Annotated in this window: 55 protein-coding genes (1 of these 55 running past the window's edge); 41 read left to right on the forward strand and 14 right to left on the reverse strand. The window is 64.8% G+C overall.

Annotated features, from left to right (window positions below; all coding sequences use genetic code 11):
• Positions 1-207: 207 nt before the first annotated feature.
• The 13 genes from BLR71_RS15770 (at position 208) to BLR71_RS15830 (ending at position 11,540) form a co-directional block, all read left to right on the forward strand.
• Positions 208-648: a C40 family peptidase gene (locus tag BLR71_RS15770; protein WP_340147980.1), complete on the forward strand. Its 441-nt coding sequence runs from the start codon at positions 208-210 to the stop codon at positions 646-648.
• A gap of 132 nt (positions 649-780) precedes the next feature.
• Entirely contained in the window at positions 781-1,419 is a 639-nt protein-coding gene (locus BLR71_RS15775; RefSeq protein ID WP_092528547.1) for a peroxiredoxin, read from the forward strand.
• A 182-nt stretch (positions 1,420-1,601) separates the two neighbouring features.
• On the forward strand, positions 1,602-2,663 hold the full coding sequence (locus BLR71_RS15780; RefSeq protein WP_092528549.1) for an ABC transporter substrate-binding protein: 1,062 nt from the start codon (positions 1,602-1,604) through the stop codon (positions 2,661-2,663).
• Complete coding sequence (locus BLR71_RS15785; protein ID WP_245696535.1) at positions 2,660-3,421, forward strand: ABC transporter permease; 762 nt, start codon at positions 2,660-2,662, stop codon at positions 3,419-3,421. The genes BLR71_RS15780 and BLR71_RS15785 overlap by 4 nt, the downstream gene beginning before the upstream one ends.
• Complete coding sequence (locus tag BLR71_RS15790) at positions 3,409-4,212, forward strand: ABC transporter ATP-binding protein (RefSeq protein ID WP_245696544.1); 804 nt, start codon at positions 3,409-3,411, stop codon at positions 4,210-4,212. Before BLR71_RS15785 ends, BLR71_RS15790 begins: the two co-directional genes overlap by 13 nt.
• Before the next feature lie 116 nt (positions 4,213-4,328).
• Positions 4,329-4,631: a DsrE family protein gene (locus BLR71_RS15795; protein ID WP_092528551.1), complete on the forward strand. Its 303-nt coding sequence runs from the start codon at positions 4,329-4,331 to the stop codon at positions 4,629-4,631.
• 97 nt (positions 4,632-4,728) lie between these two features.
• A complete protein-coding gene (locus BLR71_RS15800; protein ID WP_092528658.1) occupies positions 4,729-5,511 on the forward strand; it encodes a thermostable hemolysin in 783 nt (260 codons plus the stop codon).
• Positions 5,501-6,997, forward strand: a complete 1,497-nt coding sequence (locus BLR71_RS15805; protein WP_092528553.1) for an AMP-binding protein — start codon at positions 5,501-5,503, stop codon at positions 6,995-6,997. Before BLR71_RS15800 ends, BLR71_RS15805 begins: the two co-directional genes overlap by 11 nt.
• Positions 6,994-7,686 carry an iron-containing redox enzyme family protein gene (locus BLR71_RS15810; protein ID WP_092528555.1) on the forward strand — a complete coding sequence of 231 codons (693 nt, stop codon included), beginning with the start codon at positions 6,994-6,996 and terminating at the stop codon, positions 7,684-7,686. Before BLR71_RS15805 ends, BLR71_RS15810 begins: the two co-directional genes overlap by 4 nt.
• A complete protein-coding gene (locus tag BLR71_RS15815) occupies positions 7,673-8,503 on the forward strand; it encodes an SDR family oxidoreductase (protein ID WP_092528557.1) in 831 nt (276 codons plus the stop codon). Before BLR71_RS15810 ends, BLR71_RS15815 begins: the two co-directional genes overlap by 14 nt.
• Before the next feature lie 10 nt (positions 8,504-8,513).
• On the forward strand, positions 8,514-9,230 hold the full coding sequence (locus BLR71_RS15820; RefSeq protein ID WP_245696547.1) for a tetratricopeptide repeat protein: 717 nt from the start codon (positions 8,514-8,516) through the stop codon (positions 9,228-9,230).
• Positions 9,231-9,345: 115 nt separating this feature from the next.
• The gene (locus tag BLR71_RS15825; protein ID WP_092528559.1) at positions 9,346-10,035 is read left to right on the forward strand and encodes a response regulator; all 690 of its coding nucleotides are present in this window, start codon (positions 9,346-9,348) and stop codon (positions 10,033-10,035) included.
• Entirely contained in the window at positions 10,032-11,540 is a 1,509-nt protein-coding gene (locus BLR71_RS15830; protein WP_092528561.1) for an ATP-binding protein, read from the forward strand. Before BLR71_RS15825 ends, BLR71_RS15830 begins: the two co-directional genes overlap by 4 nt.
• A gap of 122 nt (positions 11,541-11,662) precedes the next feature.
• On the opposite strand, the gene BLR71_RS15835 is transcribed toward BLR71_RS15830, so the two are convergent.
• Positions 11,663-12,712: a serine hydrolase gene (locus BLR71_RS15835; RefSeq protein ID WP_092528563.1), complete on the reverse strand. Its 1,050-nt coding sequence runs from the start codon at positions 12,710-12,712 to the stop codon at positions 11,663-11,665.
• 283 nt (positions 12,713-12,995) lie between these two features.
• Here BLR71_RS15835 and BLR71_RS15840 point away from each other — a divergent pair, with 283 nt between their 5' ends.
• Positions 12,996-13,196, forward strand: coding sequence for a DUF2061 domain-containing protein (locus BLR71_RS15840; protein WP_092528565.1), 201 nt, complete (start codon positions 12,996-12,998; stop codon positions 13,194-13,196).
• Positions 13,197-13,266: 70 nt separating this feature from the next.
• Here BLR71_RS15840 and BLR71_RS15845 read toward each other — a convergent pair whose 3' ends face one another.
• Complete coding sequence (locus BLR71_RS15845) at positions 13,267-14,958, reverse strand: methyl-accepting chemotaxis protein (RefSeq protein WP_245696548.1); 1,692 nt, start codon at positions 14,956-14,958, stop codon at positions 13,267-13,269.
• A gap of 386 nt (positions 14,959-15,344) precedes the next feature.
• Here BLR71_RS15845 and BLR71_RS17695 point away from each other — a divergent pair, with 386 nt between their 5' ends.
• Positions 15,345-15,947 (forward strand): hypothetical protein, encoded by a 603-nt coding sequence (locus BLR71_RS17695; RefSeq protein WP_092528569.1) that lies wholly within the window; start codon positions 15,345-15,347, stop codon positions 15,945-15,947.
• 37 nt (positions 15,948-15,984) lie between these two features.
• Here BLR71_RS17695 and BLR71_RS15855 read toward each other — a convergent pair whose 3' ends face one another.
• From BLR71_RS15855 to BLR71_RS15870, 4 genes are all read right to left on the reverse strand, one after another.
• A complete protein-coding gene (locus BLR71_RS15855) occupies positions 15,985-16,602 on the reverse strand; it encodes a TPM domain-containing protein (RefSeq protein ID WP_092528570.1) in 618 nt (205 codons plus the stop codon).
• A 27-nt stretch (positions 16,603-16,629) separates the two neighbouring features.
• Positions 16,630-17,388, reverse strand: coding sequence for a TPM domain-containing protein (locus BLR71_RS15860; RefSeq protein ID WP_092528571.1), 759 nt, complete (start codon positions 17,386-17,388; stop codon positions 16,630-16,632).
• Positions 17,388-18,005, reverse strand: a complete 618-nt coding sequence (locus BLR71_RS15865; RefSeq protein WP_092528572.1) for a LemA family protein — start codon at positions 18,003-18,005, stop codon at positions 17,388-17,390. The genes BLR71_RS15860 and BLR71_RS15865 overlap by 1 nt, the downstream gene beginning before the upstream one ends.
• Positions 18,006-18,164: 159 nt before the next feature.
• Positions 18,165-18,629: a PPC domain-containing protein gene (locus tag BLR71_RS15870; RefSeq protein WP_175491708.1), complete on the reverse strand. Its 465-nt coding sequence runs from the start codon at positions 18,627-18,629 to the stop codon at positions 18,165-18,167.
• 272 nt (positions 18,630-18,901) lie between these two features.
• Here BLR71_RS15870 and BLR71_RS15875 point away from each other — a divergent pair, with 272 nt between their 5' ends.
• The 5 genes from BLR71_RS15875 (at position 18,902) to BLR71_RS15895 (ending at position 23,788) form a co-directional block, all read left to right on the forward strand.
• The gene (locus tag BLR71_RS15875; protein ID WP_092528662.1) at positions 18,902-19,813 is read left to right on the forward strand and encodes a beta-keto acid cleavage family enzyme; all 912 of its coding nucleotides are present in this window, start codon (positions 18,902-18,904) and stop codon (positions 19,811-19,813) included.
• Positions 19,810-20,781: an L-carnitine dehydrogenase gene (locus tag BLR71_RS15880; RefSeq protein WP_092528574.1), complete on the forward strand. Its 972-nt coding sequence runs from the start codon at positions 19,810-19,812 to the stop codon at positions 20,779-20,781. The genes BLR71_RS15875 and BLR71_RS15880 overlap by 4 nt, the downstream gene beginning before the upstream one ends.
• Positions 20,781-21,239, forward strand: coding sequence for a thioesterase family protein (locus tag BLR71_RS15885; protein ID WP_092528575.1), 459 nt, complete (start codon positions 20,781-20,783; stop codon positions 21,237-21,239). Before BLR71_RS15880 ends, BLR71_RS15885 begins: the two co-directional genes overlap by 1 nt.
• Positions 21,240-21,423: 184 nt before the next feature.
• Positions 21,424-22,476: a GlxA family transcriptional regulator gene (locus BLR71_RS15890; protein WP_092528576.1), complete on the forward strand. Its 1,053-nt coding sequence runs from the start codon at positions 21,424-21,426 to the stop codon at positions 22,474-22,476.
• 79 nt (positions 22,477-22,555) lie between these two features.
• Positions 22,556-23,788 carry a TauD/TfdA family dioxygenase gene (locus BLR71_RS15895; protein ID WP_092528578.1) on the forward strand — a complete coding sequence of 411 codons (1,233 nt, stop codon included), beginning with the start codon at positions 22,556-22,558 and terminating at the stop codon, positions 23,786-23,788.
• 6 nt (positions 23,789-23,794) lie between these two features.
• Here BLR71_RS15895 and BLR71_RS15900 read toward each other — a convergent pair whose 3' ends face one another.
• Positions 23,795-24,799 (reverse strand): GlxA family transcriptional regulator, encoded by a 1,005-nt coding sequence (locus tag BLR71_RS15900; protein ID WP_092528664.1) that lies wholly within the window; start codon positions 24,797-24,799, stop codon positions 23,795-23,797.
• Between the two features lie 192 nt (positions 24,800-24,991).
• Between BLR71_RS15900 and tmpA the strand changes: the two genes are divergently transcribed.
• From tmpA to BLR71_RS15980, 16 genes are all read left to right on the forward strand, one after another.
• Complete coding sequence (gene tmpA / locus BLR71_RS15905; RefSeq protein WP_092528580.1) at positions 24,992-26,143, forward strand: 2-trimethylaminoethylphosphonate dioxygenase; 1,152 nt, start codon at positions 24,992-24,994, stop codon at positions 26,141-26,143.
• On the forward strand, positions 26,140-26,727 hold the full coding sequence (locus BLR71_RS15910) for an HD domain-containing protein (protein ID WP_092528582.1): 588 nt from the start codon (positions 26,140-26,142) through the stop codon (positions 26,725-26,727). Before tmpA ends, BLR71_RS15910 begins: the two co-directional genes overlap by 4 nt.
• Entirely contained in the window at positions 26,724-28,331 is a 1,608-nt protein-coding gene (locus BLR71_RS15915) for a 5-guanidino-2-oxopentanoate decarboxylase (RefSeq protein ID WP_092528584.1), read from the forward strand. Before BLR71_RS15910 ends, BLR71_RS15915 begins: the two co-directional genes overlap by 4 nt.
• Positions 28,332-28,401: 70 nt before the next feature.
• A complete protein-coding gene (locus BLR71_RS15920; protein WP_092528586.1) occupies positions 28,402-29,346 on the forward strand; it encodes an ABC transporter substrate-binding protein in 945 nt (314 codons plus the stop codon).
• Positions 29,343-30,551, forward strand: coding sequence for a pyridoxal phosphate-dependent aminotransferase (locus BLR71_RS15925; RefSeq protein ID WP_281241783.1), 1,209 nt, complete (start codon positions 29,343-29,345; stop codon positions 30,549-30,551). Before BLR71_RS15920 ends, BLR71_RS15925 begins: the two co-directional genes overlap by 4 nt.
• A 7-nt stretch (positions 30,552-30,558) precedes the next feature.
• Positions 30,559-31,362, forward strand: coding sequence for an amino acid ABC transporter ATP-binding protein (locus tag BLR71_RS15930; protein ID WP_092528588.1), 804 nt, complete (start codon positions 30,559-30,561; stop codon positions 31,360-31,362).
• 106 nt (positions 31,363-31,468) lie between these two features.
• Positions 31,469-32,236: a transporter substrate-binding domain-containing protein gene (locus BLR71_RS15935; RefSeq protein ID WP_245696551.1), complete on the forward strand. Its 768-nt coding sequence runs from the start codon at positions 31,469-31,471 to the stop codon at positions 32,234-32,236.
• An 84-nt stretch (positions 32,237-32,320) separates the two neighbouring features.
• Complete coding sequence (locus BLR71_RS15940; protein WP_092528590.1) at positions 32,321-33,034, forward strand: ABC transporter permease; 714 nt, start codon at positions 32,321-32,323, stop codon at positions 33,032-33,034.
• A 1-nt stretch (position 33,035) separates the two neighbouring features.
• A complete protein-coding gene (locus BLR71_RS15945; RefSeq protein ID WP_092528592.1) occupies positions 33,036-33,788 on the forward strand; it encodes an ABC transporter permease in 753 nt (250 codons plus the stop codon).
• Positions 33,776-35,218: an aldehyde dehydrogenase family protein gene (locus BLR71_RS15950; protein ID WP_092528594.1), complete on the forward strand. Its 1,443-nt coding sequence runs from the start codon at positions 33,776-33,778 to the stop codon at positions 35,216-35,218. Before BLR71_RS15945 ends, BLR71_RS15950 begins: the two co-directional genes overlap by 13 nt.
• Positions 35,219-35,423: 205 nt before the next feature.
• On the forward strand, positions 35,424-36,020 hold the full coding sequence (locus BLR71_RS15955) for a glutathione S-transferase family protein (RefSeq protein ID WP_092528596.1): 597 nt from the start codon (positions 35,424-35,426) through the stop codon (positions 36,018-36,020).
• Positions 36,021-36,142: 122 nt separating this feature from the next.
• A complete protein-coding gene (locus tag BLR71_RS15960) occupies positions 36,143-36,922 on the forward strand; it encodes an SDR family oxidoreductase (RefSeq protein WP_245696553.1) in 780 nt (259 codons plus the stop codon).
• A 219-nt stretch (positions 36,923-37,141) separates the two neighbouring features.
• Entirely contained in the window at positions 37,142-37,621 is a 480-nt protein-coding gene (locus BLR71_RS15965) for a hypothetical protein (RefSeq protein ID WP_092528599.1), read from the forward strand.
• Between the two features lie 750 nt (positions 37,622-38,371).
• The gene (locus tag BLR71_RS15970) at positions 38,372-39,247 is read left to right on the forward strand and encodes a DMT family transporter (RefSeq protein WP_092528601.1); all 876 of its coding nucleotides are present in this window, start codon (positions 38,372-38,374) and stop codon (positions 39,245-39,247) included.
• A gap of 186 nt (positions 39,248-39,433) precedes the next feature.
• Entirely contained in the window at positions 39,434-39,760 is a 327-nt protein-coding gene (locus tag BLR71_RS15975) for a type II toxin-antitoxin system RelE/ParE family toxin (RefSeq protein ID WP_092528603.1), read from the forward strand.
• A 132-nt stretch (positions 39,761-39,892) separates the two neighbouring features.
• Positions 39,893-40,195 (forward strand): helix-turn-helix domain-containing protein, encoded by a 303-nt coding sequence (locus BLR71_RS15980; RefSeq protein WP_092528605.1) that lies wholly within the window; start codon positions 39,893-39,895, stop codon positions 40,193-40,195.
• A gap of 423 nt (positions 40,196-40,618) precedes the next feature.
• On the opposite strand, the gene BLR71_RS15985 is transcribed toward BLR71_RS15980, so the two are convergent.
• Positions 40,619-41,611, reverse strand: coding sequence for a GlxA family transcriptional regulator (locus BLR71_RS15985; RefSeq protein WP_092528607.1), 993 nt, complete (start codon positions 41,609-41,611; stop codon positions 40,619-40,621).
• Between the two features lie 294 nt (positions 41,612-41,905).
• Here BLR71_RS15985 and BLR71_RS15990 point away from each other — a divergent pair, with 294 nt between their 5' ends.
• Genes BLR71_RS15990 through iadA form a run of 3 tightly spaced genes read left to right on the forward strand, consistent with a single transcriptional unit; the run spans position 41,906 to position 46,595 of the window.
• Complete coding sequence (locus BLR71_RS15990; protein ID WP_092528609.1) at positions 41,906-42,754, forward strand: cyanophycinase; 849 nt, start codon at positions 41,906-41,908, stop codon at positions 42,752-42,754.
• A complete protein-coding gene (gene cphA / locus BLR71_RS15995) occupies positions 42,751-45,411 on the forward strand; it encodes a cyanophycin synthetase (protein ID WP_092528611.1) in 2,661 nt (886 codons plus the stop codon). Before BLR71_RS15990 ends, cphA begins: the two co-directional genes overlap by 4 nt.
• Entirely contained in the window at positions 45,405-46,595 is a 1,191-nt protein-coding gene (gene iadA, locus BLR71_RS16000) for a beta-aspartyl-peptidase (RefSeq protein WP_092528613.1), read from the forward strand. The genes cphA and iadA overlap by 7 nt, the downstream gene beginning before the upstream one ends.
• Positions 46,596-46,607: 12 nt before the next feature.
• Here the strand turns inward: iadA and BLR71_RS16005 are convergent, their stop codons facing one another.
• The 4 genes from BLR71_RS16005 to BLR71_RS16020 form a co-directional block, all read right to left on the reverse strand.
• On the reverse strand, positions 46,608-47,369 hold the full coding sequence (locus BLR71_RS16005; RefSeq protein WP_092528615.1) for a sulfite exporter TauE/SafE family protein: 762 nt from the start codon (positions 47,367-47,369) through the stop codon (positions 46,608-46,610).
• A 211-nt stretch (positions 47,370-47,580) separates the two neighbouring features.
• Complete coding sequence (locus tag BLR71_RS16010) at positions 47,581-49,530, reverse strand: tripartite tricarboxylate transporter permease (RefSeq protein WP_092528617.1); 1,950 nt, start codon at positions 49,528-49,530, stop codon at positions 47,581-47,583.
• A 75-nt stretch (positions 49,531-49,605) separates the two neighbouring features.
• Complete coding sequence (locus tag BLR71_RS16015; RefSeq protein WP_092528619.1) at positions 49,606-50,724, reverse strand: Bug family tripartite tricarboxylate transporter substrate binding protein; 1,119 nt, start codon at positions 50,722-50,724, stop codon at positions 49,606-49,608.
• 65 nt (positions 50,725-50,789) lie between these two features.
• Positions 50,790-51,923, reverse strand: a complete 1,134-nt coding sequence (locus BLR71_RS16020) for a 4-oxalomesaconate tautomerase (RefSeq protein WP_217629351.1) — start codon at positions 51,921-51,923, stop codon at positions 50,790-50,792.
• Positions 51,924-52,067: 144 nt separating this feature from the next.
• Here BLR71_RS16020 and BLR71_RS16025 point away from each other — a divergent pair, with 144 nt between their 5' ends.
• Positions 52,068-52,976, forward strand: coding sequence for a LysR family transcriptional regulator (locus BLR71_RS16025; RefSeq protein WP_092528623.1), 909 nt, complete (start codon positions 52,068-52,070; stop codon positions 52,974-52,976).
• A 126-nt stretch (positions 52,977-53,102) separates the two neighbouring features.
• Here BLR71_RS16025 and BLR71_RS16030 read toward each other — a convergent pair whose 3' ends face one another.
• Positions 53,103-54,686: a BCCT family transporter gene (locus tag BLR71_RS16030; protein ID WP_092528625.1), complete on the reverse strand. Its 1,584-nt coding sequence runs from the start codon at positions 54,684-54,686 to the stop codon at positions 53,103-53,105.
• 515 nt (positions 54,687-55,201) lie between these two features.
• On the opposite strand from BLR71_RS16030, the gene glsB reads away from it, so the two are divergent.
• Positions 55,202-56,143 carry a glutaminase B gene (gene glsB / locus BLR71_RS16035; protein ID WP_092528627.1) on the forward strand — a complete coding sequence of 314 codons (942 nt, stop codon included), beginning with the start codon at positions 55,202-55,204 and terminating at the stop codon, positions 56,141-56,143.
• On the opposite strand, the gene BLR71_RS16040 is transcribed toward glsB, so the two are convergent.
• Positions 56,135-56,525, reverse strand: the final stretch of a protein-coding gene (locus BLR71_RS16040; protein WP_092528629.1) for a LysR family transcriptional regulator. Its footprint extends 494 nt past the window's final position; the window shows 391 of its 885 coding nt (coding positions 495-885); the start codon falls outside the window, past its right edge — the gene reads right to left on this strand; its stop codon occupies positions 56,135-56,137. The genes glsB and BLR71_RS16040 overlap by 9 nt on opposite strands.

Consider the following 56,525-nt stretch of genomic DNA (forward strand, 5'->3'; position numbering starts at 1 on the left):
GGCGAAAGAGCGGAGTTTACGGGGTGTAAATGAGCATCTTGAGCCGATTTTTAACGCCGTATGGGCGAGCGCAGTACTTTTCAGACATTGCCTAGGCAGGACGTGATACACCGACACAACGAGAGGCAAAGGCGCAACGATATGCAGAGTCTTCTGGCGATCTCTCGACGGCCATGGCCGATGGGCCTGCCTATACCGTGGCTGACGATGCTGTTGCTACTGACCCTGCTTGGCGGCTGCGCCAGCCCGCAGCTCGCCACCGATGATCGCTCTGCCGGCCTCTCCATCGAGCGGCTGCTGGTGCTCGACCAGGCTCAAGACGCCCTCGGCACGCCCTATCGCTGGGGCGGCGCCTCGACCAACGGGCTCGACTGCTCGGGGCTGGTGCTGGTCAGCTACCAGGCGGCAGGGCTGCAGGTACCGCGCACCGCCAATGCTCAGTACCAGTCTCTACCGCCTATCGAAGCGGCACGCCCGGGAGATCTCCTGTTTTTCGGCCGCGGGAGCCGCGCCAGCCACGTGGGTATCTATGCGGGGAATGGTCAGATGATTCACGCCCCGGGACGCGGGCGACGCGTCACCACTACTTCGCTGGACCTGGATTACTGGCAGAAACGTTTCCTGGGAGCCGCCGCGCCGGCGCCCTGAAGACGAGAGGATTATTTTTCACCCTATCCTTATGAGAAATCGGCTTATCGTAGCCCTTGTTTCCCGGCCGCCTCGTCCTGATATAGGAGGGGAGGCAAGATGTGATGATCACAGACTTCCAAGGAGGACAGCATGGCTCTGCAACTTGGCGATATCGCTCCGGACTTCACCCAAGACAGCACCGACGGCCCGATCAACTTTCACGAGTGGGCCGGCGATAGCTGGGTGATTCTGTTCTCGCACCCCAAAGATTTCACCCCGGTCTGCACCACCGAGCTAGGCGAGGTCTCGCGCCTCAAGCCAGAGTTCGACAAGCGCAACACCAAGGCGATTGGCCTGTCGGTCGACCCGCTTGCTGATCACAAGGCCTGGGTCGGTGACATCCAGGAGACTCAGGGCCAGGCGCTGAACTTCCCGCTGCTGGCCGATGCCGACCGCAAGGTCAGCGACCTGTACGGCATGATTCACCCCAACGCCAACGACACCCTGACGGTGCGTAGCGTCTTCATCATCGACCCCAACAAGAAGCTGCGCCTGACCCTCACCTACCCGGCCAGCACCGGGCGCAACTTCGACGAGATCCTCCGGGTCCTCGACAGCCTGCAGCTCACCGACGGCTACAAGGTGGCCACGCCGGTCAACTGGCGCGATGGCGATGACTGCATCATCGTGCCCGCCATCAGCAATGAAGAAGCCAAGACCTTGTTCCCGCAAGGCTGGGACGAGAAGAAGCCGTACCTGCGCGTGACCAAGCAGCCCAACAAGGGCTGAGGCAAGCATCCAGTGCCGCCAGCTCGGCTTGAGCGCTGAGCACCGGCAGCCGACCGTCGCCCTTCGGGGCGGCGGTCTTTTTTTATTGATATGGTTATAAGCAAATCGTCCTAGTAGAACTTTCCGAGCCACTGATCCAACCGATATGATCGGCGGCCCCTTACGCCTTCCGGAGATTGCTCATGTTGCGCTTCACCCGCCGCCTGGGAGCCATGGCCCTGTTGTTGTTCGCCCTGCCCGGCCTGGCCCAAGCAGACACCGCCGATGACGTCACCACCCTTCAGGTCGGCTATATGCCGATCCTGCCCGTCGCGCAGCTGTTCGTTATGGAAGGCGAAGGCTGGACCGAGGAGGCGGGCCTCGATCTCGAGCTGACCCGTTTCTCCAGCGGCCCGGCCATGGTTCAGGCGCTGGCGTCCGGCGAGCTGGATGTCATGTACTTCGGTATCGGCCCCGCCATGGTGGCCCGCGCCAACGGCGTGCCCCTCAAGGTGCTCGCCGCCAGCATCAAGGAACAGATCGGCCTGGTGGCCCGCGGCGACTTCGCCGGTGAGTTCGACAACGCCACCGCCCAGGAAGCCATCGCCCACTTCACCGAGACTCAGGGCCGCAAGCCCAAGATCGCCACCTTCCCCAAGGGCTCGGTGCCCGACACCGTGCTGCGCTACTACCTGACCCAGCAGTTGGGCCTGTCGCTGGATAGCGTGGACATTGTCGCCATGGGCGCCGACCGGGTGCAGCAGGCACTGCTCGCCGGCGCCGTGGATGCCGCCTCGATCCTCGAGCCGATCCTGACCACCGTCCAGGAGCGCGATGACAGCGCGCGCGTGGTCGCCCGTGGCGGCGACATGCTGCCCAACCAGCCGGGCGCCGTACTGGCCGCCCGCGAAAGCGTGCTCGCCGATCAGCCCGAGGCCATGCAGCGGCTGATGGCGCTGCATATCCGCGCCACTGACATGCTGGTCAACGACCCCGAGCGCGCCGCACCCCATGTGCGCGAGTTCGTCGGCAAGCGCCTGGTGCCGCTGTCCACCGTCGAGGCCGCCCTGCGTTCGCCGTCGTCCAACTACCTGAGCGATCCCCACGCGATCATCGACGCCACCCGCGTGATGCGTGACTTCCAGCTCGACAACGGCACCCTGCGCCAGTCGGTGGATATCGAGGCGCTGTTCGATACCGGCCTCTATGACGCCGCCAAGGCCGAGCTGGATGAAGGCAACGACGGCGAGGCCAGCGCGCCGTGAGTCGCCTGTCTCGCCCCCGCCGCCTATCGATCAGCGCCCTGGGGCTTGCCGGCTTCATCGCCCTGTGGGAGGCGAGCCTGCGTGCCGGCTTGCTACCAGGCAACCTGGTGCCGCTGCCGTCGACCATCCCCGGCGTCTTCTGGGCCGAGATCGCCGACGGCATCTGGTTCGAGGTGGTGCGCTCCAGCCTGTCGCACTACGCCGTGGGCGTGGCGATCGGCTCGCTGCTCGGCATCACGGTCGGCGTCGGCGCCGCCCTGGTGCCGACCTTCAACGCCCTGCACGCCTGGCTCGCCCGGCTGCTGCGGCCGATTCCGCCGCTGGCATGGATTCCGTTCGCCATCATCTGGTTCGGCGTCAATCCCACCGCGGCGGCCTTCATCATCAGCATCGGCGTGTTCTGGATCAATTACTTCACCAGCTACAGCGCGGTGCGCGCCGTGGACCCGGGCTATGACGAGGTCGCCATCGCCTTCGGCCAGCAGCGCTTCGTCGATCGCCTGGCCAAGGTCAGCCTGCCGGCGGCGGCGCCGGGCATCCTCGGCGGCCTGCGCGCCGGCCTCGGCCAGGGCTGGATGACCGTGGTCGCCGCCGAGCTGTTCGGCATTCCCGGGATCGGTCAGCGCATGATGGAGGCCTCGGGCCTGCTGGCTACCGATATCGTGGTGGTCTACATGCTGACCATCGCCGGACTCTATGCGCTGTTCGATGCGCTGTTCATGGTCGTGCAACGGAGGATGCTGCGGTGGCAACCCTGAGCGATACTCCCCCTCAAGATGATGCGCCCACGGCGGTGCTGCGCGCCAAGGGCGTCAGCCTTGGCTTTAGCGGCACCACCATCCTGCAAGGCGTCGATCTCGACGTGCAGCCCCGTGAGTTCGTCGCCGTGGTCGGCGCCTCCGGGGTCGGCAAATCGACCCTCCTGCGCGCGCTGGCCGGGCTGATCAGTCCCCGCAAAGGAAAGGTCGAGATCCCCGCCGGCAACAGCCCCGACACCCGCGCCTGGTCGATGGTCTTCCAGGCCCCGCGGCTGTTTCCCTGGCGCCGGGTGCGGGCCAACGTCGAACTGGGCCTCGAGGGCCTGTCGCTATCCAAAGCCCAGCGGCGCGAGCGCGCCCTGGAGCCGCTGGCGCTGGTCGGCCTCGATGAATACGCCGAGCGCTGGCCGCACACCCTGTCCGGCGGCCAGCAGCAGCGGGTCGGCATCGCCCGGGCATTGGCCGTGCGGCCGCGGGTGCTGTTCATGGACGAGCCCTTCTCGGCGCTGGATGCCATCACCCGGCGCCGCCTGCAAAACGAGCTCGTCGACCTGCGGCGGCGCAGTGACGCCGCCATCGTCTTCGTCACCCACGATATCGAGGAAGCCGTGCTGCTGGCCGACCGGGTGCTGGTGCTAGGCGGTGGCACGGACGACGCCCCCGCCGGCATGCGCGATGTGATCGAGGTGGCCCTTCCCCAGGAGGAGCGCCGCGAGCAGGCCGGCTTCACCGAGTGCGTGCAGCGCATCGAAGGCTTGATCGGCACCTCGGCGGCCGACGACGCGCCCTGATATTCGCCCTCTGAGCATGGGCGGGAGCGAACGGCCCGCCCCTTCGTCACACCCTTAGCTCACGCCCTAACGTTACGCCCTAACGTTACGCCCTATATCACGTCTGGAGCCTCACCATGTCGACCCTTAACGTATTGCTGCATGCCCCCACGCCCGGTTCGCTTGCCAGGGCCCGGCGCAATGCCGTCAACCTGCTGGCCGCGCGCCCGGACGCCGAGGTGCTGATCGTCGCCAACGGCGGCGGTGTCGCGGCGGCGCTGGAAACGCCCAATGCCGCCACCGACCCGCTGCTGCGGCTGTGTCGCAACTCGCTGAAGGGCCAGGGGCTCGAGAACCCGGCAGGCATCGCGGAAGTGGATGCGGCAGTGGTCACCCTGGCCGAGCATCAGGCCGCAGGATGGGGCTATATCCGCTGTTGAAAATATCCCCACCCATATTCGCATGAAGGTGGCTATCTTAAGCCGGCGTTAATACTCGCCGACCACACTGTCAGGGAAGCTCATGGAGGCGACCCTGATGTCCTATCCCCCAGCCAGATCCCTGTTCGATGCACCGCTAGAAGGCCGAACCGGCGCCACCTTACCAGGCACCCTCTCCGCCCCTCCCTCCGGCGACCTACCCGGCGCGCTTTCCGGCAGCCTGCCCGGTGTGAGCTCGGCCGAACGTTCTTCTGGCCGTTCAGGGTCGCAGGCTGGGGCGCCGCTCTCCTGGCATATCGCCGAAAACCGCCAACAGCAGTCCGCCCTCGAGACGCTGATCCGGGAACGCTTCGCTTGCGACCACGGCGCCCACGTCAGCCACTTCCTGCCTCGCCTGCTGGGCCTCTGGCAGGGCGAGCTTCCCCAGGCGGCCGTCGGCGCCCAGTGCGCTGACGATGCGCCCCTGTTTCTCGAGACCTATCTCGGCACCTCCATCGAACGGGCCCTGGGTGAGTCCTTCGGCCAGCCGGTGGAGCGCGCAAGCATCGTCGAAATCGGCAACCTGGCCTGCAATCGGCCCGGGCTGCAGCGCGCGCTGATTCTGAACCTGGTCGAGCAGTTGCACGACGAGGGCTATGCCTGGCTGGTCTTCACCGCGACTCCTGCGGTGCGCAATGGCTTTCGCCGACTGGGGCTTTCCGCTAGCCCCTTGGCGCTGGCCGACCCGGCGCGCCTCTCTGCCCAAAGCCGCGAGGCCTGGGGCAGTTACTACGACCTGGTGCCCTGGGTGATGGGCGGCTCGCTGACGCTTGCTTATGCCAACCTCGAGGCCCAGGGGATGTTGCCCAGCCGCCAGCGGGAGGATCGCCATGTCCGCTGAACGCAAGCGCTTCCTGGCGGCCGTCGCGAACCATGCCCGGACCTGGCCCGACCGCATCGCCCTGAACGACGGGAAGGCACGGTTGAGCTACGCCGAGCTGCTCGCCGAGGTCGACAGGCGTCGTGAACGCTTGGCGGCGCTGGATGCCCGGCGCGTTGGCCTGGCGCTGGATAACGGACTCGACTGGGCGCTATGGGATCTCGCCCTGCTCTGCGATGAGCGGGTGGCCGTCCCGGTGCCGGGCTTCTTCTCGCCGTCACAGCGCAAGCACCTGGTCGCAAGCGCGGGGCTGGATAGCTGGATCGGCACTCTTGAGGAGGCGGCCGCCCTCGGCTTCGCCCCGAGCGACGATAGCGCCATCGCCTTCCGAACGGTCAGCCAACCTCCCGAGCTGCATGCGGGCACCGCCAAGATCACCTTCACCTCCGGCACCAGCGGCGCGCCCAAGGGCGTGTGCCTCGATAACGCGGCCATGCTGCGGGTCGCCGAGAGCATTGCCAGTCTCGTCGCGCCCCTCGACATCCGGCGCCATCTGGCCATGCTTCCGCTGGCCACCCTGCTCGAGAATATCGGCGGGCTCTATGTGCCGCTGTGGCTCGGCGCTAGCTGCCATCTTCCGGGGACGGCGACGCTCGGCTGGCAGGGCGCCAGCGGCTTCTGCCCGCGCACCGCGATGTCGGTCATCGAATCCGTGAAGCCCCAGAGCCTGATCCTGGTGCCGCAGCTGCTCCAGGCCCTGCTGGCCGCAGCCCCGGAGGCGCCGGAGAGCCTGTCCTTCGTCGCGGCCGGCGGTGCCCGCCTGGCCCCGGCGCTGCTTGCCCAGGCGGAAGAGCGCGGCTGGCCGGTCTTCGAGGGCTATGGGCTGTCGGAGTGCGCTTCTGTGGTGTGCCTGAACCGCCCCGGCGAGCCGGCTCATGGCGCCGGCCGCCCGCTGCCCCATGCCAAGGTGCGCCTCTCCGCCGACGGTGACGTCGAAATCAGCGGCGCTACCATGCTCGGTTATCTTGGCGAAGCCCCCATCGGCGGCTGGTATTCAAGCGGTGACCTGGGTCGTCTGGTGTCTTACCCAGACGGCGAGCGCTTGCACCTCGACGGCCGCCGCCGCGAGGTCTTCATTACCGCCTACGGTCGCAACGTCGACCCGCAGTGGGTCGAATCCGAACTCACGCTGCAGCCGATGATCGCCCAGGCCCTGGTGCATGGCGAAGCGCTGGACCACAACCGGGCGCTGATCGTGCCGCGTGATCCCAGCAGCGACGATGCCAGCCTGGCCGCGGCCATCAGCGCCGCCAATGCCCGGCTGCCCGACTATGCCCGGGTGCACGCCTGGCGGCGCGCGGCGCCCTTTACGCCCGCCAATGATCAACTCACGGCCAATGGACGCCTGCGGCGCACGAGCGTATTCGAGGCCTACCGCGACTGGCTGACCGCCGAGGCCGAATCGGCCGCCACCCCTTCTTTCGATACCACAGGAGCCGCCTCATGAGCGCCTACCAACGCCTGCTCGCCGCGACCCAGACCGAACGCGAGGCCATGCTTTCCATCCCGCTACTGCAGCGGGCTCAGCGTGGCGAGGTCAGCCACGCCGAATACCTAGCCTTCCTCGGACAGGCCTATCACCACGTGCGCTTCACCGTGCCCCTGATGATGGCTTGCGGCGCCAGGCTGCCCGCCCACAAGGGGTGGCTACGCGATGCCCTGGTGGAATACATCGACGAGGAGCATGGCCACGAGAAGTGGATTCTCGATGACATTCGCGTCGCGGGCGGCGACCCCGATGCCGTGGTAGCGGCCATGCCGGCGCCGGCGACCCGACTAATGGTCGGCCATGTGCGCGACGTGATCACCCACGACAACCCGGTCGGCTTCTTCGGCATGGTGCTGGTATTGGAAGGCACCAGTACGGCGCTGGCCACCCAGGCCGCCGAGGCCCTGCAGCAGCATCTCGGGCTGCCCAAGGAGGCCTTTCGCTACCTGCTCTCCCACGGCAGCCTGGATATCGGCCACATGGCCTTCTTTGAGAAGCTCATCGACAGTCTCGACGAGGATGACCTGGCCGCGGTGATCGACACCGCCGCCATGGTCTATCGCCTGTATGGCGCCATGTTCCGCGGCGTCGAAGCCGCCTGTGGCGGCGGCGATGTCAACCGGGAGCTCGCCGATGCTCTCTGCTAAGTTTCCCTGGTCTCGCAAGCCCACCCTTGAGGGCGGCTGGCCGGCTCAGCGTATCCTGGTCACCGGCGCCAGCGGCGGCATCGGCCGCGCCCTGGTCAAGGAGCTGGCCGCCACCGGCGCCCATGTGCTGGCCAGCGGCCGCAACCATCAGGCCCTGGTCGCACTAGCAGCCGAGAACCCCGAGCACATCAACGTGGAAGCCGCCGACCTGACCGACGCCGACGACCGCGCGCGTCTGGTCGAGGCAGCGCGGCGTGCCGACTGCAATGTGCTGATCAACGCGGCCGGCATCAATCATGTCGGCCTGTTCGAGAACGAGGCCGACGACAGCATCGCCGAGCTGATCAACGTCAACCTGACCGCCACCCTGCAGCTGACTCATCAGCTGTTGCCACAGCTGATGGCGGCCCGCCAGGGCCAGCTGGTCAATGTCGGCTCGACCTTCGGCGCCATCGGCTATCCGTCCCAGGCCACCTACTGCGCCACCAAGTTCGCGCTGCGCGGCTTTTCCCAGGCGCTGCGCCGTGAGCTGGCCGATACCCGGGTGCGGGTGCTGTATGTCGCCCCGCGCGCGACCCGCACCGCCATGAACAGCCCCGAGGTGGACGCCATGAACGAGGCGCTGGGCACCACCATGGACACCCCCGAACGGGTGGCGAGAGCCGTGCGTCGCGCCATCGAAGGGCAACGCGAGGAGACCCAGGTGGGTTGGCCGGAAGGCCTCTTCGTGAGGCTCAACGCCATCGTGCCGCGGCTGGTCGATCGCGCCCTGCATCGCCAACTGCCGATCATTCGCCGCTTCGTCGGCAAGCCCTGAGGAAGACGCCATGAAAACTCACTCCCACCAAGCCCGACCGCATGCGCGCCATGACCGGCGAGCCACTGGCTTCACCGCCGCGCTCTCAACCGTCGCCTGCCGCGCCCTGGCCGTCGGTCTGCTGGCCCTCATCAGCCTGCCCGCCTTCGCCATGACGCCCGACGTCGAAGAGGCCGTGCACACCCTCCAGCAGCGCTGGGCCGAGATTCACTATCAGATACCGGAAGACGCCCAGGCCAAGGCCCTCGAGGACCTGGAGCATCAGGCCGATGGCTATCTGTCCCGCTACCCCGAGGCCGCCGAGCTGTACATCTGGGCCGGCATCGTGCGCTCGACCGAGGCCGGCGCCAAGGGCGGGCTAGGCGCCCTGTCACTGGTCAAGGCCGCGCGAGACGACCTGGAAACCGCCATCGACCTGGACCCGGCGGCCCTCGACGGCTCGGCGTATACCAGCCTCGGCGCGCTCTATTATCAGGTGCCGGGCTGGCCGCTGGCCTTCGGTGACGAGGACAAAGCCGAGTGGCACCTGCAACAGGCGCTGAAGTTCAACCCCGATGGGATCGACAGCCTGTACTTCTGGGGCGACTATCTGCACCAGCAGGGCCGTAATGCCGAGGCCCGTCAGGCCCTGGAACAGGCCCTCGAGGCACCGCCACGGCCCGGGCGCGAGCTCGCCGATCGCGGGCGCCGCGAGGAGATCCAGGCATTGCTCGACCAGCTGCCGTAGACTGAACGCAGAGGCGAGCGGGCATTGAGCGCGGCCCTCGAACGACGAGGGCCGCGCCGTCGTTGGCGGCCGGCGTGGACCGCCGCCCCATTCATACGATCTACAGGGAATAGGCATGCGAGTATTGCTGGTCGAGGACGACCCCAGCCTGGCATCGGGCATTCGCCTGGCGCTCAAGTCCGAACATTACACCGTCGATGTGCTGGGCGATGGCCGCTCGGCCCTGGCCACCCTCAATGACGGCGAACCCTTCGACGTGGTGATCCTCGACCTGGGTCTGCCCAAGCTCGACGGCATGAGCCTGCTCAAGCAGCTGCGCGGTCGCGACAATCCGGTGCCGGTATTGGTGCTGACCGCGCGAGACGGCATCGAGGATCGTATCAACGGCCTGGATGCCGGCGCCGACGACTATCTGATCAAGCCCTTCGAGGTCGCTGAGCTCAAGGCCCGCCTGCGCGCCCTGCTGCGGCGCAGCCACGGCCAGGTGAACAGCGCCATCGAGGTGCACGGCATCCGCCTCGATGCCGCCGAACACCAGGTCAGCTACCAAGGCGAGCCGGTCAATCTTTCCCGGCGTGAATTCACCCTGCTGCAGGAATTCTTGAGCCATCCGGGCCGCGTCTTTACCCGCGACACCCTGGCCAGCGTGATCTATGGCTGGGACGAGGACGTGGAGAGCAACGCCATCGAAGTTCACGTGCACCACCTGCGCCGCAAGCTATTCCCGGGCCTGATTCGCACCGTGCGCGGCATCGGCTATGTGCTCGACAAACCGAGTGACAGCGCCAGTGGCAGCACCTCATGACCTCGATTCGACGCCGCACCCTCGGCCTGGTGCTGTTGATGTTCGCGATCAGCATGCTGGTCATCGGCATCACCAGCTACCGGGATGCTACCCACGAGGTCGAGGAGCTCTTCGATGCCCGCCTGGCGCAGAACGCCCGGCTGATCCAGGGATTGATGCAGGCACCGCTGGTCCAGGAACAGCGCGCCGGCCTGCTCGAGAGCCTGGACCGCGCCCTGGCGCGCGCCGACAATGCCGACATGAACGTGGCCGGACACCGCTACGAGAGCAAGCTGGTGTTCCAGGTGTGGCAACAGGACCAGCTGCTGCTGCGCTCGGCGCGGGCCCCCCAGTCGCCCCTGGAAATCGATCGCGACGGCTACGAGAGCGCCAGGATCGGCAACTACGAGTGGCGTATCTTCGCCCTCACCGCGCCCGACGACTCCACCTCACCGGGGCTTCGCGTCGTGGTGGCGGAACGTGAGGACGTGCGCGGCGAACTGGTGACCCTGATCGCCCTGCGCACCCTGATCCCCGACCTGGTTGGCCTGCCGATTCTCGCCCTGCTGCTATGGTGGGCGATCGGCTGGGGGCTGAAACCGCTATCGCGGATGGCGCAGCAGATTCGAGAGCGCGACCCGCACAACCTGCAGCCGCTGATGCTGGCCCCCCTGCCCCAGGAGCTAGCCACCATCACCGGCGCACTGAACCGGCTGCTCGATCAGATTCGCGGTCTGCGCACCCGCGAGAAGCGCTTCATCGCCGATGCCGCCCATGAGCTGCGCACGCCGCTTGCGGTGCTTGGCCTGCATGCTCAGAACGCTCGCGACAGCACTCAACCCAAGGACCGCCGTGAGTCGCTGGACCAGCTGCAGGCCGGCGTCGAGCGAGCGACTCGGCTGGTCTCACAGCTGTTGACGCTGGCCAGGCTCGATCCCGACCAGGACGCCGATCATCCACGCCAGCGGATCGATATGCTCAGTGAGACCCGCGAAGCCCTGGCCAAGCTATCGCCGCTGGCTGGCGAAGCGTCGCTGGAACTGCAGCTCGACGCCGACGAGAACGAAGACTGGCGACTCACCACCGAGCCCGGCTGCATCGACACCCTGGTGCAGAACCTGGTCGGCAACGCCCTGCATCATTCCCCGGCGGGCTCGACGGTGCGCGTCACGCTGAGCGTCGAGCCCAGCACCGCCTCGCCTGCCGACCCCGACGCCAGCCATCGCACTACCCCAAAAGCGGAGAACGGCACGGCTAAAGGCATTAACCGACGCCATTCATACCCGCACTTCACGCTGATCGTCGACGACCAAGGCCCGGGCATCCCCGCCGCCGAGCGCCGCAAGGTCATCGAACGCTTCCATCGCGCCGGCCCGGGCGCGGGAGCGGGGCTGGGGCTCTCCATCGTCGACCGCCTGGTACAGCGTCATGGCGGTGAACTGTCGCTTGAGAGCGCTCCCCAGGGTGGGCTTCGGGTTAGGGTCGTGCTGCCCCAGGAGGCCACTCAGCCCAGGCCGCCTCACTGAGCGAGGCCGACCAAGAAGAACGCAAAAGCCCCCGCCGTGTTCAACACGACGGGGGCTTTGCGTTGCGCGGAGAATGATCGCTTCGTGCAGCGCCTTAAAGGCGAGCCGGCTCGGTGGCCGGGCTAGCGGGCCGCGTTCTGGACGGTATTGCGTAATCCCCAGGCACTGCCGCCATCCCCCTGGGCGTTACGCTCCAGCAGCGCCCGGATCGGATCGGCTGAGTTGGACGCCAGACGAACGGCCGGCTTGGCCTCAACCGAAGCCAGCAGCGCCGGCATGTTGGCCCGGCTCGGGTCGACGGCAAGCGGCGGCAGCGAGGCGATGGGGCCGGAAATATCGGTATCCGCCAGCCAGTCGGTACGCTCGCGCAGGCCCATGCGCGCGAAGCCGCGATCGAGCAGGTCTGCCATGTGCTCATCCCGCGAGCGTGAGGTGAAGCCACCCATCACCACGGCAATCAGGCGCCGATCGTCACGCACGGCCGAGGTCGCCACATTGAACCCGGAGGCGCGGATGAAGCCCGTCTTGAGGCCGTCGGCGCCAGGATAGTTGCTCAGCAGCCGATTGTGGCCGCGCTGAAGCTTGCCGCGGAAGACGAACTCGGTGCGCGAGAATTCGCCGTAGTATTCGGGGAAGTCCCGCATCAGGGCAACGGCCAGGGTGGCCATATCTCGCGCGGTCGTTACCTGGGCATCATCAGGCAGCCCCGAGGCGTTGCTAAAATGCGTCGAGCCCATGCCCATCCTGCGCGCTCGAACGGTCATGAGCTGGGCGAAGGCCGTTTCGCTGCCGCCCAGCGCCTCGGCCACGACCACCGCCACGTCATTGGCCGAGCGCACCACCAGGGCAGGAATGGCATCGCCCACCCGGATGCTGTCACCGGCCTGCAGCCACAGCTTCGAGGCCGGCATCGAGGCCGCATGGGTGGAGACCGGCAGGGCGTCATCCATCCCCAGCCGCCCTTGCTCGATGGCCTCGAACAGCAGGTAGAGCGTCATCATTTTGGTCAGTGAGGCCGGGTAGCGGCGCGCCTCGGCGTTTTCGGCATAGACCACATCACCGCTCGCCGCATCGGCAACGAGCCCCGCATAGCGAGGGTTATCGGCCTGGGCCGCGCCCCCGATCAGCATCAGCCACAGCCCCATACAGACAGCCACCATGAGTGGTGCCATTGCGCGCGCCGGCCGCAACCGGGTGGCGGGCAGCCTTGTTGTTATATCCCGCATTGTCGTTTTCCCCTGAGTTCCCTGCAGTTACCAACATGTTCTCGCTACTAGTCTCAGTATGCCGATCATGGTCGGCCTGTCCACTGTCGCGAGCCCCTTCTTGCCAGCTCATGGCAAGCATCGATAGCCATGAGCTATGAAAAGAATAACCTCAACTGTTTTTATAAATGAGAATCACTCTCCTATATTGTTGCTAACGCTTGCGAGAGCACTCTAGGGAGTCACCGACATGATCAAGACCGCTACCTTCGCTGTCGTCCACTTTTCCGTGGCCTTCACGGTGACTTATCTGATGACCGGTAGCTGGGTACTGGGTGGCGTCATCGCCCTGACCGAACCTGCGGTTAACACCGTGGCCTATTTCTTTCATGAAAAGACCTGGGAATGGGTCAAACGCCGGCAGGCCCTTGCCGCGGGCCAGTCCGCTTAGGCACGGCGTTATACAACCAAAACGACCGCCCGAGGGCGGTCGTTGGGTCATGCACCAAGCGGCAAGCGTATTAGAACTCTTCCCACTCGGTCTCACGCTGCTGCGCGCGATTATCGGCACTCGGCAAGCGGTGCGAGGCTTCCCGTTGCGGGCTTGGCCGGCTTGACGGGCTGGCGGCCGCCGGCAGGGCACGATCCGACGCTTGGCGAGCCGTCTGCTGCGCTACATCGCCAAGCTGGAAGGTTGCCATCAGCTCCATCAGTTGCTGCGCGCGCTGCCTGAGGTTGTTGGACGAGGAGGCGCTCTCCTGGACCAGCGTGGCGTTCTGCTGGGTCACCTGATCCATCTGGGTCACGGCTTCACCCGCCTGCTGCACCCCATCGCTCTGCTCGGCGGTAGCACTGCTGATTTCCTCCATCAGGTCGGTGACCCGCTTGACGGAAGTCACGATCTCCTCGGTGGTCTTGCCCGCCTTGGAGGCCAACTCGGTGCCCTCAACGACACGCTCGCGGTTGGCGGTGATCAGCGTATTGATCTCCTTGGCTGCCGCCGCTGAGCGGCTGGCCAATTCGCGCACTTCCTGGGCCACCACGGCGAAACCACGGCCGTGCTCGCCGGCACGTGCTGCCTCAACGGAGGCGTTGAGCGCCAGGATGTTGGTCTGGAAGGCGATGCCATCGATCATCGAAATGATGTCGGCCACTTCATTGGAGCTGCCGTCGATATCGCGCATGGTCTGGACGACCCTGGCGACGACGTCACCACCGTCCTCGGCAATCTTCGAGGCGTTGGCCGCCTGCTTGCGCGCTTCCACGGCGTTATCGGCGTTCTGCTTGACCGTGCTGCCAAGCTCTTCCATGGCCGAGGCGGTCTCGGCCAGGGAGCTGGCCTGCTGCTCGGTGCGGGCCGACAGTTCGTTGTTGCCTTCGGCGATCTGCTCGCTGTTCGAGGCTACCGACTCGGCAGACTGTCGCACCTCCATGACGGTCTTCTGCAGCTGTTTCGCCATATTGGCCTGGGCCGCCATGATGCTGTGGCGATACTGAGGCTTGAGGTTCACCTTGCGCGTCAGGTCACCTTTACCCACGGCTTCGGCAAAGGCCTTGACCTCATAGGGCTCGGCGCCGAACTCACGCAGCAGCAGGCTGGTCAGTAGCGTGGCCACCAGGCCGCCGATCAGCAAGGCACCTAAGCACAGCACCAGCATGGTGATCTGAAAATTCTCGGCGATGTTACGAGCAAAGCCGGTCTCTGCCTCGTTGAGCTGCTCCTGAAGGGTGATAAACGAATTGATGGTGTTGAGCCAGGTGGTAAATGCCGGCGCCGCCTCGTCCATCAGCAGGCGTTCGGCGGCATCGGTTTGGCCGGACTCACGAAGATCGATCACCTTGTCGATCAGCGGCATGGCCTTGGCTTCGATCGCCTCGATATCAGCCAGGTCGCTGCGCTCCTCGGCGGTGATGTCATCCCGCGAGGCGAATATCTCCTGCATCCCGGCGCTGGCCTCGCTGTAGTCTTGCTCGAGGCGCCGTATATCGGCGATCACCGGTTCAAGCTTGGCATCGTCACCGATCAGTACCACGTCGCGCAGGGCAACGGAGCGGTCGTGGACGCTGCCCCGGTAGTCAACCGCGTACTGCTGTTTGACGCTGTTGACGTCGTTGATGATCTTCATGCTGTGATCAATCAGGTTGACCTCACGAATGCCTTCGGCAGTCAGGATGACGATCAACAAGAGGACGCTGGCAAAGCCGGCCGTCATACGGGAACGAATCGTCGTTCCCCGGAGCCATGAAAAAAGGGTTTTCACAGTGCTGTTCCTATTCTGGTACATCGAAGAGAGCGCATGCACCGTGGACTTCCTTCGCCCAGTCGCAAGGCAATTTGTACAAATGCTAATTAATATACAATTTTTGTACAACAATAATTTCTGATGATTACCTTGCGCACGATGCAGTAACGGGCAACAAGCAGGACATCGGCTGAAGCGACGCCGGCTTTAACCTTCTCTGGGCTTTTTTTGCCAAGGGCTAGCGGCTTTCTGCGCCATGCTTCTCATTCTCAGCATTAGTGGGCTGCCGCCCTGCACGGCGATATCGTATGCTTGGCCGCACGATCAACCGCAGATGAGTCGGACTGGAGACGGGAATGACCGAAAGGATGCGCGCCACGCAGGCCCTGATGACACGAACCCTGGCACTGGTGGCGCTTACGGCTGGGCTTTCAACACCGGCCGTAGCACTGATGTACAACCAGCAAGGTATCGAGGCCGCAGGCCACTGGGAGTCGATGACGCTGGTGCTTGGCGAGGAGCGCACCTACCGGGCCAGCAACAGCTACGACATGCCGGGCACGGCCTTTTCCGTCGATTTCGCGCCGCCCGAGTGTCGGCCGCGGCTGGAACTGAGGGTCGACATGGGCGAAGTGGCAAGCCGCGACGAGACCGTCGACGCCGATGCCGCCCTGCGCGTCGACCGCTTCACCGCCCATGCCGGGCCGGCGACGCTTGCCAAGGAGCGCGGCGATAATGGCGCCTACGTCAGCTTCACCAATGCCGCCCCCTATCGGTTACTGCACGAACTGAACGTGGGTGACACCCTGCGCCTTCAGATCGAGAACGGCAGCGAACCCTGGTACCTGGCCTTCCAGCTACCCGGGGCGGCCATCGCCCTCGACCGAGCGGCACGGCAGTGCCATGAGGCCGCTACGCCAGACGACGACGCCGAGCAACCGCCCAGCGCCTACTTTTGAATGGGGAATGGAGGGGGAATAAGCGACGAGCCGTCGGCTAGGTAAGGATCACCAGGCGGTTGGGTAGCTCGTTGCGCGTGTGGGTAGCGGGCAGCTCGCGCTTGAGGTGCTTGCCGCATGCCTCGATGCATTCCACGAACCCCCGTGCCGTCTGCCCCTGGCGGACGTGGGACGTGAAGTCGGCGACGATATCTTGCCAAGTGTCGTCGCCGAGGCGCTCGGCAATGCCGCGGTCGACCAGAATTTCCACGTAGCGCTCGGCTTCAGAGACGAAAATCAGCATCCCGGTGCCCGCCTCGGTGTGGTGCAGGTTCTGCTCGAGGAACTGGCGGCGGGCCAGGTTCGCCGCGCGCCAGTGACGTACCGCACGGGGAATCAGCCGTGTGGTGACGGCGGGTATCCGACATACCAGAGCCGCCACCACGAAGGTGGCCCACTGGACCAGCAGTAGCGTGGTGGCATCCCACCAGCCGGGGAAATAATTGATCGCGCCGGGGACCACCAGCGCCAGAATGCCGGCCCATAGCAGGGGGATATAGGCGTAATCATCGGCCTGGGCGGCCAGCACGGTGACCACTTCGGCATCGGTCTCCTGCTCGATTCGCTGAATCGTCTCAGCCACCTTTTGCTGCTCGCTGTCGCTCAATAACGCCATGGGGTATCTGTACTCGCTTGAAAGGGTTTACCAGCCACCGGAGGCGCCACCGCCCCCGAAACCGCCACCACCGCCGCTGAAGCCTCCGCCTCCGCCGAGACCGCCGCCACCACCGTGGCCACCTCGGCCTCCCAGTGCGGCCCCCAGCAGCAGACCGCCCAGAATGCCGCGACGACCACGACCACCGCGACCACCACCCAGGAAGCCGGTGACAGCGAGCAGCAGCAGGAAGAACAGGATCGACTTGGGGCCGTCCGGCCCTTGCTTTTCAGATCCAGGCTGCGCGCTAGTGGTGGCGAGCGGGTCGCCCCCCAGCACCTGGATCATCGCCTGGGTGCCTTCGAGGATGCCGCGGCCGAATTCCCCCTGGCGGAAGGCCGGGGTGATCACCTGGTTGATGATCACCGAGGACTGCGCATCGGTCAGGCGCCCTTCGAGGCCATAGCCCACCTCGATGCGCACTTTGCGCTCATCACGGGCCACGATCAGCAGCGCGCCGTTGTCCTCGCCCTTCTGGCCGATCCCCCAATGACGCCCCAGCTGATAGCCGTATTGCTCGATGGTCTCCCCTTGAAGGTTGGGCAGCGTGACCACCACCACCTGCTCGGTGGTGGCCTGCTCATGCGCCGCCAGCATCTTGGTCAGACGCGTTTCGTCAGCGGCATCCAGCATCTCGGCCTGGTCGACGACACGACCGCTGAGCGCCGGGAATTCAGGCTGCTGTGCCTGAGCGCCAAGCGCCACCAGCAGCAACAGGACGACGGGGAGTTGCCGAAACAGCCGCATCAGAAGGACACCTCCGGCGCCTTGTCGGCGTCGGTCGCTGTGGCTTCGAAGTTCTCGCGCAGCTCCATGTCGCTGTACAGCAGGCTATGCCAGAGACGCCCCGGGAAGGTGCGAATCTCGGTGTTGTAGCGCTCGACCGCGGCGATGAAGTCGCGGCGCGCGACCGCGATGCGGTTCTCGGTGCCTTCGAGCTGGGACTGTAGCGCCAGGAAGTTCTGGTTGGACTTGAGGTCCGGATAGCGCTCCGAGACCGCCATCAGTCGGCTCAGGGCACTGGAGAGCTCACCCTGCGCCTGCTGGAACTGACGCAGCTTCTCGGGATTGTTGAGGATACTCTCGTCGACCTGGATTGACGTCGCCTTGGAGCGGGCTTCGATCACCGCCGTCAGCGTCTCCTGCTCCTGGCGCGCGTATCCCTTGACGGTCTCTACCAGGTTGGGGATCAGATCGGCTCGCCGCTGATACTGGTTCTCGACCTGCGACCAGGCTGACTTCACCTGCTCGTCATAGGTCGGCAGGTTGTTCACTCCGCAGCCCGTCAGCAGCATGGCGACGAGCAGCAGGATGGCCGAACGCCAGGCGATCCGGTAGGGGGTAACCCCGAGTGTGGCTTGCATGGTTGGTTCGCTTCCCCGTCTGGTTGGCCGATGATCAGCCCTCACGGTACACGGTGGCGGCCGGCGCGAGAAGCAAACCTGCCGCCCACGCCCCGTCTAAGGCTAAAGGACGCCTAACGTTGAGTGCTGATGGCGTTTCGGGCTCGGGGCGTTTCGGCTTCAGGGCGTTCCGGGCTCGACGTCCAGACGCACCGAATAGCGACGGTGGGCCTCGCAGTCGTCGGCCATGATCGTGCAGCCGCCGCCGTCGCTGACCTCCAGGTACCAGCGCCCCGCCGGCAGCGAGCGCGTCAGGCGAAAGTTCTCGCCCTCGCCGCTGCGCCAGTCCCGAGCCACTACTCGGCCCTTGGCATCGAACAGGGTGGCGTCGGGATCCAGGGTCCAGCCGCTGGCCGGCGTCTCGCTTTCGAGCCTCACCTTTGCCGGCGCCGTGAGCGTAAAGGCATAGACATCCACTCCCGGCCCCAGCCAGCCGTCGCGCGGCTCACCGGGTACCAGCTCGATGGCCTGCACCTCACGGGTCGCGGGCGTGGCGCAGCCTGCGATCATGCCAAGCAGAACCAGCGCCATCAGCCCCCACCCCAGCGCGGCCTTTCCCGCAGGCACCGGCCACCGCCGAGACACCAGGCCGCGTCCTCGCCGTCGCTCACCCCGCATTCCCATCGCCCTTTCCTCTCAATCGCCCTCTCCTCTCAATCGCCCTCTCCTCTCAACGTCCGCCGACGATTGATGACGCGCCGCGCCTCTCTCGCTGTCTACGCCTAGTTTAGTCACTCTGATGCCGTATGCAGGCGCCACAATTGACGCCTTTGGTCAATTTAATGGCGCTTCACGCACACAGGCTAGGCCGTGCATCGTCGAGACTTGAGGCATATTCCACAATGGAGCCGATGACCATGAACCCTAATGTCATCATGACCTGTGCCATCACCGGCGCCGGTGACACCGCCGACAAGAACCCTAACGTCCCGGTCACCCCCAAGCAGATCGCCGCCGACTGCATCGCCGCCGCCAAGGCCGGCGCCAGCGTCGCCCACATCCACGTCCGCGATCCCGAGACCGGCGGTATCAGCCATTCCACCGAGCACTTCCGCGAGGTGATGGAGCGGGTCCGCGAGGCGGACACCGACATCGTCATGAACATCACCGCCGGCGGCGGCGGCGACTGGATTCCCGACGCCGTAGATCCGACCCGCGGCGGTCCGGGCACCGACATGCAGACCCCGGCCGAGCGTCATGCACCGGTCGGCGAATTACTGCCCGAGCTGTGCACCCTGGACTGCGGCAGCCTCAACTTCGGCGATATGGTCTACATCAACACCGCCGACTGGCTGCGTGAACACGCCCGCCTGGTGCAGGCCGCCGGCGTCAAGCCGGAGCTCGAGTGCTTCGACCTGGGTCACGTCTGGTTCGCCCGCCAGCTGCAGAAGGAAGGCCTGCTCGACGGCGACCCGCTGTTCCAACTCTGCCTGGGCATTCCCTGGGGCGCCGAGGCCGATACCGAGACCATGCTTGCCATGCGCAACAAGCTGCCGGAAAACGCCAACTGGGCCGCCTTCGGCATCGGCCGTCACCAGATGCCGATGGTCGCCCAGGCGATGCTGCTCGGCGGCCACGTCCGCGTCGGTCTGGAAGACAACCTCTATCTCAGCAAGGGCGTGCCGGCTACCAACGCCGGCCTGGTCGAGAAGGCCTGCGGCATCATCGATAACCTCGGCGGTCGCGTCATGACCCCGGCCGAGACCCGCGCCCACCTCAAGCTGCGCGACCCCAAGACCGGCCAGACCGTCACAGGAGGTGAGGCATGAGCCAGCAACTCTCGACGAAGAAACTGGCCGTCATTGGCACCGGCGTCATCGGTAACGGCTGGATCGCCCGGGCACTGGCCAACGCTTGGGACGTGGTCGCCTTCGACCCCGCGCCGGATGCCGCCGAACGCACCCGCGCCTTCATTGACAATGCCTGGGCATCGCTTGAGAAAGACGGCTTGGCCGAGGGCGCCGCCAAGGAGCGCTTGCGCTTCGTTTCGAGCCTCGAGGAGGCCGTTGTCGGCGCCGACCTGATCCAGGAAAACGTGCCGGAGCGCCTGGCGCTCAAGCAGGAGATCCTGGCCGCCATCGACGCCGCCGCTGACGAACACGTCGTGATCGGTTCCTCGACGTCAGGTTTCAAGCCGACCGACCTGCAGCAGGACTGCCAGAAGGCGCCCGGCCGCGTGATCGTCGCCCACCCCTTCAACCCGGTCTATCTGTTGCCGCTGGTCGAGCTGGTGGGGGGCGAGCACACCACCGAGGCGCTGCTGGAAGGCGCCCGCGAGGACTACCAGCGTCTGGCCATGCGCCCGCTGATCGTGCGGCGCGAGATCGAAGGCCATATCGCCGACCGCCTGATGGAGGCGCTGTGGCGCGAGGCCCTGCACCTGGTCAACGATGGCGTCGCCACCACCGAGGAGATCGACGCCGCCGTGGTCTACGGCTGTGGCCTGCGCTGGTCGCTGATGGGCACCTTCCTGACCTTCCACCTGGCCGGTGGCGAGCAGGGCATGCGCCATATGCTCGAGCAGTTCGGCCCGGCACTGAAGCTGCCCTGGACCAAGCTCGAAGCCCCGGAACTGACCGATGAGCTGATCGACAAGGTCGTCGAGGGCTGCGAGTACCAGGCCGCCGGCCGCCCGGTCGCCGAGCTGGACCGTCGTCGCGACGACTTCCTGGTCGAGCTGCTGGCCCTGACCCGTAAGTACTGGCCGGAGGCCGAGGGCCTCGAGGGGCGCATCTGATGGCGCTGCTCGAGCTCAAGGTTCCCCGCGAGTGGGTCGACTACAACGGCCATATGAATGACGCCGAATACGCGCGCGCCTTCTCGCTGGGCGTCGAAGCGCTGATGGAGCGCATCGAGCTGGATGCAGAAGGCCGCCAGCGGCATGGCTACACCATCTATACCCTCGAGACGCACCTTTGCTATCGCCGTGCCGCCCACGAGGGCCAGGCGCTGTGCATCGACGTGACGCTGCTCGAACGTGATGCCAAACGCCTGCATGTCCTGTTCACCATGCAGGACACGGCAGGCCACCTGCTCGCCTCGAGTGAACAGATGCTGATGGGTATCGACTCGCTCAATGGTCGCCCCGCGCCCTTTCCCGGCGCGGTGGATGCCGCCATCGACACCCTGCCGCAAGCCGACACCTGGCCGGAGCTCGCCGGCCGCCGCATCGGCCTGCCGTCAGGCAATCGCTGACGCTGCCGGCGTCATGCGAGTGGGCGAGCCTGGCTCGCTCACTCGCCGATGGGCTTGTGCTTTGCGGTTCGACTAGGCGCCTGCCTGTGCCAACCGTCTACGCCGCTTCTTCATTCACCGTGTTGCAACGGCCTGACCGAGCGCTACACTCGTCGACGCCTCTCTTGCGACGATGACCTGCCCCATGCGACTCACCTATAGCGCGCAAAGCCCCGAATCCATCGGCTTCCTACTGCTACCGCGCTTCGCCATGGTGGCCTTCTTCTCCGCCATCGAACCGCTGCGCATCGCCAACCGACTCACCGGCGAGTCCCTCTTCGAGTGGGACCTGGTCAGTCGCGACGGCCGGCCGGTGACCGCCTCCAACGGCATGGCGATCGACGCCGACCATGGCCTAGAGGATGCCCCGCTGACGCCGAGCCTCGCCGTCTGCGCGAGCTTCGCCCCCGACGATGCCATCGACGAAACGCTGATCCGTTGGCTGCGCGAGCGCGCCGCGCAGGGCTGCGTGCTGGGCGGCATGGATACCGGCTGCGTGGTGTTGGCCGCCGCCGGCCTGCTCGATGATCAAACCGTCACCCTGCACTGGGAGTCTCTGCCCGAATTCCGGGCCCGCTTTCCCCAGGTCGATGCCGTCGAATCTCTCTACGAGGTGACCGCCGAAGGCTTCTCCTGCGCCGGAGGCAGCTCGGCCATCGACATGAGTCTCGACCTGATTCGCCGCCGCCACGGCGACGATCTGGCCGAGCGGGTGTGCGCTCAGCTACTGCACGACCAAGGGCGCCGACCCGCCAGCCGCCAGCGCGATCCGCTGATGCCAGAAGACCCGCTATTGGTCCGCGCCATCGCCCTGATGGAGGCCAACCTGGACACGCCGCTCGGCATCGGCGAACTCGCCGCCGAGCTCGATCTTTCCTGGCGGCGGCTAGAGCGGCTCTTCGTGCGCCAGCTGGGCACCTCGCCTCAGCGTATCTATATGGCACGCCGTCTGGATCATGCCCACCGGCTGCTGCGAGAAACACGCCACAGCGTCATGGAAATCGCACTGGCCTGCGGCTTCGGCTCGGCCTCGAGCTTTACCCGGGCCTTTCGCCGCCAGCATGGCCTGACGCCCAGCGAGCTGCGCAGGCGACCCTCGGCCGCTGCTGCGGCGGGTCCGCTCTCTCATCGTGAACCGTCGAGCCTCGAACTGTCGAGCCTCGAACCGTCGAGCCTCGAACTGTCGAATCGTGCATAGTCGGCGTCGAATCCGGACGCTCTCTGTACCGTCTGCCTTGGCATCCTAGCGACCAACCACTCGCTGCTGAGGAAGCCCCATGACCGACCTGCCAATCACCCCCGATTACGACGCCTGGCCCATCGACGTTGCCCTAGAGGCCGTGTCCTTCTCGCCGCGCCTCTTGACCGTGCACTGGCAGGACGGCCGCGTCAGCCGCTATCACAGCATCTGGTTACGGGAGAACGCCGCCGACGACACCACTATCAATCCGGCGACCCGCGAGCGCATTCTGGATCTTTCCAGCCTGCCGGCCTGGCCGGAGATCGCCGGCGCCGAAATCGACGCCGCCGGCGCCCTGTGCGTGACCTTCGCCCCCGAGGACCGCCGCCTGCGCTTCCATCCGGGCTGGCTGCGCGCCAATGACTATGACCAGCCGCGTGACAAGGCCGCCGACCCGGAAGCGCCGCTGGTGCCGGTCACCACCTGGCTGGGTGGCCCCGACGGCGGGCCCGATACCCTCGACGCATCGGGCCTGCTCGAGACCGCACCGGGCAGCGAGGCGGAAGAGGCGATGCTCGCCCCGGCACTCGAAAGCGTGCTCGGCAAGGGGCTGGTGCGGTTGCGCCACCTGCCCACCGAACCCGGCTCGCTTGCCGACATCGCCGGGCGCATTGGGCCGGTTCGGCCCACCAACTTCGGCCAGTTGTTCGACGTCAAGGCCAAGCCGGACCCGGACTCCAACGCCTACACCTCCATCGCCCTGCCGCCCCACGTCGACCTGCCGACCCGCGAGTACCATCCGGGCCTGCAGATGCTGCACTGCCTGGAGAACAGCGTGGAAGGCGGCCAGGCCGTGATGCTCGACGGCTTCGCCATCGCCGAGGCGCTGCGCGATCATCATCCCGAGGCCTTCGCGACCCTGACCCGAGTACGCTGGCGCTTCGCCAACACCGCCAAGACCACCGACTACGTCTGGCACGAACCGATGATCCGCCTCGACGCCCGGGGCGAGCTGCTCGAGGTGCGCATCGCCGACTTCCTACGCGGCCCACTGGATGCCGCCTTCGAAGACATCGAACCGGCCTATGAGGCGCTGATGACCCTGCAGCGGCTGCTGCGCGACCCGGCCTTCGCCATCCGCTTCACCTACGCACCCGGCGACCTGGTGATCTTCGACAATCGCCGGCTGCTCCACGCCCGGGATGCCTTCGAGGGCCAAAGCGGCCACCGCTGGCTGCAGGGCTGCTACATGGAGCGCGACGAGATCCGCTCGCGCTATCGCATGGTCCAGCGCGCCCGGCGCCGGCGGCGAATGACCGAGGAGGCCTGAGACACCTCAGCTCGGCCCTCGAGCGGCGGTCTGGCTGGGCGTTTCGCTGAAACGCGCGCGATAGGCGCGGGAAAAGTGCGTCAACTGCTGGAAACCGGTGGCCATTGCCGCTTCAGTGACCCGGCAATGGCTGCCGGCCAGCAAACGCTGCGCCCGGTCCAGACGCATGCCCAAGTAACACTGCTTGGGCGTCTCACCGAAGTGCGCCAGAAACAATCGCGCCAGCTGGCGCTGCGACTGCCCCACCATCCTGCAGATCTCGGGAATCGGCAGCGCCTGGGCCAGGTTGGCCTCCATCACCGCCAAGCTCCTGACCACGCTGCGCGGCAGCCCTGCATAGCGCACCTGGCGCTCATCGTCGGTTGATACCTCATGGCGATGGTGCACCAGCTGGCGGCCCACGGCGTCGGCTAGCGCCGGGCCATAATCGCGGGCGATACGGTCCAGCATCATATCGATGCCGGCGGTACCCCCGGCACCAGTCTGTCGCGTGGCATCGGCTTCGAAGCGCTCGCGGCTGACGCGTAGCTGCGGGAACTCGCGGCGAAAGGCCGGCACGCTCTCCCAGTGCAGTGCCACCCGGCAGCCCTCCAACACCCCCGCCCGCGCCAGAATGAAGGGGGCGGTATCCAGACCGCCCAACCACCCACCATGGGCCGCCAAACGACGCAGAACGGCTCGCTCCCGAGCCGTTACCTCCGCTTCCGGCTCGTAGGACGACACCACCATCAGGTGAGCATCGTCAGGCACCGAGGCCAGGTCGCCGTTGACGTCGATGCATACCCCGTTACTGGCCACCACGCCCTTGCCATCCATCGAGCGCAACCGCCAGGCAAACAGGTTGCGACCAAAACGGTTGGCGACGCGCAGCGGCTCCAGCATGCAGAACAGGGTCAGCATCGAGAACTTGGGAACCAGCCAGACATCCAGGGTCTGTTCGGCCTGCTCGGGCGAAAGCAGCGGCGGCGAATCCGGACGCGGATACGGCCAAGCCTCGGCGTAATCCTTCATATTGACCAAAAATATCAACCTTATGGCTAATTTAGTTCAATTCTATGGCCGGCCTGCCGCTAGGGTAAAGCGAGTCGCGTCAACGGTGCCGCTGGCCACGGACCTCATGACGTCTTAGCGCGTCTGCTACAGAACATCGCCTCAGGAGCCTGTCAGGAACGGGCTCTCAGCATTACCCGGAGATTCACCGCCATGACCACAAGCGCCAAGGCAACGCTGTCCGCCGATGGACAGCGCCTGACCCTCGACATCGACGCCCGGCCCCGCGAATTCGCGGCCCTATGGCTACGCGAACGGGCGCCCGACGCCGAAACGCTGGACCCCCTCACCGGCCAGCGCCTGATCGAGGCCGCCGAGCTGCCGCTCGACCTGGCCTTGGAGCACGCCGAGCTTTCCGAAGATGCCCTGGCGCTGCGCTTCAGCGACGGTCACCGGGTTCACTTCCCGCTGAGCGAGCTACTCGACGCCAGTCGCCAAGGCCTTGATGGCGCCGATGCCGCAGACCTCGTCGCCCCGGGGCGCGTGTTGTGGGACGCCCAACGGGCCAAGCCGCAACATACCTCCTTCGCTGCCGCCATCGACGACGATGCCGCCTTGCTCGAGATGCTCGAGGGCCTGCATCGCGACGGCTTCGTCGTGGTCTCCGGCGTACCCGCCGAAGAGGACGGCATGCAGGCGCTGATGGAGCGTGTCGGGCCGCTGCGTCGCACCAACTGGGGCGGCATTGCCGACGTCAAATCGGTGGCCAATGCCTACGACCTGACCATGACCCAGCGCGGCCTGGAACCGCATACCGACAACCCCTATCGCGACCCGATTCCCGGCTATATCTGGCTGCACTGCCTGACCAATGCCGCCGACGGCGGTGACAGCACCCTGGCCGACGGCTATCGGGCGGCCCAACTGCTTCGTGAGCGCGATCCGGCGGCCTTCGACTGCCTGACCCGGGTGTCGCCGGGCTTTCGCTACCGCGATGAGACCACCTGGCTCGAGAGCGAGGGGCCGCTGATCGAACTCGACAACCAGGGGCGCATTTTCCGCGTGCGCTACAGCAACCGCACCGAGCGCGTCGAGGCACTGCCCGCCGAGGAACTGGCGCGCTACTACGCCGCCCGTCAGGCCTTCTACCAGTTGATCACCTCCGACGAGCTGACCCTGAACCTCAAGCTCGACCCGGGCCAGATGCTGATCATGGATAACTATCGCCTGCTGCACGGCCGTCGCGCCTTCGAGCTGGCCGGCGGCGTGCGCCATCTGCGCCAGGGCTATGTGGATCGCGATAGCACCGCCAGCCGCCGCCTGGTGCTGCGCCAGCAGTTGGCAAGCAAAGAGGAGGCCGCATGATGAAGGCCAGTTTCCGACATTTCGGTGAGGCCCACCGCGACGAGTGGGCGCTGATCGATGATCGCTTTCGCGACTACGTGGCCGACGCCCCGCGGCGGGTGCTCGAGCACCTTCACCGTCTGGCCGGCGACACCCACGGCTATCCGGTGGATCGCTTCGAGCATTGCCTGCAAACCGCTACGCGGGCACTTCGCGACGGCGCCGACGAGGAGATGGTGGTCTGCGCCCTGCTGCATGACATCGGCGACGACCTATCGCCGGCCAACCATGCCGAGATTGCGGCCGGCATCCTCGAGCCCTTCATCGACCCGTTGAACACCTGGATGATTCGTCACCACGAACTCTTCCAGGGCTATCACTACCGTCACTTCTTTGGCCTGGATCGCCACGCACGCGAGCAGTTTGCAGACCATCCCGCCTATGAGCGCACGGTGCGCTTTTGTGACGACTGGGACCAGGCCAGCTTCGACCCCGACTACGACACCCTGCCGCTCGAGCACTTCGTGCCGATGGTGGAGCGGGTGCTACGCCGAGCCCCGTTCGGCGGCCTGCCTGCCATTTGCGAGGAGGCGACGGCACCATGACCTGTGCCCAGCAACTGATCGCCCTGCTCGAGGCCTACGGCGTCGACACCGCCTTTGGCATCCCCGGCGTGCATACTATCGAGCTGTATCGCGCCCTGGGCACCAGCGGGCTTGCGCACATCACGCCACGCCATGAGCAGGGCGCCGGCTTCATGGCCGACGGCTACGCCCGCGCCAGCGGCAAGCCGGCGGCCTGCTTCATCATCAGCGGCCCCGGCATGACCAATATCGCCACCGCCATGGGCCAGGCGCTGGCCGACTCGGTGCCGATGCTGGTCATTTCGAGCGTCAACCAGCGCGCCAGTCTGGGCCGCGGCCAGGGGCGACTTCACGAAATGCGCCACCAGGGCGAGACGCTCTCTGGCGTCAGCGTGCTCAGCCACACCCTGCACGATCCGGCCGCGCTGCCGGAAGTGCTGGCCCGCGCCTTCGCAGTGTTCGCGAGCGCCCGCCCGGGCCCGGTGCATATCGAGATTCCGCTGGATGTGATGGCGGCCCCAGTACCCGAAAACGCGCCCTCAGCGGCGCACGTCTTTCCGCCGGCCCCCGCACCCGAGGCCCTGACGCTGGCCACCGACTGGCTCGCCAATGCCGAACGCCCGCTGGTACTGCTCGGTGGCGGCACCGTCGCCGCCCCCGAGGCGGCACAGGCGTTGGTCGAACGCCTCGACGCCCCGGCCTTCACCACCATCAACGCCAAGGGCGTATTGGCGCAGGATCACCCGCTGGACCTGGGCGCTACCATGAGCCTGCCCGCCGCGCGCCGATTGGCCGCCGAGGCCGACGTGGTGCTGGCGCTGGGCACCGAGATCGGCGAGACCGATTACGACCTGGTATTCGACGGCGGTTTCCGGCTCGATGGTCGCCTGATCCGGGTCGATATCGATCCCCAGCAGCTGGGCCGCAACCAGGCGCCAGACCTCGCCCTGCTCGCCGAGGCCGGCCAGGCCATGCGCGGCCTGCTCGCGCACCTGCCCCCTGACCGCCCCCGGTCGGCCCAACGTGACGGTGCTGACCGGGCCGCCGAGGTGCGCGACGCGCTGGCCATCGCCGAGGACCCGGAGCTCGCGCCCTATGTGCCGCTCTACATCACCCTGCGCGCGGCGCTGCCCGACGCCATCGTGGTCGGCGACTCCACAGGCCCGGTCTACGCCGGCAACTTCCTGGCCTCGATGCCGGCGCCGCGTCGCTGGTTCAACGCCGCCACCGGCTTCGGCACCCTCGGCTACGGCCTGCCCGCCGCCCTTGGCGCCGCCACCGCCCGGCCCGACCTACCGGTGATCGCCCTGGTCGGCGATGGCGGCCTGCAGTTCGTGCTCGGCGAGCTCGGCACCGCCCGCGACCTTGGCCGGCCGGTCGCGATAGTGATCTGGAACAACGACGGCTACGACGAGATTCGCCGCTACATGTCACTAAGCGAGGTTTCGCACCTGGGCGTAGACTTGGCGGCACCCGGCTTCGACGCCCTGGCCAAGGCCTATGCCTGCCGCTATCAGGGTGTCAGCTCTCCCGCCAACCTTTACGAGGCCTTGGGCCGGCTCGACGCCGCCGCAAGCCCGCTGATCATCGAGGTCGATGCCGCCGCCTGGGCCAAGGCGCTCTGACGCCCCGCGGCCTCGCCCCGACATGGGCCGGCATCGCCGGCTCACAACAACGATAAGGAGACGTTCTCGAATGAAGACGCATACCACGACCCTGACGCTGCTGGCGGGCCTGGCCCTGGCCGGCCCCGCCTTTGCCGCCGCTGACACCGACCGGGATGACACGATCAACCTCGTGGTACCGCCCTGGCCGGGCGTGACCGTCAAGAGTGAGATTTTCTCGCAGCTCATCGAGCCGCTGGGCTATACCACCGAGATTCAGGAACTCAGCTCCACGGTGGGCTACAACACGATGCAAACCGGCGACAGCGATGCCTTCCTGGCCGGCTGGCTGCCCGCCCAGCAGGAGAGCTACGACGCTGCCATGCAGGCCGGCGCCATCCTCGATCTTGGCAACAACGTCAACGGCGCCCGCATGGGCTTCGCCGTACCGGGTTACGTTTATGACGCCGGCATCACCAGCGCCGAGCAACTAGCCGACCCCGAGGTGGCAAAACGCTTCGGCAAGCGCATCTTCAGCATCGAGAGTGGGTCCACGGTCACCGATATGCTCGACGGCGCCATCAGCGCCAATACCTACGGTCTTGGCGACTGGGATATCGCTCCCTCCTCGACGCCGGGCATGCTGTCCATGGTCAAGGGCGCCGTGGCCGAAGAGAAGTGGGTGCTGTACTACGGCTGGACGCCGCACTGGATGGTCCCGGAATACGACACGCACATCCTCGACGACCCGCAAGGCGTCTTCGGCCCCGATAACGGCCGCAGCGACGTCAAGACCATCGTGTCCAAGGCCTACGCCGAGGCCAACCCCAACCTTACCCAACTACTCGACCAGTTCGAGTTCTCGGCCGATGAACAGAGCGAATTCATCAGCGCCTACAGCCTGCAGGAGCGCGAGCTCAAGGACGTGGCCCATGACTGGCTGGCCGATCACCCCGAGCGCGTGGCCGCCTTCCTCGAGGGCGTCGAGACCCGCGACGGCAACGACGCCCTGACGGCGGTGGAGGCCAGCCTATGACGACGATGCGCTTCTCCCGACTGACCGAGCGTATCGCCGGCGAAGGCGCCGCCGCCTGGGATATCCACAACCGGGCGCTGGCGCGCAAGGCCGCCGGCGAGGACATCACGGTGCTGTCGGTGGGCGACCCGGACTTCGCGACCCCGGCAGCGATCGTCGAAAGTGCCGTGACCAGCCTACGTGGCGGCGCCACCCATTACCCCGACGTACAGGGCAAGCAAGACCTGCGCGAGGCCATCGCCGCGCGGTATCGTGCCCAGGGTGTGAATGCCACAGCGGATCAGCTGATCGTGATGGCGGGCGCCCAGTGCGGCCTTTATGCCACCGCCCAGTGCCTGCTCGACCCCGACGACGAGGTGATCGTCCCCGAGCCGAGCTACGTCACCTATGAAGCCGTGCTGCGCTCCACCGGCGCCCGCATGGTGCGCATTCCGCTGCGCGGCGACGACGACTTCCGCCTGGACGTCGCCGACATCGAGGCCGCGATCACCCCGCGCACCCGGGCGATCATGCTCAACAGCCCCCACAACCCCACCGGCCAACTGATCGACGCCGCTTCCTGGGCCGCCATTGCCGCGCTCTGCCACCGCCATGACCTATGGCTGATCTCCGATGAGGTCTACGCCGAGCTGGTCTTCGAAGGCAAGCACATCTGTGCTGCGAGCCTAGCCGTCATGGCCGACCGCACCGTGGTCGTCGACAGCCTTTCCAAGTCCCATGCCATGACCGGCTGGCGGCTGGGCTGGGTGCTCGGCCCGCAGGCGCTGATCGACCATATGGCCAACCTGGCGCTTTGCATGCTCTATGGCTGCCCGGAGTTCATCCAGGACGCCGCTCGCGATGCCCTCAGTCAGGACCTGCCCGAGCGCGACCAGATGCGCGAGACCTACCGGGCGCGTCGCGACGCCGTATGCGACGCCCTCGCCGGCTGCTCGGCCATCGATGTCATCAAACCCGCGGCAGGCATGTTCCTGATGATCGACGTGCGCGCTACCGGACTTTCTTCCCAGGCCTTCGCCGACCGTCTGCTCGATGAGCAGGGCGTGTCGGTGCTGTCGGGGGAGGCCTTCGGCCCCTCCGCCGCCGGCTTCGTGCGCCTGAGCCTGACCGTCGATGCCGACCGCCTGCGCACGGCCAGCCAGCATCTAGCGCGCTGCGCCGAAGCGGCGCGGGAAGATGCCGCCGCTCTTTCCCCTGCAGAGTGAATCGCCTATGACATCATCGCTACACGCCACTCCGTCGGCCTCTAGCACCCTCGCCGTAGAGGCCCGCCACCTCGTCAAGCGCTATGGCGATCTCGAGGTGCTGCGCGACGTTTCCCTCGAGGTCCCCGAGGGCAGCGTCACCTCCATCATCGGCGCCAGCGGCTCGGGCAAGAGCACCCTGCTGCGCTGTCTCAACCTGCTGGAGCGCCCCAACCTCGGCGAACTGGCGATCGCCGATGAAGCCATTCGCTTCGACCGCACCCCCCAGGGCGACGTCGTCGGCCTGGACAGGCGCCAGCTGCAGCGGTTGCGCGCCAAGGTCAGCATGGTCTTCCAGCAGTTCAATCTCTGGCCCCACTTCACGGTGCTCGGCAACGTCACCGAGGCGCCAATGCGGGTCAAGGGTCTCTCCCGGCGTCGCGCCAATGCCCTCGCCGAACACTACCTTGAGCGGGTCGGCATGGCCGACAAGCGCGACAGCTATCCGGCCTATCTTTCCGGCGGCCAGCAGCAGCGAGTAGCGATCGCCCGCGCGCTAGCCATGGAACCGCGACTGCTGCTGTTCGATGAGCCGACCTCGGCGCTGGACCCGGAGCGGGTCAGTGAGGTCCTCAGCGTCATCCGCGGCCTGGCCGATGAAGGACGCACCATGGTGCTGGTGACCCATGAAATGGCCTTCGCCCGGGATGTATCCGACCAGGTGGTATTTCTTGATCGCGGTGTCGTCGGCGTCGCCGGCACCCCGCAAGACGTCTTCGAGGACAGCGAGCACGAACGTTGCCGTCACTTCGTGGCACCGGCCGTTTGCTAGCAGCGCCGATGTCACACCCCCTGATGCAAGACCCAGATGCATAGATAACCAATGCATTAGCCGCAGACGCACTACACAAGAGCTTTAAAAAGCCAAGGAGATCACTGTGAAACATACCCTGATGATGACCGCCGCTGCCCTGACGCTCGGCCTGAACATGACGGCCCAAGCCGCCGAGCCGCTGAAGATCGGCATTTCTGCCGAGCCCTATCCGCCCTTCACCTACACCTCTTCCGAGGGCGAATGGACCGGCTTCGAGGTCGAGTTGGGCATGGCCATCTGCGAGGCCATGGACGAGGCCTGTGAGATCACCCCCACCGGCTGGAGCGGCATCATTCCGTCGCTGAAGGCCGGCCGTATCGACATGATCATGAACTCGATGTCGATCACCCAAGCCCGTCAACGGGTCATCGACTTCAGCCAGCCCTACTACTTCACCCCGGGCGCCTTCGTGGCCGCTGACGATCTTGCACTCGAGGTTCCTGAGGGGCTCGATGGCCTGGTGCTTGGCGTGCAGTCCGCCACCACCAACGCCACCTATGCTCGCCGCGCCCTGCGCGACAGCGTCGGCGACATCCGCCTCTACGATCAGGCCGAACAGGTCAACCGCGACCTGCTGGCCGGTCGCCTGGACGTAATCCTGGCCGACGAGATCGCCATGACCGAGTTCCTGGAGCGCGACGAGGCAGAGGGCTACGAAATCAAGGCCACCGCCCCACGCCACGAGGCTTACGGCGAAGGCGTGGGCATCGGCATCCGCAAGGGCGATGACGCCCTGAAGACGAAGATCGATGCGGCCATCGCCCAGGTCCGTGACGACGGCACCTGCAGCATCCTGTCCGAGCAATACTTCGGCACCGACATCTGCACCTGATCCCGGTCCTCGACGACGTTCGCCCGGCAGGTGGCCATTGCCGCCTGCCGGCCTCGCCCTGTCTCATCAAGGACGCAACACACCATGAACACGGTTTCCCAAGAAGGGTTGCTCGATTGGGCCGGCCCCATTCTCCAGGGTGCCCTGACGACCCTCGAGATCGCCGTCCTGGCCTACGCCATCGGCCTGGTGCTGGGCCTGATCGGCGCCAGCGCACGCTTGAGCCCCTGGGCCCCGCTGCGCGGCCTGGCCACCGCCTACTCGACGGCGGTTCGCGCCGTCCCCGAACTGCTGCTGATCATCCTGCTCTACTACGCCGGCTCCCAGGCGCTCACCGCGCTGATCCACGCCATGGGGCTGCCTGGCCAGGTCGCCATCAATGGCTTCGTTACCGCCGTTGGCGTGCTGGCCTTCGTTCAGGGCGCCTACATGACCGAGGTGCTGCGCGGCGCCATCCTGGCCATTCCCAAGGGCCAGCTCGAGGCGGCCGACGCCTTCGGCTTCTCCACCTGGTCGCGCTTTCATCGCATCGTGATTCCCGCCATGCTGCCCAACGCCCTGCCCGGCATGTCCAACCTGTGGCTGATTCTGATCAAGGACACCGCCCTGATCAGCGTGATCGGCTTCAGCGAGCTGTTCTTCACCATCCAGCAGGCCGCCGCCAGCACTCGGGCCCACTTCCTGTTCTACGCCGCCGCCGGCGCCATCTACCTGCTGATGACCCTGACCTCCACCGCACTCTTCGCGCGCCTGGAGCGCTACGTGCGCCGAGGCCAGCCCGCACAAGAGGAGGCCTGACATGGACTTTTCCTGGCTCGCCGATCCCTTCTATCAGGAGTATCTGCTCGAAGGCTTCGTCAATACCCTGTGGCTGGTCGCCGTCTCGGCAGTAGGCGGCCTGATTCTGGCCGTGGCCGTCGCCATGGCACGCCTCAAGGGGCCTCGTCCGCTGGCTTGGTTCGTCCATGGTTTTACGACCGTGATGCGCGGCACGCCCCTGCTGGTTCAGCTGTTCTTCTTCTACTACGGCGTCGGCCGCCTGCTCGAAGGCATCCCTGGGATTCAAGACAGCCTCATCTGGCCGATCCTGCGCGATCCCTTCTTCTACGGCGCCCTGACCTTCATATTGAGCGTTGGCGCCTACTCCGGCGAAGTGCTGCGCGGCGCCCTGCTAAGCGTGCCGCCCGGCGAGCGCGAGGCCGGCCGAGCCTTCGGCATGTCGCCCTTCCAGGTCTTCATTCGGCTGTGGCTGCCCCGCGCCGTTCAGCTGTGCCTGCCGACGCTCACAGGCGAGATGATCCTGCTGCTCAAGTCCGTGCCGCTGGTCTCGACCATTGCGCTGATGGACCTGCTGCAGGCCGCCAACATCATTCGCGATGAAACCTTCCTGGTCTACGAACCGCTGATGCTGATCGCCGGTATCTATCTGGCGATGACGATGGTGCTGACCCTGGTACTGCGCCAGGTAGAGCGCCACTTCCCCGGCATGCAGCCGACGCGCCACCGCTGGCTGCCCCTTCGCGGCAAGGAGCGCATCCCATGCAAGAGCTGATGCACCATTTCATCGACAACCGTTGGGTCGCGAGCCGCGGGGATCGCCGCCTGGCGGTCACCGACCCTTACCGGGAAACCGTTATTGCTAAGGTCACGCAAGGCTCGGCGCAGGACGTGGACATGGCGGTAAGCGCCGCCCGTCACGCCCTGCCCGAGTGGCGAGCGATGGGCGGCAAGGCGCGCGGCGACTACCTCGACGCCCTGGCCGACGCGCTCGAGGCGCGTCGCGATGAGCTCGAGACAGTCTCGAGCCGCAACAACGGCAAGCCCCGCGCCGAGGCCGCGCAGGACCTCAGCGATGCGATCGCCTGCTATCGCTACTACGCCGACGAGGCCCGCCGCCTGGAAGCCCGCCAGGGCGAGGCGGTAGATACCGGCGAGCCGGGGCTAGTCTCCCGCCGCTATCAGGACCCGGCCGGCGTGGCCGGGCTGATCACGCCCTGGAACTTTCCGCTGGTCAGCAGCGCCTGGAAGCTGGCGCCGGCGCTGGCCGCCGGCTGCACGGTGGTCTTCAAACCCTCTGAAGTCACACCGCTGCCGGAACAGGCATTGGCAGAAATTGCTCTGGCGATTGGCCTGCCGCCTGGAGTCTTCAACCTGGTGCACGGCGATGGCAGCAACGTAGGCGCCCCGCTCACCGGGCACCCTGGCGTCGACAAGCTGTCCTTCACCGGTAGCAATGCCGTCGGCGAAGCGGTGATGGCCGCCGCCGCCAAGGGCACCCGCAACGTCTCGCTGGAGCTTGGCGGCAAGTCGCCGATTCTGGTCACCGAAGATGCCGACCTCGACCTGGCCTGTGAGCTAGTGTTGGCCGGCTTCTGCTACAACGCCGGCCAGATGTGTTCGGCCACCTCGCGACTGCTGGTGCACCACTCCATCGCCGAGGCGCTGTACTCGCGCTTGAACACTGCCATCGCCGAGCTAAGCGCCGGCAACCCCCAGCTTGAGACCTCCACGCTTGGCCCACTGGTCAACGCCGCCCAACGTGACCGGGTGAATGCCTACCTGGCGATTGCCGAAGAAGAAGGGCTGGTTGCCACCGCAGCGGACACGCTAGCCCTGCCCATCCAAGGCTACTTCGTTGCCCCCCGCGTGTTCCGTGATGTGCCGTTAACAAGCCGGCTGTGGCGTGAGGAGATCTTCGGCCCGGTGCTGTGCGCGCGAGCCGTAAAGGACGATGACGAAGCGGTGGCGCTGGCCAACGACAGCGACTTCGGCCTCGTCGCCACCGTGGTCGCAGGCGACGCCGCGCGAGCCGAAGCCCTGGCCAGCCGCCTCACCGCCGGCAATGTCTGGTGCAACAGCTACCAGGTGGCGCCACCTGGGCTCGGCTGGGGCGGCATGAAGCGCAGCGGCATCGGCCGCGAGCTTGGCCGTGCAGGGCTAGCGGCCTATCTCGAGACCCGCTACGTTACCCGCCCCGCCTGAGCTGAACCGCTCTCCGATACCGGCCCGGGCTTCAATGTCCGGGCCACCTTTCTGATCCTGTAGCTCATTCAGCACACACCCCGTCCTCACCCGCCAGCAATCCACGTGGTTGTGCAGTCTGGGGGAATTCGCCACTATCTTTCCTTGGTGGCTCAGGCATAGGCCGATAGCGGGTCTAATGCCTGTTACAGGCCGAGGAGAGTGAATGAAAATTTATGGCGATAGACAATCAGGCAACTGCTACAAAGTTCAGTTAGCTTGTGATTTTCTGAACATTGACCACGAATGGATCGATGTCGATATCCTGGCTAACGAGACCAAGAATGATGATTTCTTGGCAAGAAACCCTAATGGCAAAATCCCTTTGCTTGAGTTGGAACAGGGAAAAACGCTTGCTGAGTCAAACGCCATCATCAACTACTTGGCCAGTGGGTCGCCCCTCTACCCGAGTGAACGTTGGGCGCAAGCTCAGGTGCTGCAATGGCAGTTCTTCGAGCAATACAGCCATGAGCCATTTATCGCCGTCGCACGTTTTATCAATAAATATCTCGGCCTGCCTGACGACAAGGTAGAGGAGTATGAATCCAAGCAAACTGGCGGGCACAAGGCGCTAAAAGTGATGGAGCAGCAGCTTGGTAAAACGCCATTTCTAGCGGGAGATAACGTCACCACCGCAGACATTTCGCTATATGCCTACACGCATGTGGCTCACGAGGGCGGCTTCGATCTGGAAGCCTATCCTGCTGTAAAAGCATGGCTTTCCAGAGTAGCTGCATTGCCGAATTTCAAAGCCATGGCATGATGGTCAGGCAACCATCACGGGGAAAAACGATGGCAACTGGCGGGCGACTTCGTCTCCATTCCGCAACCCATGGTGCTGTCAGCGCGTTCCATCGGCATTAGCCCCGAAGCGTCAGGTATCACATGGAAAAGATGTCGATCATGGAGGAAGGTTCATTGAAAAAGGTGCTGATCATTACCGGCGGTAGTCGTGGAATTGGCGCCGCTACGGCGCGCCTGGCGGCGCAATCGGGCTATGCGGTTTGCATCAGCTATCTGCGTAACAAGGCCGCCGCTTCCGCCGTTGTCGATGAGATTCTTAAAGCAGGTGGAGAAGCGATTGCACTTGCAGCCGACGTGAGTGTTGAAGCCGAGGTGGTGCGCCTGTTCGAACAGGTCGATGAAGCCTTGGGGGCGGTCACAGCATTGGTCAACAATGCTGGCGTCTTGGAGGAGCACATGCGCGTAGAGCAAATGGATGCCGGTCGCCTCAGCCGTGTTTTATCCACCAACGTCATCGGCAGCTTTCTCTGTGCACGAGAAGCGGTCCGCCGCATGTCTAGCGCGAATGGTGGTGCGGGCGGTGCGATCGTCAATGTCTCCTCCGCTGCCGCCCGGCTTGGCTCTCCCAACGAGTATGTGGACTATGCCGCCTCAAAAGGGGCCATCGACACCTTTACTCTTGGACTGGCACAGGAGGTCGCCGCCGAAGGAATCAGAGTCAACGCCGTGCGCCCAGGCGTTATCTATACCGATATTCATGCCAGCGGCGGTGAGCCGGACCGGGTAGATCGAGTGAAAGGGGCCGTGCCCATGCAGCGTGGCGGCACCGCTGAAGAAGTCGCCAACGCCATCCTATGGTTGCTTTCGGATGAGGCTTCCTACTCGACTGGCGCCCTGCTCGATGTGGCGGGTGGAAGATAGAAACGCCCTCAACCCTCGCGCATCTGCCGCGGGGTCTTGGCGAAGTGTTGGCGAAAGGCCCAAAAATAAAGCTTGAGGCGCTAGTAACGCTGCAGGCCAGTTTCAGATCTTAGTGAGCTGCCACCAAGTACATATTCGAGCCTGAGCAAGCACATCCCTTCCTAGCACAGGAGTATAACCGACAGCCTAAAGAAGTATAAAACCGCCATAGGAAACATAATGACCGAAACCACAGATTTCTTTGACCTCAAATCTCCACGAGCACTTTTCCTCCTTTTGAAGCAGGTTGAGAAACGCTTCGGAGAGAAGAAGAACAAGCGCGTAGAAGATCTTCTCCTTTTAGTGTTTGGCTTCACACACCTCAGGGAGTGGATTGCACCAGGGTACTCCCCCAAAAAAAAGCCGCACACGCCGGAGGAGCAGTTCTATTGTGAAATCTTCGAATTCCCAGAATTCAAAATTTTGCAACAACTGTGCAATCAATCCAAGCATATGGCGACCAGTAGTTCGGTACGCGGGGCAATCCATGGGTCAACGCTTGATGAATGGGAGGATCTCGACTCGGTACAGAGCATGGATTGTGGCCCCGTACTTGCCTACTTCATCGATGGGAAAAATATAGAAGATGTAATCTCTGCTGTTCGGCATTTTTACGAACGGAATTGGTTCGAGCTAGTAAAAGGGGATTCTTCCTCCTAAGACGTTAGGCCACCCAGTATAGTCAGAAGGGAGCGCCGATCCTTTCTCGGCTCATCTTTCAACGTCAACTGAAGCTAAGCGCAGCCCCCCTGAGAGGTCGCCTAACCCACACCGACTGTCATTACGCAGACCTATAAAGCCCCCTCATCCCTCGCACATCTGCTGCGGGGCTTGGCGAAGTGCCTGCCGGAGGCAAACCGCCCTCGCGCCTCTACACGGCTTCAATGCCCGAGCAACCTTATCTGCTCCTTTAGCTTACCCAACAGCAGTGGACACCCCGTTAAGACAGTGCACTGAGACGATGCAGCAGGCGCCGGAAGCCGTCGATCAGCGGCGAGACTCGCAGGCCGTGCTCGAAAGCCAGGCGCTGTATCAGTGCACGCACGGGCCATGGCGGTTGTCGCGGGCGGCACGGATCAGCCGGTGCACCTCGTCACTGGTCAGGTGCTGGCAACCGTGCGCCGCGTCGTTGGCGGCGCGGCCCGAGACTGTCCGGGTTTCAATGACTGGCGAGGGTGTCGGGTCGGGGCCTGTCGGGCACGGGCCCGGGCGCTCCTGGTCGCGGTGGCTGTCCGGGGTTTAGTTGAAAGCCAGACAGTACACTATCACGTCGGCGAAGCGACGCCCGAAAGCGGCGGTCGCCTAACCCAACAGGCCCTTCCATCGACGAAGATAGCGGGGTCGGTTAGGGTAGCTCCTTCTTTTTCGGATCCGTTGCGGATGCGAAAAAACGGGATCAAGGAGGAGCATATGCCGCCGTCATTGAAAGGCATTCTGTGGATGTGTGCCGGAGTGTTTTGCTTTTCGGCGGGTGATGCACTTTCCAAGTGGCTGGGCGAGGTGCATTCGCCAGTCCAGATTATCTTCTTCCGTACCCTGGTTTCTCTTCCATTGATCGCCCTGATCGCCCACTTCAGCGGCGGCCTTCGCAAGCTGTCCACCCAGCGTCCGGGCTTGCACCTAGTACGTGGCTTATTGGCTACTGCGGCGATGCTGTGCTTCGTGTATAGCTTAACGCTGCTACCGCTGGCAGAGACCACTGCGATCGCCTTCGCCGCACCACTCTTCGTGACGCTGCTCTCGGTGCCACTGCTCGGCGAGCGAGTTGAACGTTTGCCCCTGACAGCCGCCATTGTCGGATTCCTCGGGGTACTGGTGGTAGTGCGTCCTGGCGGGGAGAGCTTTCAACCGGGGGCGCTGGTGGTAGTAGCTACCGCGCTCTTTTACGCATTGGTGATGATCACCACCCGACGCTATGGGGTCCGAGAATATCTGTGGGCGATGGTCTTCTATGTGACCCTTGTGCCACTGCTGGTTACCGGCGCTCTATTGCCCTGGGTTTGGCAAACGCCCTTGCCCTGGCACTGGTTGGGGTTTCTGGCCGCCGGTGTCTTCGGCATCGGCGCCATGGCCAGCATCACCTTGGCCTTTCGCCATGCTCCAGCGGCGCTTGCTGCACCCTTTGATTACACCGCCATGGTCTGGGCGGTGCTGCTGGGCTGGTGGTTCTGGGATGAGCAGCCGGATCTGTGGGTCTATATCGGCACCCTGATCATCATCGCCAGTGGCCTGGCGATCGCTTATCACGAGAAGCGCACCAGCCTGAAGCGTAGGCCGGTGTCGTGAAAATGCCGTTTGGCCTTAGGTAACCGTCGCATGCCATCCGTCATCGCTCGTAGGTTGAGCACTATCTGGGTTCTAGTCAGAAGCCAGACAGTAGCATGTCAGCCTGCTCTCTCCTGTTAGGCTCTCAGTTGCCTTTATATCGACTCGGATATAAGCTACAGGTGACCTAGGTAAAGGGAAGGGTCCATGTCAGAAGTAGACAAGCCCATCGAGTTTCGCGGCGACTCGTTGGATCAGCTACGAAGCTTCCCAGATGATGCCAAGCAAACGGCGGGCTATGAGCTTAGCCGGGTGCAGCAAGGCAAGATGCCTGTTCACTACCGACCGATGCCGGATGTGGGACGCGGAGTGATCGAGATCAAGGTCAGAGAGACATCTGGCGCTTATCGGGTCTTCTACGTAGCAAGCCAAGGAGATGCAGTCTATGTCCTTCATTGCTTCCAGAAGAAGTCGCAACAGACCGATAAGCGTGACATTGAGCTAGGCAAGCAACGTTATCGCGAGCTTTTCTAGTGGCGTAAACCCGGACAACCGGGGTGTTGAGTAGAACAGGGACCTGCCCAGCAAAGCGGGCCCCCACTAAAAAGAGGAGCCTTATAGGGGCTCCCACGCATCCCGCACATCATGTGCGATAGGAGAGATAACATGGCGAATGAGCGTTTTAGCAGTGTGTGGGATGCCATCGAGGATACCCCCGAACAGGCAGAAAACATGCGGCTTCGCGCCGAGCTTATGGGGAAGATTGCCGATCGCGTGGCCGAGTGGGGAGAAACCCAGAAAGTAGCAGCCGAGCGCCTGGGGATTACTCAGCCTCGCTTGAATGATCTGGTGAATGGCCGTATTAACCGCTTCAGCCTGGATGCCTTGGTTAACCTTTCCCGTCCGGCGCTGGGTGGCCACCTGCACTTCGCATTTGAGGACGATACAAAAGAGAAAGCTATGGCTTAATATAGCTCTTTTCCTTCTACCTTTAAGCCTCCACATTTAAAGAGGCTTTTTAATGTTGCGCCAGGCATGGCGCGCAGCGCCTTGACTGGCGCTATTCCTGAGGGTAGTGCCTCAGGATGACTTGGGCGTGAAAGCCCCCTGCACACCTAGCAAGGGGAAGTGCTAGCCGACGGCAAGAGGGCTCCAGCGAGGGGAGTCTGAAGGAAGCTTGAGGCAAAACGCTTGCCTGACGAACAGGTGTTAACGTCAGCGAAGGTTGTACGCTACCCATCTTTCACCGCCGCCTTGACGCACCTTCTCGCGGCGCTTGCGCACATTCGCGGCAAGTCGACCCCAGTCTTCGGGCTGAATCCAACATGAAGCAACGCTAAATACTGACGCTGACTTACAAAGATGGGCGTTACGCGGACCTATAAAGCCCACTCATCCCTCGCGCATCTGCCGCGGGGTCTTGGCGAAGTGATGGCGAAAGGCTCGCGAGAAGCTCGAAGCGCTAGTGAAGCCGCAGGCCAGCCCCACGGAAAGAATATCCAGATCGGTCTCGGCCAGCAGCTGGCGGGCGCGTTCGAGGCGTAGTCTCAAGTACCAGTGGCGGGGTGTGGCGCCCAGCTCCTGCTCGAAGAGGCGCTGTAGCTGCCGCGCGGACACACCGCTGCGCTCGGCCACCGTCGCAAGCGTCAGTGGGGTTTCCAGGTGGCGCTCCATCAGCGCCACGGCATCGACCAGATGCCTCCGGTGGGTGCCCAGCCGCCGCGCCAGGGTCATGCGCTGCTGGTCGCGGCGGGTGCGCATGCGCTCATGGATTAGCTGCTCAGAGACGTCGATGGCCAACGCCTGGCCGTGGCGGCGGGCAATCACTTCCAGCGCCATGTCCATGGCCGCGGCACCGCCGGCACAGGAAAAGCGCCGTGGGCCAAGCTCGAACAGCTCATCGCTGGTGGCAATCGACGGAAAGCGCTCACGAAACGCCGGCAGACTTTCCCAGTGCAGGGTCACTCGCTCGCCTTTCAGCAAGCCTGCTGCGGCCAGCACGAAACAGCCGGTATCCAGCCCACCGAGTACACACCCGGCCTGAGCCAGACGATTCAGCCAGCGGGTGATGGCGCGGCTCTGATGCGCCTCGGGATCGAAGCCACTGCACACCGCCAGCGCCGGCAAATGATGGACGGCCTCAATCGCCTTGTCGGCGAGCAGCGTCATGCCGTTGGAGGCCGTCACCGGGCCGCCGTCCTCGCTGATCAGCGTCCAGTCGTAGAGCGACCGGCCGCTGATGCGGTTGGCGATGCGCAGCGGCTCGACGGCCGCGAAGAAGGCCATCATCGAGAAGCGCGGCAGCAGCAGGAAGCCGAGGCGCTCGGGCCCGGAGCTTGGAGGAGAGCTGCCTGCAGCAGCAGAGCGTGAGGAATCAGGAGGCATGGCAATCAAGGGCTAGCCAGAAGAAAAGGCAGATGAATAGACGGGCCGACGCATTAGCCGATCATGGTGGCGAGCGCTATCACGGGTGGCAAGTCATCGAAAGGCGCCCATCACCGAGCGTCGAAGGACATCATAAAGGTGTGTGACGCCTCACGGCGACTATGCTGAGAGAACATAGCCGGCCCCAGTGATGGCGCCGCTGGGTTTGACCACGGCCACTCCTTGAGCACCTTCTGCTTCAGGGCCGTCTACCTCAGTATTTTCTCAAATGCGTCGCTAGGCGGCGAAGGGACCATGACGGATTGTCTCGGCTCGGTATCCGGCCACTTGGTGGCCATCGGGGGGGCCGAGGATAGAACCTCGGATCTTGAAATACTGACACGGGTATTTGCCCTGGCGCCGGTGGATAACCCTGAGGTTGCGGTCATCGCTACGGCGAGCGGCATCCCCGACCAGGTGCTGCCCGACTACGAGGCGGCTTTCACCCGTCTGGGGGCGAGCCGCATTCATTCGCTGGACATAAAGGACCGCCAGCAGGCGGCAGACCCGGAGACGGTACGGCTGATCGAGCAGAGCGGCGTCATCTTCTTCACCGGCGGCGACCAGCTGCGCCTGACCCATGTGATGGGCGGTTCGGCCACGCTGCAGGCCATCCGCGAACGCCTGGCGGCCGGTGCGGTGGTGGCGGGCACCAGTGCCGGCGCCGCGGCGATGCCGGGCACCATGATCTACAACGGTGCCGCCGCGGATGCGCTTCGCAAAGGCGCCGTCAACATGACCTTCGGCCTCGGGCTCGTCGAGGGGCTGATCATCGACAGCCATTTCCTCGAGCGCGGGCGTTTCACGCGCCTGATGGAGGTCGCGGCTAGCAACCCCGAACACCTGGGCGTGGGCATCGGCGAGGATGCCGGCGTGATCATCCACCCTCACGGCATCCTCGAGGCGATCGGCTCGGGGCACGTCATCCTCATCGACAGCCGTGATCTCGCGAGTTCCAACATCGCCGAGCTGTCGATGGGAGAGCCGGTAGCCATCGAGCACATGATTCTGCATGCCCTGGTCAGCGGCCACGGTTTCGATCTCGGTGCGCGTCGCTACCTGATTCCCGAGGCGCTCGCCGCCGTGCTGGCAAACGCGATATGAAGATTCTCGAGCACCGGGCCCTGCGGGGCCCCAACTACTACAGCCGCTACCTGACCATCTTCATGCGCCTGGACATCGGCGAGCTCGAGCAGCGCCCCAGCGATACCGTGCCCGGTATCGTCGAGCGACTCAGCGAGCTACTGCCGACTCTGCAGGAGCATCGTTGCTCGCTCGGCCGCCCCGGCGGCTTCCTGGAGCGCTTGGCCCGGGGCACATGGGCCGGTCATGTGGTCGAGCATGTGGCGATCGAGCTGCAAAACCTGATCGGTTTCTCGGTGGGCTACGGCAAGACCATCGACAGTTATGAGGCCGGGATCTACAACGTCGTCTACCGCTACCGCGACGAGGCCAGTGGCCTAGCGGCCGGCGTGGAGGCCGTCGAGCTGGTCCGGCGCCTCTTTCATGGCCAGGAGATCGACCTGCCGGCGATTATCGACCGTCTCAAGGCGGTGCGCGATGCGCATATGCTGGGCCCTTCTACGGCCTCAATCATCGAGGCCGCCGAGCGTCGTGGCATTCCTTATATGCGCCTCACCGACGACAGTAGCTACATACAGCTGGGCCATGGCTATCGCCAGCAGCGCATCCAAGCGACGGTGACCTGCCAGACGGACCTGATCGGCTACAGCATCGCCGACGACAAGCAATGGACCAAGCAGCTGCTCGGCGATGCCGGTATCCCGGTACCCAGAGGCGAGGTGTGCTCCACCATCGATGAGGCGCTGGAGGTGTCACGGCGCATCGGTTATCCCCTGGCGGTGAAGCCGCTGGTCGGCAACCATGGTCGCGGCGTGAGCACCAGCGTCGAGGACGACCAAGCGCTGTGCGACGCCTTCGACATCGCCGCTCGCCGCCATTCTTCGGTGATCGTCGAGCAATGCATCAGCGGCGAGGATCACCGCCTGCTGGTCATCAACGGCCAGCTGGTGGCCGCCGCCCGGCGCCGCCCGGCCCATGTGATCGGCGATGGCAGGGCCACGCTCAAGGAGTTGATCGACCGGGAGAACGCCGACCCGCGACGCGGCGTCGGCCACGAGAACCTGCTGACCCAGATCGAGCTCGACGAGCAGTCACAGCGGATGATCGGTCAGCAGCACCTGACCCTTGAGAGCGTGATTGCCGCAGACGACATCGTCTTCCTCAAGCCTACCGCCAACCTGAGCACCGGCGGCACCGCCACCGACGTGACCGACGACGTGCACCCGGAGGTGCGCTATGCGGCGGAGCGCATCGCGCGACTGGTCGGGCTCGACATCATCGGTATCGACCTGCTCGCCGAGACCCTGACCCGCCCGCTGGATGAGCAGTCTGCCGCCGTGGTTGAGGTCAACGCCGGGCCCGGCTTTCGCATGCACCTGTCGCCCACCCACGGCCAGGGCCGGGATGTCGGCCAGCCGGTCATCGACATGCTGTTCCCGGATAGCGGCAGCGATGCGCGCATTCCTATCGTCGCGGTCACCGGCACCAACGGCAAGACGACCACGGTGCGCCTGCTCTCGCATCTACTACGCCAGGTGGGCCGCAAGGTGGGCATGGCCTGCACCGGCGCCATCGAGATCGACAGCCACGTCATCATGCGCGGCGACTACAGCGGCCCCCTGGCCGCCGCGACCGTGCTGCGCGAGCCTACGGTGGAGTGTGCGGTACTCGAAGTGGCACGAGGCGGCATCATGCGCCGCGGGCTCGGTTTCGATGCCTGCGACGTGGGCGTGCTGCTCAACATCGCAAGCGATCATCTCGGCGAGCATGACCTTCATACCCTCGACGAACTGGCACGCTGCAAGTCGGTGGTGATCGATGCCATACGCCCGGAGGGCACCGCCGTGATCAATGCCGATGATCCAAGGGTGCTGGCCGCGCAGGAATGGGCCCGGGGCGACAGCATTCTCTTTACCCTGAGCCCGGATTCCCAGGCCATTCGCCAGCATGTTCACAACCAGGGAGTGGCCTTCACCGTTCACCAAGGCAACCTGGTCATGCGTCAGGGCCGAGTCGAAGTCGAGATCATCTCCGTCGCCGATGTGCCGATCACCTTCGCGGGCCACGCCCGCTTCAACGTCGCCAACGCCCTGGCCGCCAGCGCCGCCGCCTTCGCCCTGGGGCTGTCGCTTGCCGATATCCGCCAGGGCTTGGCCACTTTCCACCCCACGCCCGGCCAGAACCCTGGGCGTACCAACCTGATCGAGGCCGCCGGCCTCAAGGTGCTGATCGACTACGGCCACAACGTGCCGGCTCTCGATGCCCTGGCCGAGCTGGTCAGCGCACTACCTGCCAAGCGACGCATCGGCGTGGCCAGCGCCCCGGGCAATCGCCGCGATGAGGATCTCTTCGAGCTGGGCGCACGGCTGTCCGCCATGCTCGATGTCGTCATCCTCTGCGAGACCGATGCCCGCGGCCGTCCTCAGGGTGAGGTCGGCGCACTGTTGCGCGACGGCGCTGCTTCAGTGCCGAGGGCATGTCATACCGAACTCCTCATGGACGAAGAACAGGCCATCGGCCGAGCCTTCGACGAGGCCAGCGAAGGCGACCTGCTGGTGCTGCTGATCGATGATGTCGACGGGACACTCGAGCGCCTCAAGGCGCGCCGAACATCATCCGCCACGATGGCGGCCGAGCCTTCCGATATCGCTGCCCTGCGAGGCAATCGCCCATGCTGAACGACCCTTCCCCGGAAGCGGGGCTGTTGACCCTGTTGCGCGTGGGCAGCATCCAGGCGCCTGAGTGGCTCGATGCCAATGAGATCCTGATCGCCGGCGGCCGCATCGCCGCGCTGGGGCGTGACCTGGACGTGCCGGCGGGCTGGCCGGTGCAGGTCGTGGAGGCGCCGGGACTGATCGCCGTACCCGCCTTCATCGATCAGCATGTGCACGTGACCGGCGGGGGCGGCGAAGGCGGCTGCGGGTCGCGCTGCCCGGAAATCACCGCTCACGCGATCGCCGCTAGGGGCATCGGCACCGTGGTGGGGGTGCTCGGCACCGACGGCATCAGCCGTTCGCCGGCGGACCTGCTGGCCAAGGTGCGTGGGCTGCGCGCCGAGGGCATCGCCGCCTACATGTACACCGGCTCCTATCGCGTGCCGCCGCCGACCCTCACCGGCGACCTGCAGCGCGACCTGGCCTGGATACCCGAGATCATCGGTCTGGGTGAGATCGCGATCTCGGATCACCGCTCGAGTCAGCCCCGGCAGGACGAGATCGAACGGCTGGTCAGCGAGGTAAGGGTTGGTGCCATGCTGGCCGGCAAGCGCGGCATCTGCCACTTCCATGTCGGCGACGGCGCGCGCGGGCTCGAGCCACTGCGCCGGCTGCTCAGCGAGACCGAAATTCCCGCCGAGCAGGTAATTCCCACCCACGTAAACCGCCATCGCAACCTGCTGGAGGAGGCCGCCGACTATGCGCTGACCTTCAAGGCCTGCGTTGATGTCACCGCCTTCGACGATGCCGACGATGACGATCTGAGCGGCTTCGGCGCGGTGACGCGACTGCTGCAGCGTGGCGTGCCGGTCGAGCACATCACCATGAGCTCCGACTGCAACGGTAGCCTGCCCGAGTTCGACGCCCAGGGCGGGTATATTGGCATGCGAGTGGCGGGCAACGCCACCCTGATCGCCGACTGGCAGCGCCTGGTACAGGAGCAAGTGCTGCCAATCGATCAGGCGCTGGGGCTGATCTCGGGCAACGTGGCCAGGGTGCTGGGGCTCGACGGACACAAGGGCCGCCTGGCCGTGGGTTTCGATGCCGATATGACCCTGCTTGATCCCACCCTCACCCCACAGCGGACCTATGTAGCGGGGCGGTGTGTTTATTCCTGCGACCTCGATGCCAAGGGCGCACCAACATAGGCCGTGCCTGAGTTAGCCCAACAGCCGCTCGGCACCGAGCCAAGCCAGGCGCAGCGCCAGCAGGGTCAGCACCCACTTGAAGAGCCCATCGAAGCGCGCATCGCTGAGCCGCTTGAGCAGACGCAGGCCAAGCCAGGTGCCAACGAGCCCCGCCACGATCATGGCCACCATCAGCCCCAGCCAGTCGTGGAAAACGAAGCCTGCCACCCCGAACACGAACGCCTTGGTGAGATGCTGAAGGCTCATGCAGGCGGAAAAAGTCGCCACTCGTGCCATTCGCTCGGACTGGGAATGCTTGATGAAGGAGCCGACCAGTGGGCCACTGGCGCCCACCAGGCTCGACAGCAGGGTCGTCAGGGCGCCAGCCAGCATGGTGCCAACGCGCCCCAGCGCCCGGGCCGATGGCGCCGGCCCCCAGCAAGAGAACAGCACGAAGCCAGCAATAGTGAGCTCCAGCACACCCGAGGGCAGACGCACCAGCAGCCAGGCGGCCAGCAAGGCGCCAAGCACCACCCCAGGCAGGAAGGCGGCGATCACCCGGCGGTCGATATGCCGCCACGTCATGCTGGCGCGGCCGGCATTGGAGCCCAGTTGCACCATACCGTGAACCGGAATCAGTGCCGCTGCCGGCATCACCTGCGCCATGGCGCTAATCAGCAGGGTGCCACCGCCGATGCCAGCGCTCGCCGAGATCATCGATGTCAGAACAGACAGTGCCACCAGGCTCAGGTTGAGCCCGCCAGGCAAAGGAGAGAGCAGGTCTAGCAAGGACATGGGCGCCATCCATTGGCCAAGAAAAATGGCCACTATACCAAGACCCGCCAGACCGACTCACGGTATGCCCCCGAGCCTTGGCTTGTCGCAAGGCGTTCTGCCACAAAAGAAAGCCCCGCCGGCTGAGAAGCGGCGGGGCTGATATCGGCTCTCGAGACGCGGGCCGGCAAATGGTCGCCGGCCCGCGGTGAGCCTGCGTGACGGGACTGGTTCAGCCGAACAGCAAGGGATCCAGCAGCCCGCTCGGATAGGTCAGGGTCAAGAACTCGGCCATGCCCACCAGGAAGGCCGTGACGCCAAGCGCCATGACGGCCGCCACCCAGGTCTTGAGACGCGCGATGGTCAGCAGGAACACGAAGCAGAACAGCGTCGCAGCGGTGATGAAGCCGAGAAGCAGCATGGCACCGACCAGGGCAAAGAAGCCAAACAGCCACAGGCCCTGCAGCCCGAAGGCTTGAGGCTGCCACTGAGGCCTGAGTATCAGGCACCGGGCGATCTCCAGCAGGCAGGAAACGGCGAGAATCGCGATGGCCAGCTTGGGCATGATGCCACCGATCAAGGTCAGATCGGCCACATTGAGCCAGGCGACGACCGCCGTACCCAGCAGGGCGACGAAGAGCACGATGTCGATGTAGCCAAGCGTAGGCGGTTCTACTTTGGCGCTGGCTTCGGCACCGCCTGAAGCGGCTTGGCGACGCTTGAGCCAGAGCGACCACAGCATGGGAATGAACAGGGCCGCCAGGATCATGGCGCCGATGATCAAGACGCCAGGACGCATGAAGGCGCTCGCGCCCTGGAACTGCACCGCCTGGTAGAAATACCCCTCAGCCCCCGGCGCCAGCACGAAACCGATCAGGAAGGCGGGGCGTGACCAGTTGGCCTGCTTGAACAGGACCCCCAGGACGCCGACCGCTCCCAGGGCGAGCAGATCCCCGGTAGAGCGGGTGGCCTGAAAGGCGGCGAACATGATCAACACGGTGATCAAGGGTGCCAGGGTGGCGAAGGGCACCTGGGTCAGGCGCGACACCGGGCGAGCCAGTATCAGACACAGCGCGGCCCCCAGAATATTGGCCAGCGCCAGCGACCAGATGATGGTGTAGGTCAGGTCGAGGTGCGTCTCGATCATGCCGACACCGGGCTGAAGCCCGAGCAGCAGCAGTCCACCCAGGAATACCGCGGCCGTGCCCGAGCCGGGCACGCCGAACAGCAGGGTCGGCACCATGGCGCCGCAGGCGCAGGCATTGTTGGCAGACTCGGGGGCGATCACGCCGCGGATATCCCCCTTGCCGAATTGAGACTTGTCTTTGGCGCTTTGCACGGCATGGCCATAGGTCAGCCAGTCGACCACCGAGCCGGCCAGGCCGGGAATGGTGCCGATCAGGCTGCCGATAGCGGCACAGCGCGCGACGAGACCCCGCTGTTCACGGACATCGCGGATGCCCTGCCGCCAGCCTTCGCCAAGATTGCAGGGCTCTTCGGCGATGGAGCCTCGCTTGACCAGCAGGTCCACGATCTCCGGGAGGGCGAAGACCCCAAGACCCACGACGACCAGCGGCAGGCCGTCGTAGAGATAGTCGAGCCCGAAATTCATGCGAAATTCACCGGTGGCCGGTGCCATACCGATGGCGCCCACCAGCAGGCCCAGGCCGCAGGCGGCGAGCCCCTTGAAGAGGTCGCGTCCAGAGAGCACGGCAACCATCGACAGGCCCAGCAGGGTGAGCATGAACAGTTCAGAAGACGAGAAGGACAGCACCAGCGGACGCGCGATCAAGATAAAGCCCGTCAAGACGACGGCACCGATCAGGCCCCCGATCATCGAAGACAGAAAGGCGCTGGAAAGCGCCCTGGCCGCCTGGCCGCGCTTAGCCAGCGAGAAGCCGTCGATGACGGTCGCCTGAGAGGCGCTGGAGCCGGGGATGCCTAACAGCACCGAGGCAAAGGTATCGCCCGTGGGAATCACCGCGACCAAACCCATTAGCATGCCAAGGGCCACGGTCTGGTCCATCCCATAGAGGAAGGGCAGCAGCAGCGACATGCCGGCGATGCCCCCAAGACCGGGAATGATGCCGACGACGAGGCCGACCAGCACACCCAGCACCATAAAGAGCAGATGGGGCAAGGTGAACAGATGCCCCAGGCTGGAGAGAAATATATCGAGCATGGCGTATGGCTCTTATATGTTTGATCGGGAGGAGCCGGAGGTACCGGCCCTAGCGGGCCGGCACATTCCGCGGCGTCAGATCTTGGCGCCGTGCTCTTTCTGCAGCCAGTCGGCCAGCCAGTCGCGGGTGGCATCATCAATCGACATGGCATCATCGAGATGGCGCTGGACGGTATCGCCGATCACCGGCGTATAGGGCCCCAGTTGAGCGTCGGCGGCCTTCTTGAAGGCATCGGTATGCACAAAGTCGCGCGCCGCCTGACGGTAAGTGTCGACCAGGCCTTGCGGCGTATCCTTGGGCACCATGATCAACTTCTGCAGGGCATAGCCGGAGGCAAAGAACTTGCGGAACGCCTCGTAGGCGTTGCCCGACGGCGCTTCACCATGACGAGCTTGATAAACCTCATTGAAGGTAGGCAGGTCAGGGAAGGCCGGGTCACGGACGATCTTGCCTTCATCGTTCAATACCCCGAGCGAGAACAGCGGCACCGCCTTGCCGGCCTCGACCAAGGGCTCGACGTTGCTCAGGTAAGCGGACGTGGTCTGGAAGTCGATATCGGCCTCGCCGCGTTCGAAGGCCAGGCGGCCCTCGCCGCGGCTACGCATGCCGAATACGGCCTGTACGTCGGCTCCCAGCATGTCCAGGGCGATCAACACCGGCAGCTCAACACCGGTGGGGTTCTGCGCCGCCAGCTTGACCGGCTGTGCCAGCAGAGCATCCATCGCGCTATCGGCCGTTTCGCCAAGACTGGGTTGGGCATAGACCACCCCACCCGTCGGAGTGGCCAGGATGGGCGTCCAATCGCTGTAGTCGTAGCGAACGCGCGGATCGTCGAGCATGGCCGGATACTGAGTCGAAGCGGAGGTGCCCAACCAGTCGCTGCCATCCGACTTGGCGCGTACGGAGAACAGATTGGCGCCATTGATGGAGCCGCCACCGGGCACGTTATCGATCATGATGGTCGGCTCGCCCGGCAGGGATTCGCTGAGCCAGGGAGAGAAGAAGCGTGCCCAGACATCCGTGCCGCCGCCGACGCCAAAGGGAATGGTCCATTTGATGTTACCGGGCACCTCGACATCTTGCGCCTGTGAAGCGCTGGCCAGCCCCAGGCCGGCGATCGCCACCCCGAGCAGAGCGGCTTTCTTGAGTCGCCCGAGCGAGAGGCGTGACGTTGCAGTCTTGTTGATTTTCATGGCGTTACTCCTAGCGTGTTGTAGTTATCGTGGTTGATGAATGGCATCCCAGCGGACATATGGGGTTAACCCGCTTTTGATATGTTCATATCCGTACTGGGGACAGAGGGAAGCGAGTAGAAAATGTCTCCACTCATGATCTTCCTGGCGGTGCGAATGAGGGAAACGCGTGCGATATCGGCAGGGTTCCCTTGGCGGTGCTCCACATCCAGGTCGATGAACCCGGAAGGGTGCTCCAGCCTGACTTGCGCCAGCCGGCCTATGGCCGACACTTTTCCCGCTTCAATCGCAATTTGATTGGCTACGGTACCTGGAACACTGATGGCCGAAGCCACTGCAATGGCCCCCGTGACGGCAATGGCCTTGTGGCAGCGGTGGGGCACGAAGTAGCGGGTGCATAGCGTATCGCTGTCGCTTGACGGTGCCGACAGCAACACGGGCTTGGGCAAGACACTCTGGCTGACATCCCCCAGCCCCATTCGCTGCCCTGCCTCGCGACGAATGAGCTCCAGCCGCTTCAGCATTTCGTGATTTTCGTCCAGCTCCTCAGGGGATTCGCGGCCGCTGAGGCCCAGGTCGGCTGCCTTGATCATCATGATGGGGGTGGCTGCATCCAGGCAGGTCACCTCGATGCCATCGATGGTGTCGGTGGCCTGCCCGGTCGGCAACAGCGCACCGGTCTTGGTCCCGACGATATCGAGGAAACTTAGCTGAATGCCGGCAGCGCCACCCGGGACCCCGCTGATATGCGTATCGCCCTCGTAGGCGACCTGACGGCCTGGCGTCGGCACGTGACACTCGATCAGCCGCTGGGTATTGAGGTTGCGAACGCGAACGACGGTGGTGCCCTCCTGAGGCTCTACCAGCCCCGTCTCCAGCGCATAAGGCCCCACGGCAGAGAGCATGTTGCCGCAGTTTGGGTTGAAGTCGACGCGCCGGTTGAGCACATCGACCTGCGCGAACAGGTAGTCGACATCCGCGCCTGGGTGGGAGGAACGCTCGACGATAGCGACCTTGCTAGTTAGCGGGTCCCCTCCGCCAATGCCATCTATCTGGAGAGCGTGGCCGGATCCCATGAGATTAAGCAGGATTTCGGCTTGTGCTTCCTGGCTGTCGGGAAGGTCCTTCATCCGCAGGAAAGGGCCACGGGAAGTGCCACCACGCATGATCATGCAGGGAATGCTGTTCATCGTCGTCATGCCATATCGCGTTTAGAAGTTGTGATATGAGCATGTCAGCGCCCCTTTAATGCTTCAAATGCAAAGAAATACGCATACTGATATTAATAACACATTAATGTGCTATGGTTATTAGTCGCTACCACTCCATGCAAGAGTCCGGTTATGCAACATCGGCTAGAGTTTCTTGATCTACAAGCCTTTATTCAGGTCGCAGAGTTAGGTTCCTTCCACGAGGCCGCGCAGCGCCTGCACCTTTCTCAGCCGGCGCTTTCTCGACGCATTCAGAAGCTCGAGGAGCTGCTGGAGGTCGAATTGCTGGAACGCACCACCCGGCGAACGCGGCTTACCCCCATCGGCACGGACTTTCTCCCTCGCGCGAGGCGGATGATCGAGGAGTACGAATCCTCGATTCTGGGGATCCGTGAATTGGCCACGCACCAGAAAGGCACGGTCACCATTGCCTGTATTCCCACCGCGGCCTTCTATTTCCTACCGAGCGTGATCCGCGGGTTCAGCGAGGCATGGCCAGGCATCCGCATCAGGATCCTCGATGTGAGTGCCAAGGAAGGCCTGGAAAGGGTGATCAGCGGCGAGGCGGACTTCGGCATCAACATGTTCAGTGCCCAGAGTCCGGAAGTCTCCTTCACACCACTACTGCGGGACCCCTTTGTCCTGGCGCTGCGTTCCGATCACCCCCTCGCGGATAAAGACGGCATCGAGTGGACAGACCTGGAGCAGGTCAGGCTGATTACCGTGAGCCGGGACAGTGGCAACCGGATGCTGTTGGACAACACCCTCTCTGCAGAGGGCATCCGGTTGAACAGCTTCTACGAGGTCCAGCACTTGTCGACCTCGCTCGGCCTGGTCGAATCGGGTCTTGGCGTGGCCATTCTGCCCAAGATGACCATGCCTGGACCTGGCCATGACACCCTCTGCTCACGTGAGCTGCCCGAGCCCAGCATTCAGCGCACCATCGGCCTAGTGAGGAGTAATACCCACAGTATTTCCAGCACCGCACAGCTCTTTATCGATATGCTGCTCGAATTTTGGGGAAGCGCCAGAAGCTCGTGAAAGATCGGTGGTGTAGCCGCCATGAAAAAGCCGGCCCCTCGTCGGGGCCGGCTTTCTATTGGGCTGTGCTGACAGACGCCGTGGCAACCAGCGGTGCCTAAGCAGCGACGCGACCGCCTATGTCGATCAAGCCTCGCGCTTGCTGGGCTGGTCGATCAGCCCCTGTTCGCGGGCCATGGCGTAGGCGGCCTTGGGGCCGGTCCACAGCGAGGGCAGCAGCACCAGCGATACCGGGATGGCGGTAATCACGATGAACTGCTGCAGCGCGCTGATCTGACCGGCGCCCATGTACAGAAGGATCGCCGCCATGATCGCCATGGCAATGCCCCAGAAGGCACGGATCAGCGGGTTCGGCGCGTCGTGGCCGGCGCCCACCACGGAGATCGCGTAGCTCATCGAGTCACCGGTGGTGGCGACGAAGATGGTGGTCAGCAGCAAGATCGCCAGCGCCATCAGCGTGCCACCCGGCAGCGCCTGGGCCACGGTCAGGGTCGCCACATCGAACTGGAAGTTGTTCAGCGCTTCGGTCAGGTCGATCACGCCGTTGAGCTGGTAGAAGATGCCCGAGCCACCCAGTAGGGTGAACCACAGGGTCGTGGCCACCGGGGCCATCACCGCCACGGCGAGAATCATCTGGCGAATGGTGCGGCCGCGCGAAATGCGGGCGACGAAGATCGCCATCAGCGGGCCATAGCCGATGAACCAAGCGAAGAAGAACACCGTCCACCACTTCATCCACCAGTCCGGCGCCGTTTCGGCGGTCATGGTGGCCATCGTGAAGAAGGAGCTCAGGTAGGTACCAAAGCCCTGGGTGAAGGCATCGGTCAGGAACAGGGTCGGGCCAAAGACGAAGATCACCGCGGCAATCACCAGCGCCAGGAAGACGTTGAAACGGCTGAGCAGCTGGATGCCGCGATGGATGCCGGTCATCGCCGAGGTGACGTAAATCGCCCCCAGCGCAGCCAATACGGCCAGTTGAGTGCCATAGCCTTGCGGCAAGCCGAACAGCTCATGCAGGCCAAAACTGACCTGAGTGGCCAGGAAGCCAATCGGGCCCACGGTACCGGCGACCACGGCGATCACGCACAGGGCGTCGACCACGCCGCCCAGCGGGCCGCTCATCAGACGCTCGCCGAGCACCGGGGTCAGCAGGGTACGCGGCTGCATCGGCTGGCCTTTCACGTAGTGGGCATGCGCCATCACCACGGCGGTTAGCGTGCCGAGCACCGCCCAGGCCAGAAAGCCCCAGTGCATGAAGGACTGGGCCAGGGCACCGGCGACGGCGTCCACGGTACCCGCCTCGGTGTCGAAGGCCGGCGGCGTGACCACGAAGTGATAGACCGGCTCACCGGCGGCGAAGAACACGCCACCGCCCGCGAGCAGGGTGCACATGATCATCGACAACCACTTGAAGGTGCTGATCTCCGGGGTCTGAAGATTGCCCACCTTGGCGGCGCCAGCCGGCGACATGGCAACGCCCATGCCAATGAAGAAGGTCAGCAGCAGCAGCAGTTGGAAGTAGGAGCCCAGGGTACGAGCGGTCCAGGCGAAACCGGCGCTGATGCCGTTGGCGACCATGTCGATGTCATACAGCGACAGGGCAACGAAGGCGACGATGAAGCCGATGCTCAAGATCAGCACCACCGGATCGCCCAGGCGCGAACCGGTGGTGCTGGTCTCTGATGGAGAAGAATGGTCGGGTTGGGTCATGGGTAGCCTTTAATTGGGATGTCATCACGTCAACCGGCGAGCAAAAGCGCCAGCTTGAGAGTCGGGATGAGCGAGCATTTCAACGCCATTGGCGTCAGAAGGGCGATCACTGATGGACGATCGGGGATGACGATGTCGGCATCAATGCTGAGCGTTCGCGAGCGAGAGGGGGCTTGCGTTCACGGAGCCTCCTGGCGTGGCGAGAGGGCGGATGGAGTGGCCTGTAAGGCCAGCGAGAATCGGGCAGCCGATTGGAAAACCGCGCAGTATAACGGCGCGCCCGCCGGGCTTCAAATATCATTGAACGCCCGCTCAATACCGAATCGCTAGCGGATCGGCTAGACTGCGCGGCCTTGCGCGGCGTTCCAGGACGCTTTCGATGAGACGTTTTTGCCGGCTCTTTCTCCCGCTATTACCCACCGGCCATGCTCGTCGCTTTACATATCGTCCGTACCAATCGCCCTGACGGACAAGCCGCCTTACAAACCGCCCTGAAAGAAAGGAGCCCAGGCCAAATGACCGCCGACCTCGACCACGATGCCCTTCAGGCACTGCTCGACCGCCTCAGCAAGGACGCCCCTCGCTGCTTCAACGAGGGCAAGGTCGCCGACTACATTCCGGCCCTCGGCGAGGTCGACCCGAATCATTTCGGTATCGCCGTCTGTCATGTCGACGCCCGGGTGCAATACGCAGGCGATGCGCTGACCCGCTTCTCGATCCAGTCGATCGTCAAGGTGCATGCGCTAGTGCTGGCCATGCAGCGCCTGGCCCCAGACGACATCTGGTCGCGGGTCGGCCGCGAGCCCTCGGGCCAGGCCTTCAATTCCATGGTGCAGCTCGAGGTCGAGCGCGGCGTGCCGCGCAACCCCTTCATCAACGCCGGCGCACTCCTGGTCACCGACCTGCTGGTATCGCGCATCGTGTCGACCCAGTACACCCTGCGCGAACACCTGCGGCGGCTATCGGGCAGCGACGACGTCGGCTTCGACGAACGGGTGGCTCGCTCGGAAATGGACCACAAGGCCCGCAACGCCGCGCTGGCCTATCTGATGAAGGCCTACGGCAACCTGGACGCCGACGTGGAGACGGTGCTCGACACCTACTTCCATGGCTGCTCGGTGGCCATGAACTGCGTGGAAATGGCCCGCAGCGTGGCCTTCCTGGCCAACCGCGGCGTCAATCCGCTAGACGGCAGCCGGGTGGTCTCACCAGTGGAGACGCGCCAGCTCAATGCCCTGCTGCTGACCTGCGGCCTCTACGACGCCGCTGGCGACTTCGCCTGGCGGGTCGGCCTGCCCGGCAAGAGCGGCGTCGGCGGCGGCATCATCGCCATTCTGCCCGGGCGGATGAGCATCTGCGTGTGGTCGCCGCGCCTGGACGGCTACGGCAACTCGATTGCCGGCCGCCATGCCCTCGAGGGCCTGGTCGAAGGCATCGGCTTCTCGCCGCTAGGCTGATGGCGTGCTGACTAGCCGGGACTTCAGCCGTTCGACGGCACGCCGAGCCCGGGCCGATAGCGGCCACTCGGCCCGATGTAGGAGCCACAGGGTATCGACCACGCCAGGCGCCCCCTCGACGACGCGGATCGCCTCGGGATGCGGGTAGGCCTCCCGGGCGAAGCGCGGCAGCACGCTGAACCCTAGCCCCTGGGCCACCGGCGCGAGAATCAGGCCAATCTGGTTGGTAAAGCCGTGACGAGACAATCGCCCAACCCCCGGGTTGCCGGGAAAGCGCCGGCTCAGCAGGCGAGTGGCCATGTCATGGCCGTCGGGGTGGTCGATGAAGCCGAGCCTTTCCAGGTCATTCCAGCCGGCGACCTCTACGCCCGCCGGCACCACC

This window comes from Onishia taeanensis, from assembly GCF_900100755.1.
Classification (GTDB): domain Bacteria; phylum Pseudomonadota; class Gammaproteobacteria; order Pseudomonadales; family Halomonadaceae; genus Onishia; species Onishia taeanensis.

Bases quoted from the DNA above. Each gene is read 5' to 3' on its own strand.
- BLR71_RS15805 (WP_092528553.1), top strand. From the start codon at position 5,501: ATGTCCGCTGAACGCAAGCGCTTCCTGGCGGCCGTCGCGAACCATGCC.
- BLR71_RS15775 (WP_092528547.1), top strand. From the start codon at position 781: ATGGCTCTGCAACTTGGCGATATCGCTCCGGACTTCACCCAAGACAGC.
- BLR71_RS15990 (WP_092528609.1), top strand. From the start codon at position 41,906: ATGACGGATTGTCTCGGCTCGGTATCCGGCCACTTGGTGGCCATCGGG.
- BLR71_RS16030 (WP_092528625.1), bottom strand. From the start codon at position 54,686: ATGACCCAACCCGACCATTCTTCTCCATCAGAGACCAGCACCACCGGT.
- BLR71_RS15985 (WP_092528607.1), bottom strand. From the start codon at position 41,611: ATGCCTCCTGATTCCTCACGCTCTGCTGCTGCAGGCAGCTCTCCTCCA.
- BLR71_RS15880 (WP_092528574.1), top strand. From the start codon at position 19,810: ATGAGCCAGCAACTCTCGACGAAGAAACTGGCCGTCATTGGCACCGGC.
- BLR71_RS15820 (WP_245696547.1), top strand. From the start codon at position 8,514: ATGAAAACTCACTCCCACCAAGCCCGACCGCATGCGCGCCATGACCGG.
- BLR71_RS15925 (WP_281241783.1), top strand. From the start codon at position 29,343: ATGACGACGATGCGCTTCTCCCGACTGACCGAGCGTATCGCCGGCGAA.
- BLR71_RS15830 (WP_092528561.1), top strand. From the start codon at position 10,032: ATGACCTCGATTCGACGCCGCACCCTCGGCCTGGTGCTGTTGATGTTC.
- BLR71_RS15875 (WP_092528662.1), top strand. From the start codon at position 18,902: ATGAACCCTAATGTCATCATGACCTGTGCCATCACCGGCGCCGGTGAC.
- BLR71_RS15940 (WP_092528590.1), top strand. From the start codon at position 32,321: ATGAACACGGTTTCCCAAGAAGGGTTGCTCGATTGGGCCGGCCCCATT.
- BLR71_RS15980 (WP_092528605.1), top strand. From the start codon at position 39,893: ATGGCGAATGAGCGTTTTAGCAGTGTGTGGGATGCCATCGAGGATACC.
- BLR71_RS15975 (WP_092528603.1), top strand. From the start codon at position 39,434: ATGTCAGAAGTAGACAAGCCCATCGAGTTTCGCGGCGACTCGTTGGAT.
- BLR71_RS15920 (WP_092528586.1), top strand. From the start codon at position 28,402: ATGAAGACGCATACCACGACCCTGACGCTGCTGGCGGGCCTGGCCCTG.
- BLR71_RS15955 (WP_092528596.1), top strand. From the start codon at position 35,424: ATGAAAATTTATGGCGATAGACAATCAGGCAACTGCTACAAAGTTCAG.
- BLR71_RS15840 (WP_092528565.1), top strand. From the start codon at position 12,996: ATGATCAAGACCGCTACCTTCGCTGTCGTCCACTTTTCCGTGGCCTTC.
- BLR71_RS17695 (WP_092528569.1), top strand. From the start codon at position 15,345: ATGACCGAAAGGATGCGCGCCACGCAGGCCCTGATGACACGAACCCTG.
- BLR71_RS15960 (WP_245696553.1), top strand. From the start codon at position 36,143: ATGGAAAAGATGTCGATCATGGAGGAAGGTTCATTGAAAAAGGTGCTG.
- BLR71_RS15780 (WP_092528549.1), top strand. From the start codon at position 1,602: ATGTTGCGCTTCACCCGCCGCCTGGGAGCCATGGCCCTGTTGTTGTTC.
- BLR71_RS15965 (WP_092528599.1), top strand. From the start codon at position 37,142: ATGACCGAAACCACAGATTTCTTTGACCTCAAATCTCCACGAGCACTT.
- BLR71_RS15855 (WP_092528570.1), bottom strand. From the start codon at position 16,602: ATGGCGTTATTGAGCGACAGCGAGCAGCAAAAGGTGGCTGAGACGATT.
- BLR71_RS16025 (WP_092528623.1), top strand. From the start codon at position 52,068: ATGCAACATCGGCTAGAGTTTCTTGATCTACAAGCCTTTATTCAGGTC.
- BLR71_RS15890 (WP_092528576.1), top strand. From the start codon at position 21,424: ATGCGACTCACCTATAGCGCGCAAAGCCCCGAATCCATCGGCTTCCTA.
- cphA (WP_092528611.1), top strand. From the start codon at position 42,751: ATGAAGATTCTCGAGCACCGGGCCCTGCGGGGCCCCAACTACTACAGC.
- BLR71_RS15835 (WP_092528563.1), bottom strand. From the start codon at position 12,712: ATGGCACCACTCATGGTGGCTGTCTGTATGGGGCTGTGGCTGATGCTG.
- BLR71_RS16020 (WP_217629351.1), bottom strand. From the start codon at position 51,923: ATGACGACGATGAACAGCATTCCCTGCATGATCATGCGTGGTGGCACT.
- BLR71_RS15945 (WP_092528592.1), top strand. From the start codon at position 33,036: ATGGACTTTTCCTGGCTCGCCGATCCCTTCTATCAGGAGTATCTGCTC.
- BLR71_RS15865 (WP_092528572.1), bottom strand. From the start codon at position 18,005: ATGCAAGCCACACTCGGGGTTACCCCCTACCGGATCGCCTGGCGTTCG.
- iadA (WP_092528613.1), top strand. From the start codon at position 45,405: ATGCTGAACGACCCTTCCCCGGAAGCGGGGCTGTTGACCCTGTTGCGC.
- BLR71_RS15795 (WP_092528551.1), top strand. From the start codon at position 4,329: ATGTCGACCCTTAACGTATTGCTGCATGCCCCCACGCCCGGTTCGCTT.
- BLR71_RS15950 (WP_092528594.1), top strand. From the start codon at position 33,776: ATGCAAGAGCTGATGCACCATTTCATCGACAACCGTTGGGTCGCGAGC.
- BLR71_RS15815 (WP_092528557.1), top strand. From the start codon at position 7,673: ATGCTCTCTGCTAAGTTTCCCTGGTCTCGCAAGCCCACCCTTGAGGGC.
- BLR71_RS16010 (WP_092528617.1), bottom strand. From the start codon at position 49,530: ATGCTCGATATATTTCTCTCCAGCCTGGGGCATCTGTTCACCTTGCCC.
- BLR71_RS15825 (WP_092528559.1), top strand. From the start codon at position 9,346: ATGCGAGTATTGCTGGTCGAGGACGACCCCAGCCTGGCATCGGGCATT.
- BLR71_RS15845 (WP_245696548.1), bottom strand. From the start codon at position 14,958: ATGACGGCCGGCTTTGCCAGCGTCCTCTTGTTGATCGTCATCCTGACT.
- tmpA (WP_092528580.1), top strand. From the start codon at position 24,992: ATGACCACAAGCGCCAAGGCAACGCTGTCCGCCGATGGACAGCGCCTG.
- BLR71_RS15770 (WP_340147980.1), top strand. From the start codon at position 208: ATGCTGTTGCTACTGACCCTGCTTGGCGGCTGCGCCAGCCCGCAGCTC.
- BLR71_RS16015 (WP_092528619.1), bottom strand. From the start codon at position 50,724: ATGAAAATCAACAAGACTGCAACGTCACGCCTCTCGCTCGGGCGACTC.
- BLR71_RS15910 (WP_092528582.1), top strand. From the start codon at position 26,140: ATGATGAAGGCCAGTTTCCGACATTTCGGTGAGGCCCACCGCGACGAG.
- BLR71_RS15860 (WP_092528571.1), bottom strand. From the start codon at position 17,388: ATGCGGCTGTTTCGGCAACTCCCCGTCGTCCTGTTGCTGCTGGTGGCG.
- BLR71_RS15895 (WP_092528578.1), top strand. From the start codon at position 22,556: ATGACCGACCTGCCAATCACCCCCGATTACGACGCCTGGCCCATCGAC.
- BLR71_RS15970 (WP_092528601.1), top strand. From the start codon at position 38,372: ATGCCGCCGTCATTGAAAGGCATTCTGTGGATGTGTGCCGGAGTGTTT.
- BLR71_RS16005 (WP_092528615.1), bottom strand. From the start codon at position 47,369: ATGTCCTTGCTAGACCTGCTCTCTCCTTTGCCTGGCGGGCTCAACCTG.
- glsB (WP_092528627.1), top strand. From the start codon at position 55,202: ATGACCGCCGACCTCGACCACGATGCCCTTCAGGCACTGCTCGACCGC.
- BLR71_RS15900 (WP_092528664.1), bottom strand. From the start codon at position 24,799: ATGAAGGATTACGCCGAGGCTTGGCCGTATCCGCGTCCGGATTCGCCG.
- BLR71_RS15800 (WP_092528658.1), top strand. From the start codon at position 4,729: ATGTCCTATCCCCCAGCCAGATCCCTGTTCGATGCACCGCTAGAAGGC.
- BLR71_RS15915 (WP_092528584.1), top strand. From the start codon at position 26,724: ATGACCTGTGCCCAGCAACTGATCGCCCTGCTCGAGGCCTACGGCGTC.
- BLR71_RS15810 (WP_092528555.1), top strand. From the start codon at position 6,994: ATGAGCGCCTACCAACGCCTGCTCGCCGCGACCCAGACCGAACGCGAG.
- BLR71_RS15885 (WP_092528575.1), top strand. From the start codon at position 20,781: ATGGCGCTGCTCGAGCTCAAGGTTCCCCGCGAGTGGGTCGACTACAAC.
- BLR71_RS15930 (WP_092528588.1), top strand. From the start codon at position 30,559: ATGACATCATCGCTACACGCCACTCCGTCGGCCTCTAGCACCCTCGCC.